Origin of the sequence: Pontibacter sp. HSC-14F20 (assembly GCF_019599265.1) — a bacterium.
Classification (GTDB): Bacteria; Bacteroidota; Bacteroidia; order Cytophagales; family Hymenobacteraceae; genus Pontibacter.
In genome coordinates this window covers 1-43,547 of record NZ_JAHZTC010000029.1, presented here as the reverse complement: position 1 = coordinate 43,547, position 43,547 = coordinate 1, and the positions used below count along the sequence as shown (strand labels likewise).

The window sequence follows — 43,547 nt, the reverse complement described above, 5'->3', positions numbered from 1 at the left end:
GCCGCCCCCTACGCCTTGCACGGCGATGACGGACGCGGTAACTACTACTTCGGCAACTGGAACCCGCCGGCAACAGGCACCTATACCCTGACGGCCACCCCGTATGCCGGCGCCAACGGAACCGGTGTGGCCGGAACCCCGCTCACCATCTCCTTCAATGTGGTGGAAGAGAGTGGAGTAATGGCTAATAGCGCGTCAAAAGAACAGAGATCGCCTGAAGCAGAGGAACCCTCTTATGTGTACCCGAACCCTACTAGTGATGGTCGTGTTAAGCTAGTTGTGCCTGTTGCAGCAAATGAACAACTCCGGTACAGTTTGTTGAATTCCATTGGGGAGAGGCTCTACTCAGGTGAACTGACGAAAGAAGCATCATCAAGGCAAGTGGATTTCGACTTCTCTGAAAAGATGAAGACACCAGGCGTCTACTTCCTGAGAATGGAAAGCTCTAGAGGAATAAAGGTGTTTAAACTAATGAAAACGCTCTAAGCAGTAACCGCTTATAAAAAAAGCCCCAGCCTAACTTTTAGGCTGGGGCTTTTTTTATAAGTATTCTAACTAAAGAGACCAAAATGAAACTGGGACTCTATCGTATTTATCCGAACCTTTTAATAATCTACAATTTATGCAACTGGAAATAACCCAGGTGCATCTCGTCGTCGGGCCCTGCTATACCTGGTGTGATCTCAAGGCTGAATTTTTGCTTGTCCTCAGCTGTCAGGATGTCTTTTACCTCAAATACTTCGTCCACATCCACACCAAACTTATCGTCAATGTGAGAGGAAGCGCCTTTGAAACCGGTGTGTTTGTAAAAAGCAGTTTGTTTGGCCTGCTGCACCGCTCCCGCCTGGTCTTGCGCAACGGCCAGCATCTTGTAATGAAATTCGTCAAACTCGCCAGGCTTATACCCGCCAAGATTCAGAAAGAAAAGTCTGTCTACCCCGGCTTCAGCAGGTATAGCCGCTTTGGGTATTACCTTTATCTGGTAACCATTTACCTGTGTCACTTCCCGCCAGGCATCGACGTGGATGTTGCCCTTCGCCTCTGGCCAGAAAGACTTGATGGCCGGCACCAGGTCTTTCACCTGCTCGCCAATAGCAAAGAACAGGTCGTGCTGCTCCGTGTTGCGCCCCGCCGGCCGACATCCGAGCATCAGCATAAATAGTTTTGGATGTTGCATTGGTGTTTTGTTTATGGTTCTTGAAGTCTAACTTTTCTTGTTGATGTTACTATCGTTTCACTTTACTTATTTGTCATCCCGTAAGGATCTTGCTAGCCCGTAGCACAGGCTTAATTTCTCTTTAACCAAGTTTCTTAACAGAAAGACAGCCCGTTTCAAGCTTGCCTTTTTAGAATGAAATGACCTTGCCCACAAAAAAGAATTTCGGAATGATTGACATCCCCCTTTCCCTTTCAAAGGGGGACTTTCCGCCATTACCACCTTACAGGTATAGCTTTGTAGTTGCCGTAATTTGCTACTCCTTCTGATTATACCCACACCTGCCCCTCCTAAGAGGTAGGGCTGTTAAGTTCTAATTAATTTAGTTATTAAGTCAATCTTATTGGCAAAAGCTGTGATGGCTTCCTTCATAGATTGAAACCCGCTTTTGCGGGCGATGTTCAAGGCCATGCTCTTCAAGAGCGACAGGTTCTCGGGCGCCTGTCCTGTGTAGATGCCGTTGCCGTCCTCCCCCAGGGTCACATCCTTCTCCCAGTGCACCCGGTTCTCAATCCCCCAATGCCCCCGGATGACCTGGGCCAGCTGGGCCGCCTCCGCCTTTTTGAGGCTGCAGATGTAGTAGCTGCTCCGCTCGTAGTCCTGTCCCTTCCGCCTGCCCCGGCGCACCAGGCGAACATACCACGCAAGCCCCGGCCACTGGGCTTTCGCCTTCGCACTGGCCGCAAACAGCTCCAGCGTGCGGCGCACCTCCCTTCCCCGGCAGCGCTCGCTCTCCTGCCAGCGCCCGACGGGGCTCCCCTGGGCAGCAGCCTGCTTGATGTCTGAGAGCAGCTTTGACTGGTTGCCCTTGACCTTGATGAGGTAGTGCTGGCGGTGGGAGACGATCAGGCGGGCCGTTTTTTTTGGCAGTGCAGCGCGTCGAGCGTCAGCAGCAGGCCCCGCTGCCGCATCCGCTCCAGCAGCTCCCGCACGCTGCCTATCTCGCTCTGCCTGCCGTTCTCGAAGCGCTCCACCTCCTCCACCAGCCCTGTCTGCTGGCAGAAGGCGCTCACCAGCACCACCAAGTTCTGCCGCTCGTTGTCGTGCTCGCTCACCGTGGAGCGCAGGCTCTTGCCGTCGATGCTCACCACCCGCCGCCCCTGCCCGGCCGCCCAGCGGTGGAAGGCCGCCGCCAGAGCCCTGAAGTCGACATGGGTGAGCACCTGCCGGACGGTCACATGGCTGGGGAGCTGCCTGCGCTCAAGTCCCAGGCAGGAGACGAGCTCCTCGAGGTTGTGGCCAAGGAAGCGCCCTATCTCCCGGTAGGCGCAACAACCGCTCATGATGCCCATCACGATGATGCATAGGGTCTCGGCCAGGGGGTAACGCCGGCCCTGCGCCCTGCGAAAATCAGGCACCTCCCGTAAACAGGCCAGTAAACTAAGTCCGCTCGTTTCCATTTTTCCCTCCTTTTACTAAACCTTTTAGTTTACGTAGGTGAGAACTTAACAGCCCTACCCTTCAATGGGGGACTTCTGTCATTACTGATTGTTAGGTGTAGGCAATGTCGTAACTGTCTCATTTCACTGACAGGTATAGCAAGACTAACTTGCCCCTCAAGCTATGAAATAGATCACATCAGCCAGGTGCACCATTACGACACTCCACTGTTGGGGGTGAAGGGGTCCCCCTGTCAAGAGCCTTCAGCGAGTGGGTGTAGGGGCCCTTGATTTTTTTCTTTATCGAGGGCCCCTACACCCATCAAGGGAAAAAGTAAGGCCCGCCCGGCCAGGGCAAGCTATAAAACAATACAGCCTTCTATACCTGTAAATAGCAGAGGCTACAAAGCTATACTTGGGCCAGAGGCCCCACCATAGTAGACACGAGCGTGGATGCTTGCGCCATGAAGCTATACCTGCAATAAGCCCCGCCGGCCAAGCAAAAAGAACCTCTCCTTACTTATACCCAATAATCGAAGTAAACGTAACCTTCCGCATCGGCTGTCGGGAAACAGGATTGATCGCTTCCACTACTCCCTCCGCTTTCAGCGCCTCCAACGCTTCTTTGTAATTCCCCCGGATATAATTCGTGCCGATATTATGGTGCCGGTAAATGCTGTCGATCGGGAGATTATGGTAATAGGCACGCTTACCAGCCAGGTCAGTGATCAGGTTTTTGATCGAGTAGCGGTACTGCTCCTGAAACAGCGACAGCTGGTGCTTTATGTTGGCTCCAAAAAGCGGCACCCCGTCTTCCTGGTAGTCGCTATACATGAGCATGAGCTCTTTCATTTTCATGTAGGGCGCATCGTTCTTTGATACAAAAAACAGGTAGTGGCTCGTCTGGTTCTTTTTGGGCAGACTGATCTTGAAACGGAACGTCTTGTAATCCTTATCCCGGAAAACGTCCTCAAACTGGTCTACCATAAAATCTTCGCGCTGTCCGGCATCCTGGTAACGGTCACAGAACTCACGGATCTTCTGCAGACGCTCCTTGCCAAACACATCAGCCATCATACTATCATCTGTGGCACCTTGCACAACAGCCCGAAGTTTGGCCGGTGTGAAGAGCATGAACAGATCGAGTCCCCATCGGCGCACTGACTGCAACAGCAATTGCTGCGAAAACTCGTAACCAAAGGGATCAAGGTATAGCAAAGTAGGCACATCGCTTCCGAGGAGCTTGGCGAGCGTTGTCAGACTTGCTTCTTCATGCAATAGTACCGGCTTGTGCTGAAGGTCCTGGAAGTAAGGTAGCTGTTGCAGGTTCGCTTTTAGTTTGGCGGTGACGGTCTTTTTTTCATCATTAAAAAAAGTACGCACCACTTTGTTGAGGTTATACTTGTCAGTAGCGCCGAAAATGCTGTTGAGCACGCGCACCGGTGTGGCAGGCTTGCCTTCTTCCGGCTTCCCATCACCGGCGTACAGGTCGATAAAGGCCAGCACCGGGTTAGACTTATAGCGCTGCCCCTGTAACTGGGCGCTGCACCAGGCCTTAAAAAATTCGTTCAGCAGCTCAGATTTGATCTCAGCGCTGCTGCGTTGTTCTATAAAAAAATCGTTTGTATCGGCAGTCGACATGCAAAAAGGTCAATTCTGCCCATCCGGCAGGTATAGCAATCTGACTTTCTATACCTGTGGGCTGGGCCAATGTTTTATGGATAGGTAAAGTTAGGGCTTGTTTCAATTATAACCTTAATTTTGCAGCATGAAACTGACTGGCAACATTCTCAACATTAAAAACAAACGCGACGACCGCAACGCAGGTATAGCCGTCGAGGTGGACAAGATCGAATATGTGACCTACAAAAAGGATGGCAAGTATTTTCAGCCTTTTAACCTGGAGGTCGAATTGGAAGAACCGCTCGTGATCACCGGAGATCAGTTGGCCCGCAAACCGGAGAAACATCTGCAGGAAGGCGAGTACGATTTCGATGTGTATGACAAGGAAGACGGGGAATATGTGCGCAACGAGAACAGGTTTTTGTCAGTGCTGCTGGTATACGACGAGTTTGAGCATGAGCATGTGCTGTCGTCGGTAGAGTATACAGTTACGATCTCAAACGAGGAGTTCAAGGTTTTGAAAGAAGAGCAGCATAAGCTTCGCCATTCCCGCAAAGGCTTGGGCAAAAAGAAAAAATAGTCGGCCGCTCATCAGGTATAAAAACAGAAAGACCTGCTTCAAGCATTGCTTAAGGCAGGTCTTTCCTTTTCATGTTCCGTCAAACATGGAAGCAATTCTTCCAAAAAGCTTCTACAAGCTTTATCTCAGGTTTACACCTGTCTGAACGTAAACATAATGTCTATACCAAGGTATACGTAAGTCAACTCATAAGGTTGATGTTCAGACATTTACTTTTTATTCATACCCAGGTATATGCCATACCCAATCAAGCCGGCACCCACGGCAAAGAGCACATACTGCTTTTGTCTGGTGTCCAGACCGTTGTAGGTATCCAGTCCGAACTTGCCAGGGTTTTTCACAACGTTCATGATCTCACCCGGATTTTCCATCAGGTAATTCAAAGGATTCGAGGAGTTTGATGTATTGGTTTTCATGTTTCCTAAGTGGTTTATTTTGCTCTCTTCTCTACGAAAGCCATGCCTAAGAAGATATGAAATATAAGAATCAGTGCCGGCTTTGCGGCTGAAGTATTCCCGTGTTCTTCTTCTACATTACTATCCATAATATTTTCAAGGATAAGAAGGTCATCCTAAAATATGCAGGAACAATACCCCTTTATTTTTCGACAGAACAAACAATAATTTCTTAATTACCCGTACGGTTCAGTTCTTCCAGGGTGCTGCGTTTGCGCTCTTCAGGCTTCTCTCCTTTGCTGAACTTGTAGCGCAGCGTGAACCCGATATTGCGCTGCCGGAAATACTGGTTCCAGTCGCTGACGTTGCCTTCGCCCACCAGGGCACTGATGATGAGGTCCTGGGTTTTGAAAATGTCGTTTGCGTTGACGCTCAGCTCCAGCTTCTCCTCCAGAAAGCTTTTCTTTACCCCTACGTTCACCCACCAGCGCGGATCTATTACATAGAGTGCATAAGCTCCCGGTCCCTGGTAAGTGCCGTTTAGCTCCAGCTTTATTTTCTTAGGTAGCATGATCGTGTGGTTCGTCTGCAGCATGTAAAACATCTGGTCGTTGATCATCTGTTGCTTGTTCACCACTGCCGAGAACTCATTGTAAGAAAGGAGCATGGTGTTGCTGCTCTCCCAGTTTTTCATGATCGTAAACGGCACAATGGCGGTCAGGCTCAGGTTGCGGGATTTAGGCACGTTACCGACATAGTAGATCGTAGTGGACGTCTCAGGTATAATCTCTGGCAACTCGGCGATAACATCGCGGTTGAGCTGGTAATTGAGCACCAGGTTGTAAGTCTTTTTAAACACCTGCGTGATGCCGATGGCGTGGGTGTACTGCGGACGCAGATCCGGATTTCCCTGCCAGTAGGTATAGGGGTCGCGATAGGCAAAGAAAGGGTTGAGCTGACCGTAGTTCGGACGCTGGATGCGCCGGCTGTAGTTGTAGTTGATCTGGTAGTTGTCGCTCACTTTCTGCTGCACAAACAGGCTCGGAAACAGGTTGAGATAATCACGATCGTTCACATCACGGGTGGTAATCGACTCTCCCCGCGAGGTGGTATACTCTGCCCGCACACCCGCCTGCACACTCAGATGTTCGCCCAGCTTGGAGTTCAGGTTAAGGTAGCCGGCATAGATGTTCTCATCATACACAAAGTGGTTCGTGCGTCGTTCATCCAGTTGCAGATTCTCGCTATTGTTAAAGTAAAAGCGGGAGTCATTGTCAGAAACTACCCGGCTGGCCTTTGCTCCTACTTCCACCTTCCGGCCGTTGGCGAGCGGACGTGTAAAATCTACTTTGGCTGCAAAAATATCAAACTCGTTGGGCGTGTTGGTATACAGGAAGTCTTGTGTTGGCGGCAATCCGGTTTCCAGGTCATAAAAATAATTGTAGAAGTTGGCGTCACCTCTGTTTTTGATCTTCACGAAATCCAGGTCGGCGGTAAGCGTCGTGCCGAGGGTGTCGTACTTGCCCATGTAGTGCAGGTTGGTAGTGAAGTTGGTGAAGCGGTTCTGGTTAAAGTTATCCGCATCGATAAACTGCGTCGGCTGGTTAGGGGCATTTCCGATATAGGTTTCGGTCAGGAAGTCAGCGTGCAGTTTGTTAGTGTTGAAATATCCCATCACACCCACACTATGGCGCTCGTCGAAGCTGTAATCCGTACCCACCCGAACAGCAGGAGGTCCTTGCACTTCATAATTGCCGGTCGCCACCTGGTCGAAATAAGTAGTACTTTCGTCTCCCTGGAAAACCCTGTTAAAGGTAGCATCCCGGCCGCCTACCCGGCGTGCCATGTCCAGGTTCAGGAAAGAATTCCAGGGACCTGTTCTGTGATTGATGTTGCCCCCGGTAGAATAACCGTACTGTTTTCCATTGTAGTTGGCACCTGCATAGGCGCTACCATTTATACCCTGCAGCGTATTCTTTTTCAGGTTGATGTTCAGGATGCCCGAAGAGCCCTCTGCATCGTACTTGGATGAAGGGTTGGTGATGATCTCGATGTTGCGGATGTTTTCGGCTGACATGCCTTCGAGCAGCGAGCGCAGGTCGCGGGCGGAGAGATAAGTCAGTTTGCCGTCCAGCATAACAGTAACCCCTGCCCTGCCATTCAGTTGTATGTTGCCTTCCTGGTCTATGAAAACGCCCGGCGAGGTAGCCAGCACATCATAAGCCGTACGGCCTGCAGCCAGAGCCGTTCCTTCTATGCTCACCACCATACGGTCGGCTTCCTGGGTGATGGTGGGACGGAGTGCCTCCACGGTTACTTCCTTCAACTGCGTTGTGCTGGGTGCCAGTCTGATATTCCCGACCGCCGTCTCTGGCTTTGCCGCACTGACTGTTACCCGGCTGATAAACTTTTTCTGATAACCCAGGAAGCTGATGGCCAGCTGGTAATTACCCGGTGCTATACCTTCAAAAGAAAAGCGGCCATTGGTATCGGTGAGTGCGCTTTGCAGTGCCTTCGTATTGCCGGACTGGAGCAGGGCGACCGTTGCATACTCAATAGGCTTTCCTGTTAGCGAGTCAGAAAGTGTGCCTGATATTTTACCAGCTTCCTGCGCCCATGCAGCACTTGAAAGCGACAGGAAAAGGCATAGCAATCCCATCAAAAAAAGTACATTTTTTTTCATAGCCTATCGAATGATAATTTTAAACTTCCGCCTTTGTATTTGTGGGGATAAGCTAAAGACAATTATTTCGTAGCACAGTTGCATCCGCTCCAAATTAAATCTGCCACCTTGCTGCATTTCGGACAATGGAAATGAGAAAACCACGTATAGAAACAGAAAAAATATATTAAAGCTTACCCATGTTTCTGCTCCCGCATCTGGCGCTCATACTCACTACCACACTCTTCGAAACTTTTGCAGACCTGGACCTGGCCACGCTGCAACTGCTGAATGGCAACCGGGAAACAGACCTGGATTTTGTGCTGCTCACCCTGACAGTGACCGCCTACGGACTTGGTGCCGTAGTACCGATTTGCCTATACCTGGCGGGGCACTTCAGGCGGTTGGTTTCGCTTAAGCTAAAGGCCTATCAGTATGTATTTGCCATGGGGTTGAATATTCTGTTTATTGGCTTGCTGAAGTATACTGTCGATCGCCCCCGCCCATTTGTGACCCACGACACAATTGAGCAGATTGCAGAAGCCAGCAGTCCCTCCTTTCCTTCGGGCCACACGGCTTTTGCTTTCACGGCGGCCGTTGTGCTTGTACTGATGTTCCGTAACCCAGTCCTGCGCGGCCTCCTGCTGACCTGGGCCTTGCTTGTAGCCTACTCCAGACTGGCATTGGGCGTGCACTACCCCAGCGACGTGCTGGGTTCCATGCTACTCGGATCGGCCGCTGCCTACCTCGCCACCTACGCCTTGCGGAAACACCGCGAGCAATTTTATACCTTGCTTAGGCGAAGCCGGAATTTTAGGATAGTGCGGTAGGTATAGCATTCCTTTAAGGTGCAACCTGTCAGTCGAAAACCCGCCAAACCCAACTCTGATAATTGAAACATCCGTTTTTTTGAAACGTGTAGTTGCGCTTATAAACGCTTACGGATATTTCCTACATTGGCTGAGCATCATACAGGCTATTTTCTTAGGGGAAAATTTGCTGAATCCACTCAGAAAAAAACCCAATTATTTTCCTTAATGACTTGATTTACATAGTCATTAACACTATAGTTAGCCACACGCTGAAAAAATAATGAATCAGTGAGAGAGTTTATGTATAAGCGCTATATTAGTAGAGCGCTATCGAGGCGACCAAGTGATGAAGCAGCTGCTATGGTACTCCACTCAAAGTGCAGATAAACCGATTAGATTTCCGTTTAACTACAAGTTGGCAATCAGACAATAAAGAAAAGAATGACTACATATCTGCCAATGCTGGGATTACTTCTCTGTGGGTTGGTCTGGGTACATGTTGACTTTATTGCGATTATAGTTGCTTTCACACTTCTTTTTACTCTTCCTGTACTGGCTGTTATATTTCTTGTGTATTTAGCCTTAACCGTTAAGGGATTTGTAATAAACAACAGAGAACTTAGGCTTGAAGGATTTACTGGATTAATAGTTTTAGTACTGCTCATATTCTCTCCATTATTATCCCTTGCTGCAGTGGAAAAGATAAAGAAAACAAAGGCAGAGGCTATCATCAATGATTTAGAAGAATATAGGCAGTACAATGGTCGGTATCCAAGTGATTTAGCGACAATTGACAGAGATAACGATTTGATTACATTAACTTATTCCTACAATTTCAGTGCTGACACCTACAGCCTTAAATTTAAGAATGGTGGACTAATTAACCATGTTTATGACAGCACAGATAAGCAATGGTGGGTTTACGGATGGAATGATTAAGAAGTACTTCTGCCAACCAAGTTTAGCAGTACGGCTTGCTGACGCTGCACCATTCTGCTTCATAAGTACCGTTGTCTGTTAGTTCAGAAAGCAATTATCCTAACTAAAAATCATTAATAAGGCACAAGAGAATGTGGTTTGGATAACAGGTGCTTCGTCTGGCATCGGCAAGGCAATGGACTTTGAATGGGCAAGATTAGGATATAAAGTAGCTCTGTCCTCCAGGCGTAAAGAACTGTTGGAAAATGTGGCTAACGAGATTAGTCACTCAAGGGAGAGGCATTGGCGATTCCGTGTGATATAACGGATGAAAATGCTATTGAAAAGGTAGTCGAACAAATCATTACAGCCTGGGGGCGCTTGGATGTTGTTGCAGCCAATGCCGGTTTTGGTGTTTTTGGAAGTATAGAAAAGCTAACAGCCAAAGAATGGAATAGACAATTACAGGGTAATATCACAGGCTTAGCCTTAACAGTTAAATATGCCCTGCCCCATTAAAAGAAAAACAATGGAAGGATCGGTTTGGTGGGCAGTGTGGGGGCATATCTTCCTAATCCTAATTTGGGTGCATATGGGGCTTCAAAAGCTGCCGTACATTCTATTGGTCAGACTTTACAGGTTGAGTTAATGGGTACTGGGGTGAGTTGCATGACGATGCATCCCGGATTTGTAGTTTCTGAAATTGCAAGGATCGACAATGATGGCGTTTGGCATCCTAAGCGACCAGATCCACGTCCGTCAAATCTGATGTGGCCTACTGATAAAGCTGCGAAAGTAATGGTTAATGCTATTTTGAAACGAAAGAGAAATTATATTTTTACTGGCCATGGCAAAGCATTTGTATGGTTGCAACGATGGTTTCCCGGATTGATGAGACTCATTATTTCAAAAAGCCCAAAACCTGATTCATAAAAGGAAAGTGAAGTAAAACATATATTCTGACTTTGAAGGATATACAAGAGGAAGCCAAACACACATCAGCAGCTACAGGTTTCTCTCCCTATCAAAATCAAAATAATTTAAGTCTTATCTAACTATTATCCCACTCATTTTCATTACCTTAAATGATATTTATGTACTTTTCAAAATTCCGACAGGTATAGCAAAGCTGCTTCATCAAGAACAAAAAAACCACCTCCTATGGACGAGCTCAAAAAAGAAGACATCAAGCAAGAAGTGTTTGACCTGTATGACGACTATGCCCACAACCGCATCAACCGGCGGGATTTTATGCAGAAGCTCTCGATCTATGCCGTAGGCGGGCTTACGGTTGGTTCGCTTGCAAGCTTTCTGATGCCGGATTACAGGAGCAAGGTACAACTCACAGCCGACGATCCGCGCATCATCTCGGAGTATATTACTTACCAGTCACCCAAGGGCGGCGGCCCGATAAAGGCGCTGCTGTCGATACCGGCTGATGCGAAGAAAAGACTTGGAGGCGTGGTGGTCGTGCACGAAAACCGGGGCCTGAATCCGCATATCGAAGATGTGGCCAGAAGAGCGGCGCTGGCTGGGTTCATCTCACTTGCACCAGATGCCCTCACTCCACTCGGAGGCTATCCGGGTACGGATGACGAAGGCCGTACATTGCAAAGCCAGCGCGACCGCAACGAAATGCTCGAAGATTTTATAGCGGCGCACGATTACCTTAAAAACCACAAGAACTGCAATGGTAAAGCCGGTGTGGTAGGCTTCTGCTTCGGTGGCTGGATCTCGAACATGATGGCCGTGCGTATACCTGATTTGGCAGCTGCTGTTCCGTTTTACGGCGGTCAGGCTCCCGTTGAGGATGTACCACAGATCAAGGCGCCGCTCCTGCTACACTTTGCCGAGCACGACACCCGCGTAAACGAGGGCTGGCCGGCATATGAAGAGGCTTTGAAAGCGCACAACAAAAAGTACACAGCGCACTTCTACCCGGGCACAAACCACGGCTTCCACAACGACACTACGCCGCGCTACGACAAAGCTGCAGCTGAACTCGCCTGGCAACGCACCGTCGACTTTTTTAATCAACATTTGAAATAACGGCTCACAGCTATACCTGACGCAGGCATATGATGAAATTCAAACTACGCCCCTGGACCCTGGAGGACCTTGACAGTCTGGTGCGGTATGCAGACAACTTCAACATCGCCCGTAATATGTCGGATATTTTTCCGCACCCCTATACCTACGAGAAAGGCAGGGCATTTATAGAGATAGCCACCAAAAGTGATCCGCCGAACATTCTGGCGATAGAGGTAGAAAGCGAAACTGTCGGAGGTATAGGCGTACATCCGCAACACGACATTTACCGGAAAAATGCTGAGATGGGCTACTGGTTAGCTGAGCCATTCTGGGGCAAAGGCATCATCACGGAGGCGATTCGCCTGATGGTGGACTATAGCTTTGCAAACTTGGATATCGCCCGCATCTACGCCCGTCCTTTTGGGCACAACATCGGCTCGCAGCGTGCACTCGAGAAAGCGGGCTTTGTGCTGGAGGCCAAACTAGAAAACACCTTTTACAAAAATGGGAAATACCAGGATGAACTAATCTACGCCATTAGGCGACCGGCTGAGGCTGAATCTCAGGTATAGCATTTCTGATTTTTAAACAAAAAGGCCAGTCCGTAACGCATACGGACTGGCCTTCGATTTTAAGCAGGTATAGCAAACGATCAGGAAGCAAACACCTCCCCCGGATTTTTGAAAGCCTTGAACTCAAGCGGGTTTTTGCTGTGATCGAGGATGAACATGGTTCGCTGCTCTCCTACCTGACCCTCGTAGCGGGTATAAGGCTCCACCACGAAAGGTATAGCATGCTGCACCAGTCGCTCGCGCACTTCATCAAACTGTGCATAGCTGAGCAAACAGCCAAAATGCGGCACCGGCACACTGATTCCGGCCACTTGTCCGCAGTAATCGGGCTCGGGTATGTTGGCGCTTAGGTGAGCCGAAAGCTGGTGCCCGAAAAAATCAAAATCGATCCAGTGCTCGGTGCTGCGCCCTTCTTTGCATCCTAAAATGTCCACGTAAAACTGGCGCGTCGATTCGATGTCCTTCACTTTGAAGGCATAGTGAAATGGGTTCATTTAATATCCTTTGGTTTTAGAAACAACATTAATGAGGTCTTGCCCGTGGCGCATGCGGTCGTAGTTTTCCAGAATCTGCGACACAGCCGAAGCCGGATTGGTAATGCTGGCAATATGCGGCGTGACATGGATCAGCGGGTGCTCCCAGAAGGGATGCTCCTCCGGCAGCGGCTCCTCCCGAAACACATCCAGACTAGCCCCGGACAGATGCCCCTCATCGAGTAATCCGATCAGATCTTCATCTACCAGATGCTCACCACGCGCTACGTTGATGACATAGGCTCCTTTGGGAAGTTTGCCCAGTGTATCTTTATTCAGAATATTGGCGGTGTGGCTGGTTAAAGGCAGCAGGCAGATCAGAATGTCAGCTTTTTCCAGAAAAGTAGTCAGTTCCTCTGTCCCGGCAAAGGTTCCGACACCTTCCAGCATTTTAGGAGTGCGTGACCAGCCATGCACTTTAAAGCCGAGTTTGTTTAGCTGCTGCGCCGTGTGCATACCAAGCACGCCCATACCCATCACCCCAATCACGACGTCGGCGGTGCGTTTGTAGCTGTGCTGCTTCCAGGTACGGCTGCGTTGCGCTTCCTTATACCTGTGCAGGCCGCGCACATGGTTCAGCACTTGGGCAGTCACAAAAGTGGCCATGTCCTGGGTCAGGTTTTCGTCTACTATGCGGGTGATCTGTATACCTTTAGGAAGCTCGGGATCGCGTAGAATATGATCGACACCGGCGCCTGTGGACGAGATGCATTTCAGGTTCGGGAAGTTGGCAAAAGCGCCCGGCGGATGATTCCAGGCCAGGGCAAACTCCACTTCCCCGGCTGGGCCTGTATCCGGATAAACATGTACTACTAAGCCCGGACGGCGTTCCTTCAGGGCATTTTCCCAGCGGCTCGTGTTTCTGCCCTGGCTGAATATGGTGATTGACATAAAAGTTGTAAGTCTGTTCGGTGATGCGTGGCAAGGTATAGCCTGCCCCTGCTTACGTGTTATTCAGGGTAAGTCTGCTAAATTTAACTAATCTTGCACAAATCTTGTTAAAGAGAAATCAAAAGGCTGGCAAAAGGTTTAAAAGAAGTGCCAGATCCAGCTATACCTTATACCTAAAACTAAAGAAGATGGAGCAACTGAGCTCAAAAATTTATAAAAAAGAATTTGTAGAAGCGTTTGCGGGTGATGACAGCGGCACGCTTAGGCCACGCCAGACGCCGGGTGTCCTATACAGCAAAGCCAAACCTACGCCGGTTGAAAAAGTAACGCTCCTGGCCTGGTCAGATGCACTTGCCAATGAGCTTGGTATAGCCAAGCCAACAGGCCAACAGGAGATTGACATACTCGGTGGCAACCACGTAACAGACACCATGTACCCTTACGCTGCCTGCTACGCCGGTCACCAGTTCGGCAACTGGGCGGGTCAGCTTGGCGATGGCCGCGCCATTACGCTGGGTGAGTGGGAAGCACCTGACGGTAAAACCTGGGAACTGCAGCTGAAAGGCGCCGGCCTTACCCCCTACTCCCGCCGCGCTGACGGCCGTGCGGTGCTACGCTCTTCGGTGCGCGAGTATCTGATGAGCGAAGCGATGCACTACTTAGGTATACCGACCACCCGTGCGCTCAGTCTGGTGAGTACCGGTGAGCCTGTGCTGCGCGATATGTTCTACAACGGCAATGCGGCCTACGAACCGGGTGCGATCGTGATGCGGGCAGCGCCGAGCTTTTTGCGCTTCGGTAATTTCGAGATGCTGAATGCCCGCAAAGAAGTCGATAACCTGCGCCAGCTCGTCGACTGGACCATCAGCCGCTATTATGCGCATATTACTGGTGAGAACAAAGTGATCGATTGGTTCAAGGAAGTCGTAGATCGCACCGCCCGCCTGATGGTGGAATGGATGCGTGTGGGCTTTGTACACGGCGTGATGAACACTGATAACATGTCTATCCTCGGCCTGACCATCGACTACGGTCCCTACTCCTTCGTGGACAATTACGATCCGAACTTCACCCCAAACACCACGGACCTGCCCGGCAGAAGGTATGCTTTCGGAAAGCAGCCTTCCATCGGCTACTGGAATCTGGGCGCTCTGGCGGGTGCGCTGTTGCCACTAACCGATAAAGACCAACTGGTTGCCACGCTCGAAACATTTAAGGACGTATACTGGACGGCCTACTACGCCATGATGGGCCGCAAACTTGGCCTCGACCAGGTATCACAATTAGACCGCGACCTGATTAGTCAGTTCGAGAAAACACTGTCCGAAGTTCAACCTGACATGACCATTTTCTACCAGTTGCTCATCGACCTGCCGCTGGCTATGGAAAGTGAAGACGCAGTAGCCGATTTTTTCAAACGGGCCTTGTACGACGACCTGTCAGCAGCACAGAAAACAGCACTCTATACCTTGATCAGCAACTACCTGGAGCGACTGAACACGAACAAGATCAAGCGCTCATATTCTCAGGAAATAATGCGAAAAGCCAACCCGCGTTTTGTGCTCCGCAACTACCTGCTGCACCAGGCCATCGAGGGATTAGAGAAAGGCGATGATACCCTATTTGTGAAGCTACAGGAAGCGATCAAAGAACCATATTCCGATAAGTTCGACGAGTTTTTCCAAACCAGGCCAGAGTGGGCTTCGCAGAAAGCCGGATGCTCGATGTTGTCGTGTAGTTCGTAGGATTCGTCGATCTCCATTTAATAAGGGTCTTATCCTGAAGGGGAAAAGGCCCTTATTAATTTAAAGGTATAGCAAGACTAACTTTCCCTTTAAGCTATGCAACAAATCACTTTGGCCAGGTGCACCAAACGACACTCCACTGTTGGGGGTGAAGGGGTCCCCCTGTCAAGAGCGTTCAGCGAGTGGGGGTAGGGGCCCTCGATTTTTTCTTTATAGAGGGCCCCCTACCCCCATCAAGGAAAAAAGTGAGTGCCCACCGCACAGGCGAAGCTATAAAACAAGTCGGTTTGATATACCTATAATTGCAGTTGCTAGAAAGCAAAGTAAGCTATACCTATACCTGGGCCAGAGACCCCACAATACCAGACACGAGCCTAGACGCTCGCGGCATCAGCTTCAAACAAAAAAAGAGCCTCTGATAAAATAGAGGCTCTTCCATGAATTGAATTAAATCTAAAAACTCTTCCGATGCATCCTAACCGGAAACAACCGGTAATCCATTAAACTAATGGCATACGGAAACCCGCGCCAATGCACAATCGGCACATGCCGGGCAGGACTAGGACCTTTGGTGTCAGGTATAGCCAGCATGGTATTGCCGATATAACTCAACTCCCCTTTATCAATCGCTAACTTACTCGCTACATGCTGCAGAAAAACCTCTTTATCGGAATCCGAAGATGTAAAGGAAATCTCGCGCGAAATAGTAGCGCCCCCCTCTAACTCTGGTGAATAAAACACGCGGGAATAAGTTTCGATGGCGATAATGGGAACAACCAGTGTGGGTACTTTGGCCTGCATCACATCCGGCGGCGCCATAGGGGCCTGATTGGCAACCCGCTTCACCATCTCCGTTACTTTCTGGGCGGTATAAATGCCTTTGATGGTTTCGGATTCGATGCGTTTGAGCACCTGCTCTACCTTAGACTCAAAAGGCTGACCGGGATTTTCCTGCCGGGGCGGAGCAATCGGTCGTGGCTGTGCCTGACCTGCAGGGCGTGGCTTCTGTACCTGCGCCAGTGGTTTTGGCTTCTCGCGCTCGGGTATGTAACTGTCTTTGATGTGCCGCTCGTGCACGTTGATCACCGTCGTGAAGGTATTGATAAAATGTTCCGTGTTCTGCACATGAAACAGCTCCAGTTCCTGTATGCGCTTGCGCGTCACCAGGTAGTTATGCACCAGCTTGGTCTTCTCGAAAACGGCCAGCAATTTTTCGGCGTGTGGTGTGTGCTGATAACGCTCGTAAAGCCTGTGGAGGGCATTGAGTCGGGCGTTGGAGGCACGGATGTACTGCATGGCACGGGCATCGGCAGCACCGGGGTGCGTGACAACTGTACGGGTGTTCTCCTGCCCCATTCCGAAAAGCGAACGAAAAAAACCGATCATTTAGACAGGATACGTTTGAGGTGCTGGGTTTCGATTTCGACTTGCAGTTTTTCCGAGAGTTTCATCTCTTCAAACACATTGTCGATGTGCTGGATATAGAGGTCCAGCACCGCCTCCTGCTCGTCGCTCAGGATACGGTGCCGGACGGCTAGTTCTTCTTCTTTCTTATCCCCTTTGTATATCATTATTCAATTTCGATCTGCTTGGACTTGCCGAAAGTGCCGATGATCTTGCTGTTGAGCTCTTCCTGCACCTGCGCCAGTTCTCTTACGGCTTCTGCGCGTTTCTTGCTGCCTTCTTCCGATATTTTGATCACTTGGTCGAGTGTTTCCACCATGTCCTTGTTCACCTTCTTGAGCGTATCCACATCTACAATGCCGCGCTCGTTTTCCTGTGCCGCAATCACTACGTTTTTCTTGAGCAGCTCAGAGTTTTTGCGGAGCATTTCGTTGGTAGTATCGGTTACTTTTTTCTGAATCTCGAGTGCTTTGCGCTGCTTCTCCAGACCGAGGGCAATGGCCACCTGCTGACGCCATACCGGAATCACTGTCACAATGGAGTTCTGGATCTTCTGGGCCAGCACATCGTTGGTGGTCTGGATCATACGAATCTGCGGCATCGATTGGGTGGCAATGGTATGCGACAACTGAAAATCGTGCACCTTTTTCTCCAGACGCTCTTTGAAGGAAATCATATCGCTCAGGCGCTGCACAGCCAGTTCATCCTGTCCGCTTGTTTCCACCTCTTCCTGCATTTTCGGGATGATGTTCTGCTCGATATCATCGATTTTCATCTTCCCGGCCGCGATCACCGAACGGATTTCGTGGATATATTCCACCGCCTGATTAAACATCACTTCCAGACTGGTCGAGTCTTTCATGATGCTCTGACGGGTACGCTCCAGTTTCACTACCACATCGTCCACGTTAGCCGAAACGGTATTGTATTGCGTTGCCAACTGCTTCGACTTATCAGATATCTTTTTTACAAAGGGAAGTCTGGAAAAGAACCCACCTTTCTCCTGCTCCTCAATCTTGATCATGTTGATCTGGTTGAGGAGTTCGTTGATGGCCTCACCTGCCTCACCGGAGTCTTTGGCTTTTACTTTGGTGAGTAGCTCGTTGGAATAGTGCCCCAGTTTGCGCTGCGTTTCCACCCCAAAATTGCTCAGACTTTCCGGATTCCCCGGATCTATGGATTTAGAGATTGCCAGTGCTTTCTCCTGTATCTTCTGTTGATTCTCTGCGATCGTAATCTCTGTTTTCTCTGTTTTTTCCATCTTGTTTTATTACCTGAAAAGGTTGTGGTTGATTAGGTCTAATGAGTTTAAGTACTTTTTGATGTTCTCGTGCCGGTCGGTGGTTTCATACCACTCAATGTCGTTGAGGGGCAGGTACTCGCCCAACAGGTCGCGCACTTCATTCAGCAGGGCTTCCCCTTTCTTTGTCCTGAAATCCGGGTTGCGGTACTGTGCGCTCACGTATTCCACCTTCACCTGCCCGGTCTTGGTAATGGCCAGTTCACGCACTTCTACCACCAGCTCAGAGGATTTGCCGTTGTCGTTCACGATCGTTTTATACACGCCCTTGTTGCCTTCCTCAAGCGCGGCGGCACATTGCGTGCGCACATCCTGCAGGGCCTTGCGCAGTTTCCGGTTCGGCATAACATAATGCCCCACGATGTAACCCAATAAAGCTGCTATTAAGAATATCCAAAAAATCACCTTCGTATTGATAAAGTTAAATGCTCAATTACTATGTAAAGAAGCAAAATAAATTGATGTAATCAAGTGCCGGCAAAACGCATGTAACCAGGAAGTACCAAGTATAGCCGGTTTATTTCCTTTCTGCACGTGTTTCTGGCAAAACCTGACCGGCTTTTTTTAACTTCTATACGCGGAAGCGGTTGTGCGGGCTGTCACTAGTCCCGTGTTAGAATGAACAAGGTATAGCAGTGGTCTGTTCCCAGGCAGGGCTCGTCTTATGTTTATCCTATTACGGGAAGCTAGCTGCTCCCTTTCTGGTGCCTGCCGATAAATTCAGGGGTTTTGTCTATCTTGCGGCCAATTCTATACCTGATTTTATACCTTCGCCTGCATGCAGCACCGGCATTTTATTTTGCACAAACCTTACGGCTACATCAGCCAGTTCGTCACGGACAAGAAAAAGAAAAAGCTTCTCGGCGATTTGCACGACTTCCCGGCCGGCACCATGGCCATCGGTCGGCTCGACGAAGCCAGCGAGGGCCTGCTCCTGCTCACCACTGACGGCAAAACGAGTGAACTGGTCCGCGGCCGGCATGTGGAGAAGGAATATTACGCGCAGGTAGACGGCCTGATCACCGACGAAGCCATTGCGCAAATGCAGGAAGGCGTCGCGATCGGCTTGTATGGTGAACAATACGGCACCCGCCCCTGCACCGCTTTTCGCCTGGAAGATGCACCCGATTTCCCAGAACGGAGCCGCCGCATCCGCGACGACCGTCACGGTCCGACCAGTTGGGTATCCATCACCATTTCGGAAGGTAAAAACCGGCAGGTTCGCAAAATGACCGCTGCCGTGGGCTTTCCGACGCTGCGGCTGGTGCGTGTGCGGATTGGGAATATCCGGCTGAAAGCCTTTATACCGGGGGCTGTTGCAGAAGTGGAAAACTTTGATCTGGGGTGAAGACAACCCCTATACCTTAAAATTTTATCGGCTATTAAACCAAAGCGGCATTCAAAAGTCTATATAGCACTTTCGGCATAACTAACACAAATTTACTATCTTGAGCGGGCATACCCTTAACATTTCATACAAACAATCCATTCTTTAATCTTAACCATGAAGAAAAACCCTATTCGCATTTTAGCGCTGGCGTTGATGCTGACGGGCAGCGTGGGCCATGTCACCCTGGCGCAGCGACCACAACAGCAACAGCAGGCACAGAAACCTCAGGACCCTGTTATCCAGAACATCATCAAGATGGCCACTGAAAACTCGCAGCTCGAGAAACTGGGCCACGAACTGATGGACGGTATCGGACCAAGATTGGTAGGCACTCCGCAAATGCAGCAGGCCGGAGACTGGGCTGTAAACAAGTACAAGAGCTGGGGAATTGATGCCCGCAACCAAAACTACGGCGAGTGGCGTGGCTGGGAGCGCGGTATTACGCACATTGACATGGTGCACCCACGTGTAAAATCAATTGAAGGCATGCAGCTGGCCTGGAGCCCGGCTACTCCTTCTAAAGGTGTAACAGCTGAAGTGATCACCATGCCTGACTTTGCTGACTCACTTGCTTTCCAGCGTTGGTTGCCAAGTGTGAAAGGCAAAATGGTCATGATCTCGATGAACCAGCCAAGTGGCCGCCCGGAATACAACTGGAAAGAGTTTGCTACAGAGGAGTCTTTCGAGAAAATGAAGAAAGTGCGTGACGAGCACAACGAAGCGTACCGCAAGCGCATTGCCGCTACCGGCAAAAACGCCCGCACGCTGCCTGTTGCTCTTGAGCAGGCTGGTGCCGCTGGTATCGTGATGTCAAACTGGTCACAAGGTTTTGGCGTGAACAAAGTATTCAGCGCTTATACCAAGAAAATCCCTACAGTTGATATCGCCCTCGAGGACTACGGTATGCTATACCGTCTGGCCGAGAACGGCAGCAAGCCACGCATTAAAGTAGTAGCCGAGTCGAAACATGCCAAGAAGCCGGTTCCTACGTTCAATACCATCGCTGAGATCAAAGGCTCTGAGAAGCCGGATGAGTACGTGATCCTGTCAGCTCACTTTGACTCATGGGATGGCGGTACAGGTGCTACAGATAACGGCACCGGCACGATCCTGATGATGGAAGTAATGCGCATTCTGAAGCAGGTATACCCGAATCCGAAACGTACCATCCTGGTAGGTCACTGGGGAAGCGAAGAGCAGGGCCTGAACGGTTCGCGCGCTTTCGTGGAAGATAACCCGGAAATTGTGAAGAAGACACAGGCTGTTTTCAACCAGGACAACGGTACAGGTCGCGTGGCCAACATCTCTGGTCAGGGTTTCCTGAACTCTTATGATTACATGGGCCGCTGGCTGAACGCAGTACCGCGTGAAATCACGAAAGACATTCAGACCTCTTACCCTGGTTTCCCGGGCGGCGGCGGTTCTGACCATGCTTCTTTCATTCCGCACAATATTCCTGCCTTTATGCTGAGCTCTCTGAGCTGGTCTTATGGCAATTATACCTGGCACACCAACCGCGACACCTACGACAAAGTGGTGTTCGATGATGTGCGCAGCAACGTTATTCTGACGGCTATTCTGGCATACATGGCCAGCGAAGAGCCGGAACTCGTATCACGTGAGCGTAGCATAATGCCGGTTAACCCACGTACAGGCGAGCAAATGGCCTGGCCACAGGCAAGACCAGCAACCCGCAAAGGTGGTCTCGACTAAGGCTTAACTACACAGGTTTATACCTGATATTTTAAAGTACAGCCGCTGCAGACTTTCTGCAACGGCTGTACTGTTTTTAGCTATAGCGGTTTCTCCGATAACTATCAGCAAAAAAAGCATTTGTAAGTTTTTGTGCAGAACACCGTATAAAAAATTTATGGCAGTGCAACAATATTTCGTGCCTTCGTACTGCCGTCTATACCTGAAAACCCGAAGACAAAGATGATCGGTAAATCGACATACAAGGCCGCCCGTGAAGTAGCCCAGATCGTAGAAAACCATTTTTCCAGCCAGATAGAAGCGGCCAAAGCACTTAACGATACCAATCTGGCGACCATCCCCCCGGCCCGCATCATCGAAACCATGATCGACGCTGCCTTCTGGGCGAGCCTGCGGCGGGAAGAAGGACAGTCACCAAAAATATCGCTTGCCTTTCTGCCACCCGAACAGTGTGAGCAGCCGCTGCTGTTTGAGCATCACCTGACCCTCTCTCCTGCGGTACTCACCAAGATCGGACCGGGTGTGGAGCGGCCGGGCATTCACCTGGGCGTGTGGTACGAAGGAGACTATCTGCACATCTGGGGCATGACACGCAGCATTCCCAACTTTTGCTTTGTGCTCGATGTGTCAGAGCCGGGTTTGCTGGTGATCAAGCACCGCCGGCAGGATGGCTTTGGAAAATTTGTGAACGTGGCCGTGCTTACCGGGGATCAGGTGAAGATAGTAAATGAAAAAAGTGTGCACCTCCCCGACTGTCCCGATCTGTTGTACTCCCTTCTGGGCTTCAGTTCGCTGAGCGTCTGGAATAAGTCACTGAATGTGCTCGTGCAATTGGCAGTGTCGATGCGCTCGCATCAGAAAGGGGGCATCCTGCTGGTTGTTCCTGCCGGTTCGGAAGAATGGCGCCAATCGATCCGCCACCCGATGCGGTATGCTGTAGGGCCCGCCTACTCTGAATTGGCAAAATTGATGCTCCGGAAAGACGATAAGGACCTGCGCTGGCAGGATGAAATGAAACGGGCGATTGACGCGATGGCCGGATTCACAGCTGTGGACGGAGCCACCATCATCAGTGACAGGTATGAGCTCTATGGCTTCGGTGCCAAAATTAACCGCAAACGAGGTAACAATCCGGTAGACAAGCTGATTCTGACAGAACCTGTCGTTGGCGGTGAGGCCACCATAGACCAGCCGGCGCTGAGCGGTGGCACGCGACATTTATCAGCGGCCCAGTTCGTGCATGACCAGCGCGATGCAATTGCCCTAGTTGCTTCCCAGGACGGCCGCTTCACCATTTTCAGTTGGTCAGGTTGCGAGAACATGGTCCAAGCCAACCGCATCGATTCGCTGCTGCTTTAGCGGAGCACATTCTTCCATTACAGTCACGGGTACGCCGGTCTAAGGAATGATTTTTGCACTCGTTTTTGTTTCTAATAGTAGAGATGTTTTAGAAATGGAGGGAGATATGACTGAAGATAAATCAACAATAAAATGGGCTTACCTGCTGCCGGTGCTCTTACTGGCATTTGTGTCACTGGCCTTCGTCAGTCCGCAAACGGACCTGCTTCAGAAACTGGAGACGCACCTGGCGAGCTGGCGCACAACTTACGCCCCAGAAAAGGTATACATACACCTGGACAAGCCACGCTATACGCCAGGTCAGCAGATCTGGCTCAAAGGCTATGTTGTAGATGCCGCCAGTCTGCAGCCGACTGCAAAAAGTAGTGTGCTGTACGTGGATTTGTTAAATGCTAACAACGAAGCTGTGCAGCATCTGAAACTGAAAGCTGAAAACGGCAAGGCTAACGGCGACATTATTTTGCCCGCTAATCTGCCTGTGGGGCAGTACACGCTGACTGGCTATACCCAGTGGATGCGCAATTACGGTGAGGAGAATTTCTTCCGGAAAGAGATCAGCATCATAGGCGAAAAGGCGGCAGCAGAAAAACAGGCTAAAACCACGCAGAGAATCGATTTGCAGTTTTTCCCGGAGGGTGGTGATCTGCTGCAGGGGATGCAAAGCCGCGTAGCCTTTAAAGCCACCAAACCTGACGGAACAGGCACAGCCGTGACAGGTGCTGTGTATGATGCGCAAAACCAGAAGCTGTTCGACTTTAAAGATACTCACCTAGGTATGGGCGCCTTTGCGCTGCAACCTCAGCAGGGCCAGCGTTACACAGCCCGGGTGACTTTTGAAGATGGTAGCAAAGCTGAGTATACCTTACCGGAAGCAAAATCGGCGGGTTTTGTGCTAAGCGTAAACGAGACTGCTAATCCGGATCAACTTCAGGTAAATGTTACAGGTAATGCCTCCGGCCAGCAGTCGCTGGTGCTGACAGGTATAAGCCGCGATGCGGTGCAGTACGCCGAGCAAATCAATCTGCAGGCAGGCCAGACTTTCAGCAAGCAGATCGCCAAAGCGGACTTCCCGACAGGTATAGCCCGCTTTAATTTGGCCAAGTCCAATGGTGAGCCACTGGCAGAGCGTCTGGTTTTCATTGATCGACAAGATAACCTGAACATCAGCCTGACTACTGACAAGAAAACCTACGCGGGACGTGAGCGTGTGACAATGCAGGTACTGGCCCGCGACAAGCAAGGCAATCCGGTATCTACGGACTTCTCGCTGGCCATCACCGACGATGAGTTGGTAACGCCCGAATTGCAGGGACTCAACATCAACGCCTACCTGCTATTGACCTCTGACTTGCGCGGCTATGTGCAGAACCCGGCCTACTATTTTGAAAAAGATGATGCGACTCGTCAAGAGGCTCTCTCATACCTGCTGATGACGCAGGGCTGGCGTCGATTTGGCTGGCAACAACTCGCTAAGGGTCGATTTCCTGCGTTAAAGCACAGTCCGGAAACAGACCTTGCCGTGCGCGGTACTTTGCTGACCGACAGAGGCAAACCGGTGAAGGGCGGCGAAGCGCTGCTATACCTGAAAGGGCAGCACCTGGCCTTCATCACCACTGAAACTGACAAAGACGGACGGTTTGCTTTCGAAGGTTTTGATTTTACCGGACCTATAGATATGGTGGTGCAGGGGACCGATGCCCGTGGCCGCCGCAAACATTTGCAAGTGCAGATCGACGAGCAGGATTTCCAGCCGAAGTTTCCGGCTATACCTGTTCCACAAACTTCAGAACTGGTAGCCAGTGCCAGCCCGGATCTGCTTACGGCCAGCAAAGTAGAAATGGCTGCGGCTGACGAGGTAAACACCGAACTGACGCTGAAAGGCATCTTACTGAAAGATGTAGAGATTCAGGGAGAAGCGGATATGGTACAACCCTTTAAACTCCACCGGGAAGCAGATGCTGTGATTGATGTGAAAGAGCTTCCGGTTGCTCCTTCCGGCAATGTGATAGAATCCTTGCAGGGACGTGTAGCAGGTGTTCAGGTATACCGCGCAGGTCCAGGTGACTTCAGGGTACGCATCCGGGGCAGCAATACCGCCCCGCTATATCTGATTGACGGATTACCTGTCAAAGAGGGCTTCACCTCACATATGAACCAGTTCAATATTAGCCGCATCGAGATTCTGAAAGGTCCGGCCAGCGCCAGTCTGTACGGTGGCCGTGCTTCGGGAGGTGTGATTGCGCTTTATACCCGTCAGGGAAATGAGGCGATGCAGGAAGTGGAGCCCGGCAAGTACATCATCATCCACAGGGCACAGGGCTATAGCAAGGTACGGGAATTCTACAGTCCAACTTACGACGGCAAATCACCCACCAGTCGCGAGCCCGACCTGCGCACAACACTGTACTGGAACCCAAACGTGCAGACGGATGCGGCAGGTAAAGCAACTGTCTCCTTCTACGCTGCCGACCGCAACACAACTTACAGAGCGATCATGGAAGGTATATCCGACGCTGGTAGGCCCGGCCGGGGTATAACTACCTTTGATGTGAGCCTGGGAAGAGCGAATCCTTAATAGAAATTATACCTGCTAAAAAGCCCGCTGTTGTTCAAACGGCGGGCTTTTTAATATTCATTATACCTTACAAGCGGGTAGCTATACCTTGTACGCGTACTTTTCGCGCGCTGCCAGTATCTGGTCAATATTCAGCTTGGCCCAATCGGCGAGTTGGAGGAGTTGCAGCAGCAAGCCCTGCCCCAGCGGCGTCAGGCTGTACTCTACGCGGGGCGGAATTTCGGGATATACCTGTCTGTTCACCAGGCCGTCTTCTTCCAGCGAGCGGAGCGTGACAGTGAGCATGCGTTGCGAAACGCCGTTGATCTGGCTTTTCAGTTCGTTGAAGCGCAGTATCTCCTCTTTCCCTAGCGTGAGAATGGTATAGATGGACCACTTGTCTCCGAAGCGGGCCAGAATGTCCTTTACCGGGCAGCAGGAGGTAACATCTGCTTTGCTGCACAAAACTTTATCAATCTTTTTCTGGATTGCAAGTCGCTGATTATCAACTATAGTTACTTCCATGTTACTAGGTGCGGCTAAAGTGCCTGCTTGACAGGTACAAATTTAACAAATACCTTTGAGTTACCAAAAGTAACTTAGTATTGAAACGATACTAAGTATTTAACTGTTGTATAGACATGAATATCCTAGAAACTTTGCAGTGGCGTTACGCCGCCAAACGCATGAACGGCCAGCGTGTGCCGTCCGATAAAGTAGAACGTATTTTGGAGGCCATTCGACTCGCTCCTTCCTCGATGGGTCTGCAGCCTTATTCGGTGCTGTTGATTGAGGACGAAGAACTGAAAAAGCAGATCAGGTCGGTTGCTTACAATCAGCCGCAGATCGAGGAAAGTTCTCACCTGCTGGTATTCGCCGCCTGGGACAATGTGACTCCTGCGCATATCGACGAGTTTATTTCGCACACGGCTTCAGAGCGCAACATGCCTGTCGAGAACCTGCAGGACTTTAAAAACACCTTGTTAGGTACAGCCAAAGGCAATACACAGGAGCAGAATTTCAACTGGGCTGCACGCCAGGCATACATCGCTTTTGGGGTGGGACTGGTAGCTGCTGCCACCGAAAAAGTGGACGCCACCCCGATGGAGGGTTTTGATGCCGCTGCGCTGGACAAACTGCTCAATCTGCCTGAAAAGGGCCTGAGAAGCGTTACCCTGATGCCGCTTGGTTACCGCGACACCGCCAACGACTGGCTGGTAAAACTGCCGAAAGTAAGACGCCAGAAAGAAAAATTCGTACTGGAAGCATAAGCTTCAGCACAGCATGTTTCAGCCGGCGGCTGCCTCAATCGGGTAGCCGCCGGCTTACGCATTTAAATTAATGACCATGACAAAGCAGAAAATCAAAATAGACATCTTTTCCGACATTAACTGCCCCTGGTGCTACGTGGGCGAGCGTAGACTCGACAAAGCGCTGCAGCAGGTAGGAGACCAATACGAAGCCGAGATTAGTTTCAAAGCTTTTGAGCTTAACCCGAATATCCCACAGGATGGCCTGGGCCGCCTCGACTACTTTAAGGGCAACTACGGCGAGCAAATTGTGGCACAGGTGCCGGCAATGGACCAGCGCATGACCGAGGCCGGTGCTGAGGAAGGTATACAGTTCAACTTTTCGGAAGGTATGACGGTGAACAACACCTTTAATGGTCACCGCCTGATCTGGCTGGCTGGCCAGTACGGTGTGCAGCACGAAGTAGCGAGTGCGTTGTTCAAAGCGTATTTTACTGACAACCTCCAGATGAACGACACGGCGGTACTCAAGGAAATAGGGACAACGCAAGGTATACCGGCTGAGCGTTTAGAGAACTTTTTTGAAGGCGAAGAAGGCAAACTGGAAGTACGCCAGATGGAAGATTTTGCCCAGTCCGCAGGTATAACCGGGGTGCCCGCCTTTGTAATCAACGACCAATACCTGGTGAGCGGTGCCCAGCCTGCCGAAACTTTCCTGAATGTATTCAAGCAAGTAGCACCTACCATCCAGAAGCTCGACATCGAAGGCAACAGATGCGAAGTGGGGGGTGTGTGCTAATCAAGGACAAACAAAACATAACCATGGCAGATAAAAAGCTAAGCGATATCAAACTCTCCGTACTCGACCTGGTGCCGATCCGCACCGGCAAAAGCATCCACGACTCCTTTCACCACAGTCTGGAATTGGCACGCCACGTCGAGCAGCTGGGCTATACCCGTTACTGGCTGGCGGAGCACCACAACATGCCCGGTATTGCCAGCTCCGCAACGGTCGTACTGATCGGTTACATTGCCGGTGGTACATCTACTTTGAGGGTAGGCTCCGGTGGTATCATGCTGCCCAATCATGCCCCGCTGGTAGTAGCAGAGCAGTTTGGCACACTTGAGAGCCTGTACCCCGGCCGCATAGACCTTGGGCTGGGCCGTGCGCCCGGCACCGACCAGGTAACAGCCTACGCCCTTCGCCGCGACCTGCAGGGCAATGTGGAAGATTTCCCGAACAATGTGGCTGAGTTAAAGCAGTACCTGAGCAAAGAAAACAGCACAGCCAAGGTGCGCGCTATACCTGGCGAGGGCCTCGATATACCTGTCTGGATTCTGGGCTCGAGCACTTTTGGGGCACAGCTGGCCGGTATCATGGGCTTGCCTTATGCTTTTGCCAGTCACTTCGCCCCTGCCGCCCTGCACCATGCTCTCAAGGTATACCGCGACAGTTTCAGGCCGTCTGAGCAGCTGCAGGAGCCTTACGCCATGGCCTGCGTGAACGTGGTGGCCGCTGACACAGACGCGGAGGCAAATCATCTGGCAACTTCTCTTTACCAGTCCTTCCTGAACGTGATACAGGGCAAAGCCTTGCCAATGCAGCCACCCGTGGAAAGTATGAAGGACCGTTGGAGTCTGCAAGAGGAGTATGCGGTGAAGCAAATGTTGCGCTACAGTTTTGTGGGCAGCAAGAAATCGGTGCAGGAAGAACTGGAAGCCTTCGTGGAGGAAACACAGGTGGATGAGCTGATGATCTCAACGGGCATTTTTGATCCGGAGAAGCGACAGCATTCTTATACCTTGCTTTCAGAAATTACAGCTCTCCAGGGAAAATAGTATTAGTAAAACGGCCTGGTATTGTATACCTGGTCCGCTCTCAAAAACAGACCCGAAGCGATGTACGGGTCTGTTTTTTTATACCTATACCTTCCCGTAAGTATTGCCTACCCCGTATACACTGCCGCTCTCCGGCTTTTCTGAATCGATTCGGTTCCATCACGTACAACTAACTTATCAGGACATCATTTCTAAACACATCAAACTTTAGCACATGGAAGAGGTAGCAAAGAAAGATCAGAACAGTTTTATTGAGCGTCTGGCGCAGCGGCTGGGTATATCAGCAAATGCCAGCACGATTTACGGTGAGCCGGTGGAGCGGGACGGCGTTACGGTTATACCTGCGGCCAAGGCCATGTATGGTTTTGGTGGTGGCAGTGGCTCCAAAGCGGGCGAAGAAGGAATAGGCGGCGGCGGTGGCGTGGCCATTAAACCGGTGGGTTATATCGAAATAAAAGACGGTAACACAAAGTTCAAGTCCATCCCGGATCCGGAAAGAATCATTAAAATAATCGCCGTCAGCGGTGTTATGGCTATTTTCCTACTAAAGGGGGTCGACAAACTGGTAAACAAGCGCTAACGCCGCGCATTTATTCTTGGTAAACATCTTTGCTCAGGTATAGGAAGCCAGTACCGTCTATTGTCCTGCCTTGCTTCTCGGCGGGTTGATCATGATATGCGCCCCATGTGTGCCGGGATGCATGATCCAAGGCATGGCAACGGAGCCTTGATCGGGCTTGAGCGGTAGGCCGGTGCTCTCGGCGGTGGCCCAGGGAATGTAAACCACGTAGCGCAGGTATCCATCGGCCACTTCGCCGGTGCGCATGTTCACCTGCTCCTCCGGTGCACTGTACACGAAGAGCGATGTGGCTTGCTTGGGCAGGGTCAGTTTTCCGCTTTTAGCTTCTTTTTCACGCGTCTCGAAAATATCATTGGCGCTCATACCTTGTCGGCGCAGTTCGCGGCCACGGGACATAAAAGGCTCCAGGTCGCGGTGGTAGCACGACACCGAAAAGCCGGCTTGATTCGGGTCGTCCGCTAAACAGATCAGTTCATTCGTGCCTTTTCGCAATGTAACGACCTCTCCTTTCTGATTATAACCCAACACGGTAGCGCCCTCCCGCATTTCGGCAGGGGCTGCCATCACTGCGGTTTTTATCTGATTCTCAGCACTGGGTATAGAAGTGCTCTGAGCCTGGATGCTATACCCTGTGAGTAGGGAGAAAACAATTGCTACAAAATGTTTCATATCGGTTTTAGGCTAAGTGAACAAGACAAAATAAAGGCGGTATAATCGCTTTTCCCCTGTACGAAGAAAACCGGAAAAAGCTTAGAAACATTCTCCCGCCGGGTTTCCACAACATACCTATACCTGCCTGCAATCACCGCAAAGCAGTTTTGCTATACCTATCAAGACATCAACATATTAAGATATTTTAGTTATCTTAACGCTATCAACAAATTAACGCACCCCCGATGGCCGAGCCGAACTACCGCTTCCAGTATTATATGTTTCTGCTCAGCAAGCACTTCCGCAAAATTTTACTCGGACTGTTTTTGCTGATCATCTTGCTCACTTCCGTCAAAACAGTGGGCCCTGAAGAAGAAGGCGTAGTGATGTATGTAGGTCATTACGACCGCACCGTGCAGCCCGGACTAAACTTTATTTTGCCTTTCGGTATAGAGGAAATGCAGAAGATTCCGGTGCAGCGCCAGCTCAAGCAGGAGTTTGGTTTCAGAACCGCGAATACCGAACGAAATACCCAGTACTCCGATGCGAATTTCAACGACGAATCGCTGATGCTGACCGGCGACCTGAACCTGGCCAATGTGGAGTGGGTGGTACAGTACCGGATCGTGAATTCTTACAATTACCTGTTCAAAGTGCGCGATGCTGAAAAAGCCCTGCGCGATATGTCGGAGTCAGCGATGCGCAAAATTGTAGGTGACCGTACCGTGAATGAAGTACTCACCGTCGGTCGTCAGGAAGTGGCCAGCAGCATGGAAGAGTTGCTGCAGCGCATGTGCGACGAGTATGAAAACGGCATCCGCATCGATCAGGTAGTGCTGCAGGACGTGAATCCGCCGGAAACGGTGAAGCCCTCTTTCAACGCCGTAAACCAGGCCCAGCAGGAACGCGAAACCCTTATCAACCAGGCTGAGTCTGAGTATAACCGCATTATTCCGCGTGCCCGTGGCGAGGCTGATGAAACTGTTCAGCTGGCCGAAGCTTATGCCCTGACGCGTGTGAACGTGGCCACAGGTGAGGCTGCCCGTTTCAGTGCCCTCTTCGAAGAATATGTAAAAGCCCCGGAGGTAACCAAGAAACGTCTATACCTGGAAACGATGGAGCGTATCCTGCCAAAAATTGGCGGGAAAGTGATTGTAGACGAACGCGGCAACAACGTGCTTCCCCTCCTGAACCTGGATCAAAACAAAACGCAAACACAAACGAAATAGCCTGTGAATACTCCGAAAATACTATCGCTCTTAGCCGCTGTGTTGCTGCTTACCTTGGTTTTCACCAGCGTATTTGTGCTCGATGAAACCAAGCAGGCCATTGTTACCCAGTTTGGTAAGCCTGTAGGTGAACCCCGCACCCAACCGGGACTCCATTTCAAAATCCCGATTGTGCAAAAAGTACAGTTCTTCGACAAGCGCTACCTCGAGTGGGACGGCGATGCCAACCAGGTGCCTACCAAGGACAAGAAATTCATCTTCGTCGACTCTTATGCCCGCTGGCAGATCACCAACCCGCTGCAGTTTTTTATCCGCCTGCGTGACGAGCGCTCCGGCCAGTCCCGCCTCGACGATATTCTGGATGGTGAGACACGCAACGCCATCGCCAGCCACGACCTGCTTGATATTGTGCGTTCCACCAACCGGGAGCCTGAGGTATCGGACGAGATCATGGAAGACTTAGAAAACCTGGATAAGATATCAGTAGGTCGTGATAAAATCGAGGCGCTGATTCTGAAACGAGCTAACGAGCGTACTTCTGACCTGGGTGTGCAGATTTTGGATTTCCGTTTTAAGCGCATGAATTACGTGGACGAAGTGCGTAACCGGGTATACGACCGCATGATCAGTGAGCGTAACCGAATCGCCGACCAGTTCCGTTCTGAAGGTCAGGGCGAGGCCCGCAAGATTCAGGGTAACAAAGAACGTGACCTGGCCCAGATCACTTCACAAGCCACCCGCGAAGCTGAGGTCATCCGCGGTAAAGCCGACGCTCAGGCAACATCTATCTACGCTTCCGCCTACAACCGCAACGCCCAGGCCCGTGAGCTCTACGGCTTCCTCCGCTCCATGGAAACACTGGAAAAATCATTTGATGAGAAAACGAGTATTATCCTGTCTACTGACTCTGAGCTTTACAAGTATTTGAAAAGAGCGAATTAGAAAATTTAAGAGTTGAGGAGCTTGAGAGATAGAGAAGTATAACCTGTAGAGACAGGTCGCGACTTGTCCGAATTGTGCACTGAACTTCTATTAAACCAATTCCTTAAAGCCATGTCTCGTCCTGTAATACGTTGACGGGTTTGAGACGAAGTTACTTTTTAATTTGAGACCTCCAATGCCCTGGTATTGGAGGTTTTCTTTTTCCACTGTTTCACCTCTAGTTCCTGCTGGGCGTGCATCTGCTCGGGTGTGAGGAGATGACACGAGAGGTGGGGCCTGAGGCAGTTGTAGATGTCCACTGACTCTCGGATCACTGCCACGGCCTCCAGGTGGTGGGCAAAGCCCCGCTCGAGGGCAAACTCATCCTTCAGAATGCCGTTCACCCGCTCAGCCACCGCGTTCTGGTAGGGGTCGTACTTCTCGGTCATACTTGGCTTTATCTGGGCCTTTTCCAGCAGCTGCTGGTACTCTGCAGAGCAGTAGGGCAGTCCCCGGTCCGAATGGTGGATCAGGTGAAAGCCATACTTTCTTTTGCCCACAGCCATCCGCAGGGCCTGCAGGGGCCCCTCTGCCCGCAGGTCCTCCGAGAGGTGGTAGCCCATGATCTTTTTAGAGTAGGCGTCCGTGACCAGCGAAAGGTAGCTGTGCCCTTCCCGGGTGGGGATGTAGGTGATGTCTGCCGCCCACACCTGCTCGGGGCGCTCTATTTTGAGCCCCTCCACCAGGTTCCTGTGCTTTTTCATCCAGTGCTTTGAATCAGTCGTTTTATGGTAGCTTTTGCGAGGCTTGATCAGCAGGCCTCTTTCTCTTAGAATCGCAAAGAGCTTGTCTCGTCCCACCTGGAGCTGCTCTTTCAGCAGGTGGTAGAGCTTGCGGGTGCCCAGGCGCGGCATCTGCAGGCGGATCTGGCCGGCCAGCTCCACGACCTGATCGGCGATCTGCTTTTGTTCCAGAACTCTTGCCTGCCGCTGATAGTAGGCCTGGCGGCTGAAGCCAAGTAGTCGGCAGGCCACAGAAAGGCTTATTTGCTCTTTTTGGCGGAGCCGCTCGAGGGCCCCGCCACAGGCTTTTTTCGGATCTGGATCCCCATCTGCCCCTCGGCCACGTCAATGATGGTGTCCAGCAGCCTGGCCTTGAGCTCGGCTTCCCGGGCTCTTTTCTCGGAAGCCGCCAGCAGGGCCTCTAGTTCTTTGATGCGTTGGTTGGGTGTCTGGGGCATAGCGCTTGGATTGTAGTCCCAAGTTAAGCGACCGTGCTTACGAAGCCAAACCAGCACAGTGCTTCTGCCCTGGATGCCGTACTTTTTCTGGGCTTGTTTGTAGGTCAGATCTCCACGTTCTACCTCGGCTACCACGGCCAATTTAAAGCCTAAGGTGTAGTCGCACTGGCTGCGCTTGCTTTTTTTCTCTGCTGCTTTTTCCATATAAGGTTAATTTTAATGTCAACCTATTTTAGGACGGGACACCATTCAAAAAAGAGCCAGCTGTTTATTCAGTTGGCCTTTTTTTCAATGTATCAGCCAGAGGCCTCTTCTATAACCAACACGAGAGAGGGCGCTCGCGCAATAATATCTTGTTAGTTGACAGAGCTAATTGCTTTTAGAATCTAAAACAACGACAGCTGCTCCCCTGCCGGCGTGATATCGCTAACAGTTAAAGTACGTCCGAAAATATCACCCTGGCTGCTAATGTTATACACGGCAGTTTCTTCAAACCTTGATGCGACTACCACTTCGGTACCATCGGCGCAGGTTTCGAATAAACTCTTGGCCAGTTTCGGGCAGTTATTGTCTTTAGAGAGGTGCGACAGGAATACGTGACTCATAAAGGCCGGTTTGTGCGCGACAAAAAGCTCCAGCGCCTGTTTATTGGACATGTGTCCGTGATTGCCGCTAATGCGCCGCTTGAGGTAATAGGGGTAATAACTCTGCTCCAACATACCATCATCGTAGTTGGTTTCTAGGAAGGCAGCATGGCATTGTTGGAAGTGCCGGATCACATGGTCACAGGGCGCACCAATGTCCGTAAACACACCGATCTTTATGCCATTACCTTCTATCACAAAACTATGGGGGTCTGCTGCATCATGAAATTTCGGGAATCCAGTCACTGATAAACTACCAATCTGCACGGGCTCGTATCCAGTAAAGGACAGCACCTCTACCCCACTCAGGTCCATGCGGGAGCGGTACAGTGTATCGGGTGTTATGTATACTGGTAACTTATACTTGCGGGCCAGCACAGGTATGCCTTTGATGTGATCGGAGTGCTCGTGCGATACAAAAATAGCCTTTACCTGCCGCATACTCAGCCCAAGCCGTTGCATACGTCGCTCCGTTTCGCGACATGATATACCTGCGTCCACCAACACGGCTTCCCGACCGTTGCCGATGTAGTAACAGTTGCCGTTGCTGCCCGAGTTTAATGAGGTGATGGCTAATTGCATAGAACTACAAAGGTCGGGTTTTCCAGTAGATTAATCAACTTGCAATAATTCAAATTTATATTTTTCTCCGATCACCGGAAGCTGATAGTCATCAATCCTTTATTGCGTTTATTTTCAGGCTCTCCGGGCGCATGTACAGAGAGCGTGTGAAGGGCAAACAAGCCACTAGAGCAATAGGTGCGATGGGTGCGGCAAAAGTTTCTGAGCATTTTTTATTAATTTTAACTTCAATACCTATAAAATCCCATGGTAAAATGCCTCTTAGTTGAAGACGATGTGAGTGTAGCCTCTTTTATTAAGGAAGGGCTGACTGAGAAAGGGTACCAGGTGGAGCTTGTATCGGACGGCTTCAAGGCTGCTGAACTAATTAGTCAGCATGAATATGACATTGTGATTCTGGATGTCATGCTGCCAGGTATAGACGGCTTCGAAATATGCAAGATCACACGTAAGCGTAACATCGCCTCTATCATCATCATTCTAAGTGCGCTGGGGAATCCAGAAGAACGAATCAAAGGGCTGGAGGCTGGCGCCGATGATTTCATGTCGAAGCCCTTTCACTTCAGGGAGCTGCTGGCCCGCATCAACGCGCACCTGAGAAGAAAGCAGTTGGAGCATGGTGTTTTTGAAGCCGACAAGTATGCTGACCTGGAGGTAAACACAGAGCAGAACTCGGTGAAGAGAGCGGGAAAGGAAATAGCACTAACGCCCAGAGAATATAATCTGCTCCTATACCTGTTAAGAAACAGAGAAAAGGTGGTTTCCAGGGTTGAAATCGCACAAGCCGTTTGGGATATTCACTTCAGCTCCAATACCAATGTAGTGGATGTGTATATCAACTACCTCCGCAACAAAATAGACAAAAACTTTTCGACCAAGCTGATTCATACCATCAAGGGGCGTGGCTACCAGTTGGCGCAGAAATCAGATGAATCTTAAACAGAAACTTGCTCTACGGTCTACGCTAGTATGCGCTATTACCCTGCTGCTTGTTTTTGGTAGTATATTCTATCTGTACTGGAACCTCACCATCAATGCTTTCTACAGTAAGCTCGAGAACCGTGCGCTGCTATCAGCCATCATATTTCTTGAGAAAGACGAACTGAATAAGAAAAAGTACCAGGAGTATGAAAGCAGGTACCTGAATACGCTGGACAAAGAAACAGTGCAGATCTACGATGCAAATGGGAATGTGGCATTTGTGTCGGAAATACGTTCCTATCCGGTGGATGCGCTTCTCCTGAACCAGATCCGACGGAGTGGTAAGCTACATTTCCAGGCTGAGGGACAACAGTATGCTGGCATTTACTATGAAGATAACCAGGGCGATTTTGTGATTGTCAGCTCAGGAGTGGATATGACCGGGCAGGACCGATTATACAGGTTGCGTATTATCCTAAGCAGTCTTTTCCTGATTGGAATCCTGATCAACTACATTTTCAATGTCGTGCTGGCGAAGAAAACGTTTAAGCCTTTCTCGTCTATACTGCGCAAGGTAAACACCATTTCAACAGAAAACCTGAACTCCCGCCTCCCACAGGTAAACAAACCAGGCGATGAACTCAGCGAACTGACGCAAACCCTCAATACACTGCTGGAGAGATTGGAGGCGGGCGTTAATCATCAGAAGCAATTCCTGAAAAATGTTTCGCACGAGCTAAAAACTCCGCTTGCAGCCATTTTGGGTGAGGCAGAACTTAGTCTGGACAAAGAACGAAGCCCGAAAGAGTACCAACAGGTGCTGCAGAAGATTGTAAAAAGCACCTCAGAGTTGAATTCTGTCATCGAAGGACTGCTGCTGATCAGTGGCTTGGAGAATAACACATCACCAGCTACTTACCGACCTTTCAGGCTTGACGAACTGCTTTGGGAGGTATTGGAAAAGCTCCATTACAAGTATCCCGATGCAGAAGTAGAGACACTGATTGAGGTGGAAGATAGCGACCTGTTGCAATTGCACTCCCATCCTGAGCTAGTTGCCACAGCCATCACCAACATTATTGACAATGCGCTGAAGTTCTCAGACGATCAGAAAGTAATTTTGAAAATTACGCTAACCGAGCGACAGCAAGTAGCTTTGCTGGTGCAGGATCAGGGACCTGGTATACCGGTGCAGGAACAGGATAAAGTGTTTGAGCTTTTTTACCGAGGCAGCAATACCCAGTATCTGAAACCAGGCCATGGTGTAGGCTTATCCCTGACGAAGCATATTGCTGAATTTTGCCACATCGACTTAGCTGTTTCCTCTATTCCGCACAAGGGAACCGAAGTAAGGCTGGTATTTCCTGTAGCCTAATCTGAATATAATTTCTCTCTAATCTAAGTCTAATACAGGCCAAAGAAGCCTTTAATGTTGCGACTGTAGCTTTGTAGCACACGAATAAAGCTACAGTCACCACATGACATTCAAGTTATTAAAACACTTTATCTGGCTTTTGCTGCTGTGCCCTTTTGGAGCTGTACAGGCGCAATCGTCAGACACACTGGCGCTTTCGAGAGTCGAGGCTGAGGCTCTTTTTCTAGAAAAGAACCTGGCGCTAATTGCCGAACGGCTGAATATAGACCAGGCAGAGGCACTGATCCTGCAGGCGAAGGCATGGCACAACCCTGAGCTGGAGATCAGCGAACTGAACTTCTGGGCGACCCCAAACCAGGTAGCCAACGGCGACGGCAACCCGCCCATTTTCCGAAACGGCTTCGGCGAGAACAGGCAAATATCTGTGCAGCTCGAGCAACTGGTGCAAACAGCCCGCAAGCGCAAAAAGAACATCTCGCTGCAGGTAGCCAACAGCGAGCTGGCCCAAACAGCCTACTCCGAAATGCTGCTCTCGCTTAAGGCAGAATTCAGAACACAGCTTTCGGAGCTCCTCTTCCACCAGAACAATGTGCAATTGCTACGCCAGCAGCAAAATGTGCTCTCGCAGTTAATTCGGGCACAGGAAGCACAGCTGCGCAACGGCAACATCTCTAAGGCTGATTTCTACCGAATCAGAGCGTTGGACCTGTCGCAACGCGCCGAACTGAACGAGGCGCTACAGGAAAGCAATGAGGCGCAGAAAGACCTGAAGTCGCTGATGCTACTGCCAGCCAATACCACGCTATACCTGACTGATGCAGGTCAGCTACCTAGCCAGTCCATACTCCAAACGCCGTCGCTCGACATTTTAATAGCCATGGCTGAGCGACACAACCCAGCTGTGCGGGTGGCGGTTTCTGATCTTCGCGTGAGCGAAGCCGAGCATACACTGGAGCGAACCATGCGCGTGCCAGATCTTCGGTTCAACACCAACTACGACCGCGGCGGTAACATCCTGCTCAACTTCATCGGATTTGGCGTGGCAATGGACCTGCCCGTGTTCGATCGCAACAAAGGCAATATAAGAGCGGCGCAAGCTCGGGTGCAGCAAAGCAAACACCTGCACGCACTGCGGGTAAATAAAGCTCAGAACGAAGTTGTAAAAGCCTTCAATGACTACCAGCAGCTGGCAGATTTCTACCAATCCATAGACGGGAATTTCATTAACGAACTGGATGAAGTGCTGGCAGGCGTAAGCCGCAATTTTCAGCGCAAGAACATCAGCCTGCTGGAGTTTCTCGACTTCTTCGACGCCTTCAAAGAAAACAAACTCCTCTACTTCGATACCATCCGAAGCCTGGAATCTAAAAAAGAAGAACTCAACCTATTAACAGGAACTGACTTATGATTCGCCCTTCTATAAACCGCCTAAATAAAATTACTGCTGCGGCATGTTTTGCCGTGCTCTTAACAGCTTGCCAGAGTTCGAACGATCATCTCGAAAAAGGCACTATTGCTCAACAAGAAGGTTACTGCCTGCCTGCGCAGCTGGCCAAAAACATTAAACTGGCCGATGTAGTGCCTGCTTCCGAACACAATCATATTCAGTTAACAGGCCGTGTAAGGAGCAATCCCGAGAAGTACTACCGTTTCGTGCCCTTGCTGGATGGCGTGGTGTCGAAGGTGAATTTCTCTTTAGGGGATCATGTAAAAAAAGGTACGGTGCTGCTGGAAGTGCGCAGCCCTGAGCTAAGCAGCCTGAATGCAGAACTTCGCACAGCCCAGGCGCAACTCAAACTGGCAAAGCGCCAGCTTACGGCTACACAGGAAATGTTTGATGACGGTGTTGCCTCTGAGCGTGAGCTGATTGAAGCACAACAGGATGTGGAGATGGCTCAGCTGGAGATTACCAAAGTGCAGGAAAACCTCGGCATCTACGGTGGTAGTCTGGAACGGGGCGTGCTGATCATCAGGGCACCATTTAGCGGGTATATTGTGTCGAAAAACATTGTAAGCGGCCAGCAAGTCGAGGCGGGTGACGAACCGCTGTTCTCTATTTCGGACCTGGAAGAGGTATGGGTGATGGCCAATGTATACGCTGGCAACCTGAGCAGCGTGAAACAGGGTATGGAAGTGGAAGTACGTGCCTCCGCCTACCCCGACCAGGTTTTCAAAGGCAAAATAGACAGACTAGCCAACACCTTCGATACGGAAGAGCGTGTACTGAAAGCGCGCATCAGCATCCAAAACCGAGACCTGCTCCTAAAGCCTGAGATGTTTGTGAATGTGTCTGTGACTCAAGACAATACTGATCAAAACGATGCGCAGCAACACCTATTGTCTTTCCCCGCCAAGGCAATGATTTTCACAAATTCGAAACATCATCTGGTCGTGTACCGCGACAGTTGCAGCTTTGAAATTGTGCAGTTGGAGCCTGTGTACCAAACCCAAAACGCTGTGATGGTAAAAGAAGGCCTGAAAGAAGGAGACAAAGTGGTGACTGAAAACCACCTGCTGATCTATAACCAAATTCAGAACTAAGCCGAGTAGCACAGACAGACAACATGGATAAATTTGTTCAGAGTTTAGTATCGTTCTCGCTAAAAAACCACATCATCGTCTTTTTCCTGACGGCGCTGCTGGTAGCGGCGGGAGTGATCAGTTATATCAACACACCGATTGAGGCCTTTCCTGACGTAACCAACACGAGGGCCCGCATCATCACCCAGTGGCCTGGCCGCAGTGCTGAGGAGGTAGAGAAGTTTATCACGCTGCCGATCACGCGCCAGATGAACACTATTCCGCGCAAAGCTGAGGTGCGTTCTACCTCCCTTTTCGGTCTGTCGGTGGTGACGGTGCTGTTCGACGAGAATGTGGATGACTTTTACGCCCAGCAGTACGCCTCCAACCGCATGCAAAGCATTGAGTTGCCTGAGGGAGCCGATGCCGAAGTGGAGCCACCATCAGGAGCCACTGGCGAGATCTTCCGCTACGTGCTCAAAAGCAAATCACGTGAGATAAGCGATTTAGCCGCCCTGCACGAGTGGGTGGTAGAGCGAGAATTGGTGGGCGTACCAGGTATAGCCGAGGTGGTGAGCTTTGGTGGCGAAAAGAAGATCTATGAAATACAGGTAAACCCTGTGGAGCTGGCCAATTACAACCTCTCTCCGTTGGATGTGTATGAAGCCGTCGGGAACAGCAATATAAACGTAGGCGGCGATGTGATCGATAAAGGTGACCAGGCCTATGTCGTGCGAGGTGTCGGTTTGTTGGAGAGTATAGGAGATATCGAAAACATTCTGATCGAGAACGTGAACGGTACGCCAGTGCTGGTGAAGCACGTGGCTGATGTCAAAATCTCAGCTAAGCCGCGCCTGGGGCAGGTTGGATTGGACGACGACGATGACCTGGTACAAGGCATCGTGATTATGCTGCGCGGGGAAAACCCGAGCGATGTCATTGCCAGGCTCAAGGACAAGATAGAAGAGCTCAATACGAGGATTCTTCCTGCGGACGTCGAGATCGTAGCGTTCCATGACAGAACTGTGCTCGTTGACAACACCGTGCGAACCGTAACACACAACCTGCTGGAGGGTATTATCCTGGTGTCGGTGTTGGTGTTTATCTTCCTTTTCAACTGGCGTACCACAGTGATTGTGGCTTCAGTTATTCCGTTGGCTTTTCTGTTCGCCATCATCATGCTGCGCATACAGGGCCTGCCTGCCAACCTGATTTCGATTGGTGCGGTGGACTTTGGCCTGCTGCTGGAAGGGACGATGGTGGTCGTGGAGCATGTGTTTGTAGGGCTCGACAAACGGGCGAAACAGCTGGGTATGCCTCGTTTTAATCAGATATCCAAGTTGGGGATCATCAAAAACCAGACACGCTCTGTTGCCAAGTCCATCTTCTTTGCCCAGATCATCTTGATTGTGGCGCTAATGCCAATCTTTACTTTCCAGAAAGTAGAAGGAAAGATGTTCTCGCCACTGGCCTTTACGTTGGGGTATGCACTGATTGGTGCGGTTTTGCTGAGCTTGACCTATGTGCCAGCCATGTGTAAGGTGCTGCTGAACAAAAACGTGGTAGACCGCGAAAACCCGATCACCAACTTTATTCGGGGCGCCATGTTCAAGCTCTACCAACTGGGTGCATACAACAAGAAACAGACGATCATGTTGTTTGGTGCGTTGTTAATTGCCTGCGGCTTCGGCTTCAGTAGATTGGGTACCGAGTTTATTCCGCAGCTAAACGAGGGGGCATTGTATGTAAGGGCAACGCTGCCGAATAGTGTAAGCCTGGATGAATCGGTGAAGCTGACCAAAGAGATGAAAGCCAAGTTCCGTGAGTTTGACGAGGTGGCCTTTGTGCTGACGCAAACAGGTCGCCCGAACGATGGCACCGACCCGACAGGCTTCTTCAACATCGAATTTCACGTGCAGCTTCAGGACGAAAGCGATTGGAGCCGCAAAATATCGAAACAGGAACTGCTCTCGGAGATGGAACAGTCGCTGGTGGTATACCCAGGCGTGACCTTTGGCTTCAGTCAGCCGATCATGGACAACGTGGAGGAGTATGTATCGGGGGTGAAGAGTTCGCTGGTAGTGAAGGTATTCGGAAATGATCTGTTTGAGCTGGAGAACACCGCCGACCAGGTAGCTGCCGCCATTAAGGACGTGGAAGGTATAGAAGACCTGAACATTTACCGCAACATTGGTTTGCCAGAGCTCCGCATTAAGCTAGAGGAAACGCGCATGGCCCGTTACGGTGTGAGCATGGCCGATGCGCAGGCGGTGATAGAGATGGCCATTGGCGGTAAGGCAGCTACTACGTTTTATGAAGATGAACGCATGTTTGATGTGCGTGTACGCTATGCGGAGCCTTTCCGTAAGTCCGAAGCAGAGATCAAAAACATACTGGTGCCAGCCAACAGCGGCTCTATGATTCCGCTTTACGAGATTGCCGACGTGGGTTTCTTTACGGGTCCTGCATTTATTTACCGCGAAGGAAGCAGTCGCTACATTGCCGTAGGGTTCTCGGTTCGTGGCCGTGACCTGGGCAGTACCGTAGAGGAGGCGCATAAACTTGTGGAAGAGCAGGTAGTACTGCCAGACAGCTATCGATTGACCTGGGCAGGTGAATTCGAGAACAAAGAGCGAGCGACCAAGCGTTTGAGCTACATTGTGCCGATTTCGCTCCTGATGATCTTCTTCCTGCTGTTTGTGAACTTCGGAAACCTGAAAGACACGGTTATCTCGCTTATCACCATTCCATTCGCCTTTATCGGTGGCTTCCTGTCGCTATGGCTCACGGGCACTACTTTCGGTATTTCGGCAGGTATAGGCTTTATAATCTTGTTTGGTGTGGGCACTATCGACGGTATCATCCTGATTGCCGTGATGAAAGAGTACCTGCGCAAAGGCTTGCCACTGCAGCAGGCTATTTCTGAGGGTGTGTATAGCCGTATTAGGCCTGTGTTTATGATTGCCATTATGGGTTCAGCCGGTTTATTGCCAGCCGCCCTATCCACAGGTATGGGCTCAGAAATTCAGAAGCCGCTTGCCATTATGATTGTAGGTGGTCTGATGATCTGTATGATTCTCTCGCTGATCGTGCTGCCACAGGTATATTACCTGGCCTATAGCCGCAGCAAGAGGGTATAGCAAGAAGAGATAGAATAGTGATTAGTTTGTTTGTAAAGGGCGTCCGGATTTTCCGGGCGCTTTTTTTATCAATGTTTAATCACACTACTTTTTCTTGTCTTCAAAGCCATTAAGCACTAGTTGCACAGAGAGTTGATATCATATATATCTAGCCGCTCCAGCACCCTGAAATATTATTCAACTCTGATTAGCCCCATCCACAGTTATTATTTACTCAAGAGCTCTCAAAAGCAGTAATTCCCTTTTTGCCATTCAAACTATTGTCTCAACAGTTCGTCGTAATAGGTGCAAAAAAACCTAGCCAACCAAAGCATCAGGTATAGAATAATACTTATATTTAAGGTATAAGAAATAGCTATACCCACCTTTTCATGAAACAACTTTACCCTGAAAGTCCTCCCTGTATACCTGCTGGCTATACACAGCCCACCGCATCTTACAAAAACCAGGTTGTCTATGTGTTGCTGGCTATGCTGGTGTTCCTGATCCTATACCTGTCTATGGTGGTTGCGGCCGGTTACCTGCTATACCTAACCATTATGTACCCGATGGACACCTTTAACCGCTTGACCATCCTGCTCAAGCTTGGTGCTATTGGTATGGCAGGTATGCTGTTTGGTTTTATGCTGAAGTTTCTCTTCAAAAAACATGACACCGACAACCCGCTAAACGTGGAAATAACAGAGGATGAACACCCACAGCTGTTCTCTTTCATCCACCAGCTTTGCGCCGAGACCAATGCGCCCCTCCCCCACAAGGTGTATGTCAACCACGAGATCAATGCCTGTGTGTTTTACAACAGCACCATTCTCAGCCTTTTCCTGCCAGTGAAGAAAAATCTGCTGATTGGCCTGGGACTGGTCAACGCCATCAACCTGACAGAATTTAAAGCGGTGTTGGCGCACGAGTTTGGTCACTTTTCACAGAGCAGCATGAAACTGGGCAGCTACGTGTACATGGCCAACAGCATCATCCAGAGTATTGTGTACGAACGCGACAAATGGGATGAGCTGCTGGAGAAATGGAAAAGCTCGAACATTCAGCTTGCCATTTTTGGTTGGATGCTGATGCCGGTGGTGTGGCTCATCCGCAAGTTCATGGCCCTGATCTACCAGGCAATCAACCTGGTACACTCTTCGCTTTCGCGCCAGATGGAATACAACGCCGACCGTGTAGCCGTGAGCGTAACCGGCAGCGATGCGATCGTGAATGCGCTCTATCGACTAGGACCTGCCAGCGAGGCCTTCGATCATTCCAACAACCACCTGACCACGGCCATCGACAACAGGATCTATACCACCAACCTGTTCTATCACCAGCGCAAGGCCACAGAGTACCTGAGCCAGACTCGCGAAAGCTTCCGGCAATCGCTTTTGGAAAACCTGCCCAAGCAGCCTGCCAGCGCCCGGTTTATCTTTTCAGACGAAGACGGTCACCTGGCGGAGATGTATTCTAGTACACAGTCAACTTAGTAGGTAATGATTGCGTTTCTTCCTTAAAAGCAGGAGGAAGCATGGAGAAGATAGAAATAAAATTGAGTGAATCAGATAAAGAGTACCTGGAGCATTATGTGAGCAA

The 43,547-nt window shown here is 50.3% G+C and carries 37 protein-coding genes and 2 pseudogenes; 24 read left to right on the top strand and 15 right to left on the bottom strand.

The genetic code is table 11. The features are described from left to right. Positions 1 to 486: T9SS type A sorting domain-containing protein (locus K3G39_RS19575; RefSeq protein ID WP_220627869.1), on the top strand; the 486-nt coding region annotated here is incomplete at its 5' end. Between the two features lie 127 nt (positions 487 to 613). On the opposite strand, the gene K3G39_RS19570 is transcribed toward K3G39_RS19575, so the two are convergent. The 3 genes and pseudogenes from K3G39_RS19570 to tcmP all read right to left on the bottom strand — a co-directional run bounded on the left by K3G39_RS19570 (position 614) and on the right by tcmP (position 4,236). Further along, positions 614 to 1,177: a DUF1543 domain-containing protein gene (locus K3G39_RS19570; protein ID WP_220627868.1), complete on the bottom strand. Its 564-nt coding sequence runs from the start codon at positions 1,175 to 1,177 to the stop codon at positions 614 to 616. Positions 1,178 to 1,522: 345 nt separating this feature from the next. Next, a pseudogene (locus tag K3G39_RS21040) lies at positions 1,523 to 2,616 on the bottom strand (ISAs1 family transposase). 495 nt (positions 2,617 to 3,111) lie between these two features. After that, a complete protein-coding gene (gene tcmP, locus K3G39_RS19555; RefSeq protein ID WP_220627866.1) occupies positions 3,112 to 4,236 on the bottom strand; it encodes a three-Cys-motif partner protein TcmP in 1,125 nt (374 codons plus the stop codon). Between the two features lie 127 nt (positions 4,237 to 4,363). Here tcmP and K3G39_RS19550 point away from each other — a divergent pair, with 127 nt between their 5' ends. After that, positions 4,364 to 4,798 (top strand): hypothetical protein, encoded by a 435-nt coding sequence (locus K3G39_RS19550; protein WP_220627865.1) that lies wholly within the window; start codon positions 4,364 to 4,366, stop codon positions 4,796 to 4,798. A gap of 209 nt (positions 4,799 to 5,007) precedes the next feature. Here the strand turns inward: K3G39_RS19550 and K3G39_RS19545 are convergent, their stop codons facing one another. Both K3G39_RS19545 and K3G39_RS19540 read right to left on the bottom strand, forming a co-directional pair. Further along, complete coding sequence (locus K3G39_RS19545) at positions 5,008 to 5,214, bottom strand: hypothetical protein (RefSeq protein WP_220627864.1); 207 nt, start codon at positions 5,212 to 5,214, stop codon at positions 5,008 to 5,010. A 211-nt stretch (positions 5,215 to 5,425) separates the two neighbouring features. Then, positions 5,426 to 7,876: a TonB-dependent receptor domain-containing protein gene (locus K3G39_RS19540; RefSeq protein ID WP_220627863.1), complete on the bottom strand. Its 2,451-nt coding sequence runs from the start codon at positions 7,874 to 7,876 to the stop codon at positions 5,426 to 5,428. Between the two features lie 179 nt (positions 7,877 to 8,055). Here K3G39_RS19540 and K3G39_RS19535 point away from each other — a divergent pair, with 179 nt between their 5' ends. The 5 genes and pseudogenes from K3G39_RS19535 to K3G39_RS19515 all read left to right on the top strand — a co-directional run bounded on the left by K3G39_RS19535 (position 8,056) and on the right by K3G39_RS19515 (position 12,188). After that, positions 8,056 to 8,685, top strand: a complete 630-nt coding sequence (locus K3G39_RS19535) for a phosphatase PAP2 family protein (protein WP_220627862.1) — start codon at positions 8,056 to 8,058, stop codon at positions 8,683 to 8,685. Positions 8,686 to 9,108: 423 nt separating this feature from the next. After that, positions 9,109 to 9,606, top strand: a complete 498-nt coding sequence (locus tag K3G39_RS19530) for a hypothetical protein (RefSeq protein WP_220627861.1) — start codon at positions 9,109 to 9,111, stop codon at positions 9,604 to 9,606. A gap of 175 nt (positions 9,607 to 9,781) precedes the next feature. Further along, positions 9,782 to 10,518 (top strand): annotated as a pseudogene (locus K3G39_RS19525) (SDR family NAD(P)-dependent oxidoreductase). Between the two features lie 228 nt (positions 10,519 to 10,746). Beyond that, positions 10,747 to 11,634: a dienelactone hydrolase family protein gene (locus tag K3G39_RS19520; protein WP_220627860.1), complete on the top strand. Its 888-nt coding sequence runs from the start codon at positions 10,747 to 10,749 to the stop codon at positions 11,632 to 11,634. Between the two features lie 29 nt (positions 11,635 to 11,663). After that, complete coding sequence (locus K3G39_RS19515; protein WP_255594537.1) at positions 11,664 to 12,188, top strand: GNAT family N-acetyltransferase; 525 nt, start codon at positions 11,664 to 11,666, stop codon at positions 12,186 to 12,188. A gap of 80 nt (positions 12,189 to 12,268) precedes the next feature. Here K3G39_RS19515 and K3G39_RS19510 read toward each other — a convergent pair whose 3' ends face one another. Then, positions 12,269 to 12,682, bottom strand: coding sequence for a VOC family protein (locus K3G39_RS19510; RefSeq protein WP_220627859.1), 414 nt, complete (start codon positions 12,680 to 12,682; stop codon positions 12,269 to 12,271). Next, complete coding sequence (locus K3G39_RS19505; RefSeq protein WP_220627858.1) at positions 12,683 to 13,612, bottom strand: glyoxylate/hydroxypyruvate reductase A; 930 nt, start codon at positions 13,610 to 13,612, stop codon at positions 12,683 to 12,685. Between the two features lie 188 nt (positions 13,613 to 13,800). On the opposite strand from K3G39_RS19505, the gene K3G39_RS19500 reads away from it, so the two are divergent. Continuing rightward, positions 13,801 to 15,357: a YdiU family protein gene (locus tag K3G39_RS19500; RefSeq protein ID WP_220627857.1), complete on the top strand. Its 1,557-nt coding sequence runs from the start codon at positions 13,801 to 13,803 to the stop codon at positions 15,355 to 15,357. Between the two features lie 453 nt (positions 15,358 to 15,810). Here K3G39_RS19500 and K3G39_RS19495 read toward each other — a convergent pair whose 3' ends face one another. The 4 genes from K3G39_RS19495 to K3G39_RS19480 are packed head-to-tail and all read right to left on the bottom strand — an operon-like array spanning position 15,811 to position 18,466. Next, on the bottom strand, positions 15,811 to 16,743 hold the full coding sequence (locus tag K3G39_RS19495; protein WP_220627856.1) for a hypothetical protein: 933 nt from the start codon (positions 16,741 to 16,743) through the stop codon (positions 15,811 to 15,813). Next, positions 16,740 to 16,928 (bottom strand): hypothetical protein, encoded by a 189-nt coding sequence (locus K3G39_RS19490; protein WP_220627855.1) that lies wholly within the window; start codon positions 16,926 to 16,928, stop codon positions 16,740 to 16,742. Before K3G39_RS19490 ends, K3G39_RS19495 begins: the two co-directional genes overlap by 4 nt. Continuing rightward, positions 16,928 to 18,022, bottom strand: a complete 1,095-nt coding sequence (locus K3G39_RS19485) for a toxic anion resistance protein (protein WP_220627854.1) — start codon at positions 18,020 to 18,022, stop codon at positions 16,928 to 16,930. Before K3G39_RS19485 ends, K3G39_RS19490 begins: the two co-directional genes overlap by 1 nt. A 9-nt stretch (positions 18,023 to 18,031) precedes the next feature. Continuing rightward, entirely contained in the window at positions 18,032 to 18,466 is a 435-nt protein-coding gene (locus K3G39_RS19480; RefSeq protein ID WP_220627853.1) for a hypothetical protein, read from the bottom strand. A gap of 373 nt (positions 18,467 to 18,839) precedes the next feature. Here K3G39_RS19480 and K3G39_RS19475 point away from each other — a divergent pair, with 373 nt between their 5' ends. From K3G39_RS19475 to K3G39_RS19460, 4 genes are all read left to right on the top strand, one after another. After that, positions 18,840 to 19,409 carry a pseudouridine synthase gene (locus K3G39_RS19475; protein ID WP_220627852.1) on the top strand — a complete coding sequence of 190 codons (570 nt, stop codon included), beginning with the start codon at positions 18,840 to 18,842 and terminating at the stop codon, positions 19,407 to 19,409. A 156-nt stretch (positions 19,410 to 19,565) separates the two neighbouring features. Then, positions 19,566 to 21,164 (top strand): M20/M25/M40 family metallo-hydrolase, encoded by a 1,599-nt coding sequence (locus K3G39_RS19470; RefSeq protein ID WP_220627851.1) that lies wholly within the window; start codon positions 19,566 to 19,568, stop codon positions 21,162 to 21,164. 222 nt (positions 21,165 to 21,386) lie between these two features. Further along, positions 21,387 to 22,523 carry a putative sensor domain DACNV-containing protein gene (locus tag K3G39_RS19465; RefSeq protein WP_220627850.1) on the top strand — a complete coding sequence of 379 codons (1,137 nt, stop codon included), beginning with the start codon at positions 21,387 to 21,389 and terminating at the stop codon, positions 22,521 to 22,523. Between the two features lie 106 nt (positions 22,524 to 22,629). Then, positions 22,630 to 25,098: a TonB-dependent receptor plug domain-containing protein gene (locus K3G39_RS19460; protein ID WP_220627849.1), complete on the top strand. Its 2,469-nt coding sequence runs from the start codon at positions 22,630 to 22,632 to the stop codon at positions 25,096 to 25,098. An 81-nt stretch (positions 25,099 to 25,179) separates the two neighbouring features. Here K3G39_RS19460 and K3G39_RS19455 read toward each other — a convergent pair whose 3' ends face one another. Beyond that, the gene (locus tag K3G39_RS19455) at positions 25,180 to 25,602 is read right to left on the bottom strand and encodes a helix-turn-helix domain-containing protein (protein WP_220627848.1); all 423 of its coding nucleotides are present in this window, start codon (positions 25,600 to 25,602) and stop codon (positions 25,180 to 25,182) included. A 116-nt stretch (positions 25,603 to 25,718) separates the two neighbouring features. Here K3G39_RS19455 and K3G39_RS19450 point away from each other — a divergent pair, with 116 nt between their 5' ends. From K3G39_RS19450 to K3G39_RS19435, 4 genes are all read left to right on the top strand, one after another. Next, the gene (locus tag K3G39_RS19450; protein ID WP_220627847.1) at positions 25,719 to 26,348 is read left to right on the top strand and encodes an NAD(P)H-dependent oxidoreductase; all 630 of its coding nucleotides are present in this window, start codon (positions 25,719 to 25,721) and stop codon (positions 26,346 to 26,348) included. 76 nt (positions 26,349 to 26,424) lie between these two features. Further along, positions 26,425 to 27,126 (top strand): DsbA family oxidoreductase, encoded by a 702-nt coding sequence (locus K3G39_RS19445; RefSeq protein WP_220627846.1) that lies wholly within the window; start codon positions 26,425 to 26,427, stop codon positions 27,124 to 27,126. A gap of 23 nt (positions 27,127 to 27,149) precedes the next feature. Next, positions 27,150 to 28,166 carry an LLM class flavin-dependent oxidoreductase gene (locus K3G39_RS19440; RefSeq protein ID WP_220627845.1) on the top strand — a complete coding sequence of 339 codons (1,017 nt, stop codon included), beginning with the start codon at positions 27,150 to 27,152 and terminating at the stop codon, positions 28,164 to 28,166. 214 nt (positions 28,167 to 28,380) lie between these two features. Then, positions 28,381 to 28,746: a spore germination protein GerW family protein gene (locus K3G39_RS19435; protein WP_220627844.1), complete on the top strand. Its 366-nt coding sequence runs from the start codon at positions 28,381 to 28,383 to the stop codon at positions 28,744 to 28,746. A 57-nt stretch (positions 28,747 to 28,803) separates the two neighbouring features. On the opposite strand, the gene K3G39_RS19430 is transcribed toward K3G39_RS19435, so the two are convergent. Next, the gene (locus K3G39_RS19430) at positions 28,804 to 29,415 is read right to left on the bottom strand and encodes a hypothetical protein (RefSeq protein ID WP_220627843.1); all 612 of its coding nucleotides are present in this window, start codon (positions 29,413 to 29,415) and stop codon (positions 28,804 to 28,806) included. 227 nt (positions 29,416 to 29,642) lie between these two features. Here K3G39_RS19430 and hflK point away from each other — a divergent pair, with 227 nt between their 5' ends. Together hflK and hflC are read left to right on the top strand one after the other, a co-directional pair. Further along, positions 29,643 to 30,626 (top strand): FtsH protease activity modulator HflK, encoded by a 984-nt coding sequence (hflK, locus tag K3G39_RS19425; protein ID WP_220627842.1) that lies wholly within the window; start codon positions 29,643 to 29,645, stop codon positions 30,624 to 30,626. A gap of 3 nt (positions 30,627 to 30,629) precedes the next feature. Then, the gene (gene hflC, locus K3G39_RS19420; protein ID WP_220627841.1) at positions 30,630 to 31,568 is read left to right on the top strand and encodes a protease modulator HflC; all 939 of its coding nucleotides are present in this window, start codon (positions 30,630 to 30,632) and stop codon (positions 31,566 to 31,568) included. A gap of 158 nt (positions 31,569 to 31,726) precedes the next feature. Here the strand turns inward: hflC and K3G39_RS19415 are convergent. Further along, positions 31,727 to 32,991 (bottom strand): IS3 family transposase gene (locus K3G39_RS19415; protein WP_220627840.1). Its coding sequence is split into 2 segments (ribosomal slippage): positions 31,727 to 32,625 and positions 32,625 to 32,991, totalling 1,266 coding nucleotides; the frame shifts between segments, so codons are not numbered across the junction. Between the two features lie 182 nt (positions 32,992 to 33,173). Next, entirely contained in the window at positions 33,174 to 34,013 is an 840-nt protein-coding gene (locus K3G39_RS19410) for an MBL fold metallo-hydrolase (protein ID WP_220627839.1), read from the bottom strand. Between the two features lie 246 nt (positions 34,014 to 34,259). On the opposite strand from K3G39_RS19410, the gene K3G39_RS19405 reads away from it, so the two are divergent. From K3G39_RS19405 to K3G39_RS19380, 6 genes are all read left to right on the top strand, one after another. Beyond that, the gene (locus tag K3G39_RS19405) at positions 34,260 to 34,952 is read left to right on the top strand and encodes a response regulator transcription factor (protein ID WP_220627838.1); all 693 of its coding nucleotides are present in this window, start codon (positions 34,260 to 34,262) and stop codon (positions 34,950 to 34,952) included. After that, positions 34,942 to 36,309 carry a HAMP domain-containing sensor histidine kinase gene (locus K3G39_RS19400; protein ID WP_220627837.1) on the top strand — a complete coding sequence of 456 codons (1,368 nt, stop codon included), beginning with the start codon at positions 34,942 to 34,944 and terminating at the stop codon, positions 36,307 to 36,309. Before K3G39_RS19405 ends, K3G39_RS19400 begins: the two co-directional genes overlap by 11 nt. A gap of 103 nt (positions 36,310 to 36,412) precedes the next feature. Next, complete coding sequence (locus K3G39_RS19395) at positions 36,413 to 37,717, top strand: TolC family protein (protein WP_220627836.1); 1,305 nt, start codon at positions 36,413 to 36,415, stop codon at positions 37,715 to 37,717. Then, a complete protein-coding gene (locus tag K3G39_RS19390) occupies positions 37,714 to 38,850 on the top strand; it encodes an efflux RND transporter periplasmic adaptor subunit (RefSeq protein WP_220627835.1) in 1,137 nt (378 codons plus the stop codon). The genes K3G39_RS19395 and K3G39_RS19390 overlap by 4 nt, the downstream gene beginning before the upstream one ends. Positions 38,851 to 38,873: 23 nt before the next feature. Then, positions 38,874 to 41,969: an efflux RND transporter permease subunit gene (locus K3G39_RS19385; RefSeq protein WP_220627834.1), complete on the top strand. Its 3,096-nt coding sequence runs from the start codon at positions 38,874 to 38,876 to the stop codon at positions 41,967 to 41,969. A 371-nt stretch (positions 41,970 to 42,340) separates the two neighbouring features. Then, positions 42,341 to 43,441 (top strand): M48 family metallopeptidase, encoded by a 1,101-nt coding sequence (locus tag K3G39_RS19380; RefSeq protein ID WP_220627833.1) that lies wholly within the window; start codon positions 42,341 to 42,343, stop codon positions 43,439 to 43,441. Positions 43,442 to 43,547 lie beyond the last annotated feature (106 nt).

What these genes read in the sequence shown, in the direction of transcription:
- K3G39_RS19460 (WP_220627849.1), top strand. Translation starts at nt 22,630, where the DNA reads ATGACTGAAGATAAATCAACAATAAAATGGGCTTACCTGCTGCCGGTG.
- hflK (WP_220627842.1), top strand. Translation starts at nt 29,643, where the DNA reads ATGGCCGAGCCGAACTACCGCTTCCAGTATTATATGTTTCTGCTCAGC.
- K3G39_RS19440 (WP_220627845.1), top strand. Translation starts at nt 27,150, where the DNA reads ATGGCAGATAAAAAGCTAAGCGATATCAAACTCTCCGTACTCGACCTG.
- K3G39_RS19380 (WP_220627833.1), top strand. Translation starts at nt 42,341, where the DNA reads ATGAAACAACTTTACCCTGAAAGTCCTCCCTGTATACCTGCTGGCTAT.
- K3G39_RS19485 (WP_220627854.1), bottom strand. Translation starts at nt 18,022, where the DNA reads ATGGAAAAAACAGAGAAAACAGAGATTACGATCGCAGAGAATCAACAG.
- K3G39_RS19530 (WP_220627861.1), top strand. Translation starts at nt 9,109, where the DNA reads ATGACTACATATCTGCCAATGCTGGGATTACTTCTCTGTGGGTTGGTC.
- K3G39_RS19570 (WP_220627868.1), bottom strand. Translation starts at nt 1,177, where the DNA reads ATGCAACATCCAAAACTATTTATGCTGATGCTCGGATGTCGGCCGGCG.
- tcmP (WP_220627866.1), bottom strand. Translation starts at nt 4,236, where the DNA reads ATGTCGACTGCCGATACAAACGATTTTTTTATAGAACAACGCAGCAGC.
- K3G39_RS19520 (WP_220627860.1), top strand. Translation starts at nt 10,747, where the DNA reads ATGGACGAGCTCAAAAAAGAAGACATCAAGCAAGAAGTGTTTGACCTG.
- K3G39_RS19500 (WP_220627857.1), top strand. Translation starts at nt 13,801, where the DNA reads ATGGAGCAACTGAGCTCAAAAATTTATAAAAAAGAATTTGTAGAAGCG.
- K3G39_RS19450 (WP_220627847.1), top strand. Translation starts at nt 25,719, where the DNA reads ATGAATATCCTAGAAACTTTGCAGTGGCGTTACGCCGCCAAACGCATG.
- K3G39_RS19540 (WP_220627863.1), bottom strand. Translation starts at nt 7,876, where the DNA reads ATGAAAAAAAATGTACTTTTTTTGATGGGATTGCTATGCCTTTTCCTG.
- K3G39_RS19455 (WP_220627848.1), bottom strand. Translation starts at nt 25,602, where the DNA reads ATGGAAGTAACTATAGTTGATAATCAGCGACTTGCAATCCAGAAAAAG.
- K3G39_RS19445 (WP_220627846.1), top strand. Translation starts at nt 26,425, where the DNA reads ATGACAAAGCAGAAAATCAAAATAGACATCTTTTCCGACATTAACTGC.
- K3G39_RS19545 (WP_220627864.1), bottom strand. Translation starts at nt 5,214, where the DNA reads ATGAAAACCAATACATCAAACTCCTCGAATCCTTTGAATTACCTGATG.
- K3G39_RS19405 (WP_220627838.1), top strand. Translation starts at nt 34,260, where the DNA reads ATGGTAAAATGCCTCTTAGTTGAAGACGATGTGAGTGTAGCCTCTTTT.
- K3G39_RS19510 (WP_220627859.1), bottom strand. Translation starts at nt 12,682, where the DNA reads ATGAACCCATTTCACTATGCCTTCAAAGTGAAGGACATCGAATCGACG.
- K3G39_RS19515 (WP_255594537.1), top strand. Translation starts at nt 11,664, where the DNA reads ATGATGAAATTCAAACTACGCCCCTGGACCCTGGAGGACCTTGACAGT.
- K3G39_RS19465 (WP_220627850.1), top strand. Translation starts at nt 21,387, where the DNA reads ATGATCGGTAAATCGACATACAAGGCCGCCCGTGAAGTAGCCCAGATC.
- K3G39_RS19430 (WP_220627843.1), bottom strand. Translation starts at nt 29,415, where the DNA reads ATGAAACATTTTGTAGCAATTGTTTTCTCCCTACTCACAGGGTATAGC.
- K3G39_RS19535 (WP_220627862.1), top strand. Translation starts at nt 8,056, where the DNA reads ATGTTTCTGCTCCCGCATCTGGCGCTCATACTCACTACCACACTCTTC.
- K3G39_RS19470 (WP_220627851.1), top strand. Translation starts at nt 19,566, where the DNA reads ATGAAGAAAAACCCTATTCGCATTTTAGCGCTGGCGTTGATGCTGACG.
- K3G39_RS19390 (WP_220627835.1), top strand. Translation starts at nt 37,714, where the DNA reads ATGATTCGCCCTTCTATAAACCGCCTAAATAAAATTACTGCTGCGGCA.
- K3G39_RS19505 (WP_220627858.1), bottom strand. Translation starts at nt 13,612, where the DNA reads ATGTCAATCACCATATTCAGCCAGGGCAGAAACACGAGCCGCTGGGAA.
- K3G39_RS19550 (WP_220627865.1), top strand. Translation starts at nt 4,364, where the DNA reads ATGAAACTGACTGGCAACATTCTCAACATTAAAAACAAACGCGACGAC.
- K3G39_RS19495 (WP_220627856.1), bottom strand. Translation starts at nt 16,743, where the DNA reads ATGATCGGTTTTTTTCGTTCGCTTTTCGGAATGGGGCAGGAGAACACC.
- K3G39_RS19395 (WP_220627836.1), top strand. Translation starts at nt 36,413, where the DNA reads ATGACATTCAAGTTATTAAAACACTTTATCTGGCTTTTGCTGCTGTGC.
- K3G39_RS19400 (WP_220627837.1), top strand. Translation starts at nt 34,942, where the DNA reads ATGAATCTTAAACAGAAACTTGCTCTACGGTCTACGCTAGTATGCGCT.
- K3G39_RS19410 (WP_220627839.1), bottom strand. Translation starts at nt 34,013, where the DNA reads ATGCAATTAGCCATCACCTCATTAAACTCGGGCAGCAACGGCAACTGT.
- K3G39_RS19435 (WP_220627844.1), top strand. Translation starts at nt 28,381, where the DNA reads ATGGAAGAGGTAGCAAAGAAAGATCAGAACAGTTTTATTGAGCGTCTG.
- K3G39_RS19475 (WP_220627852.1), top strand. Translation starts at nt 18,840, where the DNA reads ATGCAGCACCGGCATTTTATTTTGCACAAACCTTACGGCTACATCAGC.
- K3G39_RS19385 (WP_220627834.1), top strand. Translation starts at nt 38,874, where the DNA reads ATGGATAAATTTGTTCAGAGTTTAGTATCGTTCTCGCTAAAAAACCAC.
- K3G39_RS19490 (WP_220627855.1), bottom strand. Translation starts at nt 16,928, where the DNA reads ATGATATACAAAGGGGATAAGAAAGAAGAAGAACTAGCCGTCCGGCAC.